Annotated in this window: 46 protein-coding genes (1 of these 46 running past the window's edge); 3 read left to right on the top strand and 43 right to left on the bottom strand. The window is 39.5% G+C overall.

The features are described 5' to 3' along the window. Positions 1-352: 352 nt before the first annotated feature. From meaB to H0185_RS06455, 11 genes are all read right to left on the bottom strand, one after another. Complete coding sequence (gene meaB / locus H0185_RS06505; RefSeq protein ID WP_221872340.1) at positions 353-1,366, bottom strand: methylmalonyl Co-A mutase-associated GTPase MeaB; 1,014 nt, start codon at positions 1,364-1,366, stop codon at positions 353-355. After that, positions 1,367-3,562, bottom strand: a complete 2,196-nt coding sequence (scpA, locus tag H0185_RS06500; protein WP_221872337.1) for a methylmalonyl-CoA mutase — start codon at positions 3,560-3,562, stop codon at positions 1,367-1,369. Then, entirely contained in the window at positions 3,552-5,426 is a 1,875-nt protein-coding gene (locus tag H0185_RS06495) for a methylmalonyl-CoA mutase family protein (RefSeq protein WP_221872336.1), read from the bottom strand. The genes scpA and H0185_RS06495 overlap by 11 nt, the downstream gene beginning before the upstream one ends. Before the next feature lie 278 nt (positions 5,427-5,704). Continuing rightward, on the bottom strand, positions 5,705-7,012 hold the full coding sequence (locus H0185_RS06490) for a dihydrolipoamide acetyltransferase family protein (protein WP_221872334.1): 1,308 nt from the start codon (positions 7,010-7,012) through the stop codon (positions 5,705-5,707). A gap of 20 nt (positions 7,013-7,032) precedes the next feature. Then, positions 7,033-8,016, bottom strand: a complete 984-nt coding sequence (locus tag H0185_RS06485; RefSeq protein ID WP_221872332.1) for an alpha-ketoacid dehydrogenase subunit beta — start codon at positions 8,014-8,016, stop codon at positions 7,033-7,035. 12 nt (positions 8,017-8,028) lie between these two features. Then, positions 8,029-9,024 (bottom strand): thiamine pyrophosphate-dependent dehydrogenase E1 component subunit alpha, encoded by a 996-nt coding sequence (locus tag H0185_RS06480; RefSeq protein ID WP_221872330.1) that lies wholly within the window; start codon positions 9,022-9,024, stop codon positions 8,029-8,031. A 53-nt stretch (positions 9,025-9,077) separates the two neighbouring features. Continuing rightward, on the bottom strand, positions 9,078-10,499 hold the full coding sequence (gene lpdA / locus H0185_RS06475) for a dihydrolipoyl dehydrogenase (RefSeq protein WP_221872328.1): 1,422 nt from the start codon (positions 10,497-10,499) through the stop codon (positions 9,078-9,080). Between the two features lie 30 nt (positions 10,500-10,529). Continuing rightward, positions 10,530-11,603, bottom strand: a complete 1,074-nt coding sequence (gene buk / locus H0185_RS06470; protein WP_425515817.1) for a butyrate kinase — start codon at positions 11,601-11,603, stop codon at positions 10,530-10,532. Between the two features lie 96 nt (positions 11,604-11,699). Beyond that, positions 11,700-12,800 (bottom strand): branched-chain amino acid dehydrogenase, encoded by a 1,101-nt coding sequence (gene bcd, locus H0185_RS06465; protein WP_221872324.1) that lies wholly within the window; start codon positions 12,798-12,800, stop codon positions 11,700-11,702. An 18-nt stretch (positions 12,801-12,818) separates the two neighbouring features. Next, entirely contained in the window at positions 12,819-13,739 is a 921-nt protein-coding gene (gene yqiS / locus H0185_RS06460) for a phosphate butyryltransferase (protein ID WP_221872322.1), read from the bottom strand. 149 nt (positions 13,740-13,888) lie between these two features. Then, a complete protein-coding gene (locus tag H0185_RS06455) occupies positions 13,889-15,934 on the bottom strand; it encodes a sigma 54-interacting transcriptional regulator (protein WP_221872321.1) in 2,046 nt (681 codons plus the stop codon). Positions 15,935-16,093: 159 nt separating this feature from the next. Here H0185_RS06455 and H0185_RS06450 point away from each other — a divergent pair, with 159 nt between their 5' ends. Further along, positions 16,094-16,363 (top strand): DUF2627 domain-containing protein, encoded by a 270-nt coding sequence (locus tag H0185_RS06450; RefSeq protein ID WP_221872319.1) that lies wholly within the window; start codon positions 16,094-16,096, stop codon positions 16,361-16,363. Here the strand turns inward: H0185_RS06450 and H0185_RS06445 are convergent, their stop codons facing one another. The 23 genes from H0185_RS06445 to spoIIIAA all read right to left on the bottom strand — a co-directional run bounded on the left by H0185_RS06445 (position 16,364) and on the right by spoIIIAA (position 37,319). Then, positions 16,364-17,101 (bottom strand): glycerophosphodiester phosphodiesterase, encoded by a 738-nt coding sequence (locus H0185_RS06445; RefSeq protein ID WP_221872318.1) that lies wholly within the window; start codon positions 17,099-17,101, stop codon positions 16,364-16,366. Positions 17,102-17,233: 132 nt separating this feature from the next. Further along, the gene (gene spo0A / locus H0185_RS06440; RefSeq protein WP_425515816.1) at positions 17,234-18,046 is read right to left on the bottom strand and encodes a sporulation transcription factor Spo0A; all 813 of its coding nucleotides are present in this window, start codon (positions 18,044-18,046) and stop codon (positions 17,234-17,236) included. 283 nt (positions 18,047-18,329) lie between these two features. Beyond that, positions 18,330-19,628, bottom strand: a complete 1,299-nt coding sequence (gene spoIVB / locus H0185_RS06435) for a SpoIVB peptidase (protein ID WP_425515813.1) — start codon at positions 19,626-19,628, stop codon at positions 18,330-18,332. Positions 19,629-19,740: 112 nt separating this feature from the next. Next, complete coding sequence (gene recN, locus H0185_RS06430; RefSeq protein ID WP_221872312.1) at positions 19,741-21,432, bottom strand: DNA repair protein RecN; 1,692 nt, start codon at positions 21,430-21,432, stop codon at positions 19,741-19,743. A gap of 16 nt (positions 21,433-21,448) precedes the next feature. After that, positions 21,449-21,898: a transcriptional regulator AhrC/ArgR gene (ahrC, locus tag H0185_RS06425; protein ID WP_221872310.1), complete on the bottom strand. Its 450-nt coding sequence runs from the start codon at positions 21,896-21,898 to the stop codon at positions 21,449-21,451. Between the two features lie 328 nt (positions 21,899-22,226). Further along, positions 22,227-23,072, bottom strand: coding sequence for a TlyA family RNA methyltransferase (locus tag H0185_RS06420; protein WP_221872307.1), 846 nt, complete (start codon positions 23,070-23,072; stop codon positions 22,227-22,229). Between the two features lie 3 nt (positions 23,073-23,075). After that, positions 23,076-24,968: a 1-deoxy-D-xylulose-5-phosphate synthase gene (gene dxs, locus H0185_RS06415; protein ID WP_221872305.1), complete on the bottom strand. Its 1,893-nt coding sequence runs from the start codon at positions 24,966-24,968 to the stop codon at positions 23,076-23,078. 101 nt (positions 24,969-25,069) lie between these two features. Beyond that, positions 25,070-25,963, bottom strand: coding sequence for a polyprenyl synthetase family protein (locus H0185_RS06410; RefSeq protein ID WP_246629048.1), 894 nt, complete (start codon positions 25,961-25,963; stop codon positions 25,070-25,072). 3 nt (positions 25,964-25,966) lie between these two features. After that, positions 25,967-26,200: an exodeoxyribonuclease VII small subunit gene (locus H0185_RS06405; RefSeq protein WP_221872303.1), complete on the bottom strand. Its 234-nt coding sequence runs from the start codon at positions 26,198-26,200 to the stop codon at positions 25,967-25,969. Continuing rightward, positions 26,193-27,548, bottom strand: a complete 1,356-nt coding sequence (xseA, locus tag H0185_RS06400; RefSeq protein ID WP_221872301.1) for an exodeoxyribonuclease VII large subunit — start codon at positions 27,546-27,548, stop codon at positions 26,193-26,195. Before xseA ends, H0185_RS06405 begins: the two co-directional genes overlap by 8 nt. A gap of 169 nt (positions 27,549-27,717) precedes the next feature. Then, positions 27,718-28,590, bottom strand: a complete 873-nt coding sequence (gene folD, locus H0185_RS06395; protein WP_221872299.1) for a bifunctional methylenetetrahydrofolate dehydrogenase/methenyltetrahydrofolate cyclohydrolase FolD — start codon at positions 28,588-28,590, stop codon at positions 27,718-27,720. Between the two features lie 56 nt (positions 28,591-28,646). Further along, positions 28,647-29,036, bottom strand: a complete 390-nt coding sequence (gene nusB / locus H0185_RS06390; RefSeq protein ID WP_221872297.1) for a transcription antitermination factor NusB — start codon at positions 29,034-29,036, stop codon at positions 28,647-28,649. Between the two features lie 381 nt (positions 29,037-29,417). Next, positions 29,418-29,825, bottom strand: a complete 408-nt coding sequence (locus tag H0185_RS06385; protein ID WP_221872295.1) for an Asp23/Gls24 family envelope stress response protein — start codon at positions 29,823-29,825, stop codon at positions 29,418-29,420. A 17-nt stretch (positions 29,826-29,842) separates the two neighbouring features. Next, positions 29,843-31,198: an acetyl-CoA carboxylase biotin carboxylase subunit gene (accC, locus tag H0185_RS06380; protein ID WP_221872293.1), complete on the bottom strand. Its 1,356-nt coding sequence runs from the start codon at positions 31,196-31,198 to the stop codon at positions 29,843-29,845. Between the two features lie 14 nt (positions 31,199-31,212). Continuing rightward, the gene (accB, locus tag H0185_RS06375) at positions 31,213-31,713 is read right to left on the bottom strand and encodes an acetyl-CoA carboxylase biotin carboxyl carrier protein (protein ID WP_221872292.1); all 501 of its coding nucleotides are present in this window, start codon (positions 31,711-31,713) and stop codon (positions 31,213-31,215) included. Between the two features lie 443 nt (positions 31,714-32,156). Beyond that, the gene (locus H0185_RS06370) at positions 32,157-32,711 is read right to left on the bottom strand and encodes a SpoIIIAH-like family protein (RefSeq protein ID WP_221872289.1); all 555 of its coding nucleotides are present in this window, start codon (positions 32,709-32,711) and stop codon (positions 32,157-32,159) included. Between the two features lie 3 nt (positions 32,712-32,714). Then, entirely contained in the window at positions 32,715-33,377 is a 663-nt protein-coding gene (gene spoIIIAG / locus H0185_RS06365; RefSeq protein WP_221872287.1) for a stage III sporulation protein AG, read from the bottom strand. A 7-nt stretch (positions 33,378-33,384) separates the two neighbouring features. Further along, positions 33,385-34,002 carry a stage III sporulation protein AF gene (gene spoIIIAF, locus H0185_RS06360; protein ID WP_221872285.1) on the bottom strand — a complete coding sequence of 206 codons (618 nt, stop codon included), beginning with the start codon at positions 34,000-34,002 and terminating at the stop codon, positions 33,385-33,387. A 12-nt stretch (positions 34,003-34,014) separates the two neighbouring features. After that, positions 34,015-35,229: a stage III sporulation protein AE gene (gene spoIIIAE / locus H0185_RS06355; protein WP_246629047.1), complete on the bottom strand. Its 1,215-nt coding sequence runs from the start codon at positions 35,227-35,229 to the stop codon at positions 34,015-34,017. A gap of 20 nt (positions 35,230-35,249) precedes the next feature. Beyond that, the gene (gene spoIIIAD / locus H0185_RS06350; RefSeq protein ID WP_343223104.1) at positions 35,250-35,630 is read right to left on the bottom strand and encodes a stage III sporulation protein AD; all 381 of its coding nucleotides are present in this window, start codon (positions 35,628-35,630) and stop codon (positions 35,250-35,252) included. A 23-nt stretch (positions 35,631-35,653) separates the two neighbouring features. Further along, positions 35,654-35,860 (bottom strand): stage III sporulation protein AC, encoded by a 207-nt coding sequence (gene spoIIIAC / locus H0185_RS06345; RefSeq protein WP_071460092.1) that lies wholly within the window; start codon positions 35,858-35,860, stop codon positions 35,654-35,656. A 19-nt stretch (positions 35,861-35,879) separates the two neighbouring features. After that, positions 35,880-36,395: a stage III sporulation protein SpoIIIAB gene (gene spoIIIAB, locus H0185_RS06340; protein WP_221872283.1), complete on the bottom strand. Its 516-nt coding sequence runs from the start codon at positions 36,393-36,395 to the stop codon at positions 35,880-35,882. Next, on the bottom strand, positions 36,396-37,319 hold the full coding sequence (gene spoIIIAA / locus H0185_RS06335; protein WP_221872281.1) for a stage III sporulation protein AA: 924 nt from the start codon (positions 37,317-37,319) through the stop codon (positions 36,396-36,398). It abuts the gene before it with no gap. A gap of 157 nt (positions 37,320-37,476) precedes the next feature. Between spoIIIAA and H0185_RS06330 the strand changes: the two genes are divergently transcribed. After that, positions 37,477-37,635 (top strand): hypothetical protein, encoded by a 159-nt coding sequence (locus tag H0185_RS06330; protein WP_221872280.1) that lies wholly within the window; start codon positions 37,477-37,479, stop codon positions 37,633-37,635. 68 nt (positions 37,636-37,703) lie between these two features. On the opposite strand, the gene efp is transcribed toward H0185_RS06330, so the two are convergent. The 3 genes from efp to H0185_RS06315 all read right to left on the bottom strand — a co-directional run bounded on the left by efp (position 37,704) and on the right by H0185_RS06315 (position 39,949). After that, on the bottom strand, positions 37,704-38,261 hold the full coding sequence (gene efp, locus H0185_RS06325; protein WP_221872278.1) for an elongation factor P: 558 nt from the start codon (positions 38,259-38,261) through the stop codon (positions 37,704-37,706). Positions 38,262-38,284: 23 nt separating this feature from the next. Continuing rightward, positions 38,285-39,346 (bottom strand): M24 family metallopeptidase, encoded by a 1,062-nt coding sequence (locus H0185_RS06320; RefSeq protein WP_221872276.1) that lies wholly within the window; start codon positions 39,344-39,346, stop codon positions 38,285-38,287. An 87-nt stretch (positions 39,347-39,433) separates the two neighbouring features. Beyond that, positions 39,434-39,949, bottom strand: coding sequence for a YqhR family membrane protein (locus H0185_RS06315; RefSeq protein ID WP_221872274.1), 516 nt, complete (start codon positions 39,947-39,949; stop codon positions 39,434-39,436). A 281-nt stretch (positions 39,950-40,230) separates the two neighbouring features. Between H0185_RS06315 and H0185_RS06310 the strand changes: the two genes are divergently transcribed. After that, positions 40,231-40,614 carry an SA1362 family protein gene (locus H0185_RS06310; RefSeq protein ID WP_343223098.1) on the top strand — a complete coding sequence of 128 codons (384 nt, stop codon included), beginning with the start codon at positions 40,231-40,233 and terminating at the stop codon, positions 40,612-40,614. An 11-nt stretch (positions 40,615-40,625) separates the two neighbouring features. On the opposite strand, the gene H0185_RS06305 is transcribed toward H0185_RS06310, so the two are convergent. From H0185_RS06305 to H0185_RS06280, 6 genes are all read right to left on the bottom strand, one after another. Then, the gene (locus H0185_RS06305; RefSeq protein WP_221872270.1) at positions 40,626-41,510 is read right to left on the bottom strand and encodes a patatin-like phospholipase family protein; all 885 of its coding nucleotides are present in this window, start codon (positions 41,508-41,510) and stop codon (positions 40,626-40,628) included. Between the two features lie 88 nt (positions 41,511-41,598). After that, positions 41,599-42,624: a spore photoproduct lyase gene (splB, locus tag H0185_RS06300; RefSeq protein ID WP_221872268.1), complete on the bottom strand. Its 1,026-nt coding sequence runs from the start codon at positions 42,622-42,624 to the stop codon at positions 41,599-41,601. A 487-nt stretch (positions 42,625-43,111) separates the two neighbouring features. Further along, complete coding sequence (locus tag H0185_RS06295) at positions 43,112-44,035, bottom strand: sensor histidine kinase (protein WP_221872266.1); 924 nt, start codon at positions 44,033-44,035, stop codon at positions 43,112-43,114. Positions 44,036-44,054: 19 nt separating this feature from the next. After that, the gene (locus tag H0185_RS06290; protein ID WP_221872264.1) at positions 44,055-44,804 is read right to left on the bottom strand and encodes an ABC transporter permease; all 750 of its coding nucleotides are present in this window, start codon (positions 44,802-44,804) and stop codon (positions 44,055-44,057) included. Continuing rightward, complete coding sequence (locus H0185_RS06285) at positions 44,797-45,720, bottom strand: ABC transporter ATP-binding protein (protein WP_221872262.1); 924 nt, start codon at positions 45,718-45,720, stop codon at positions 44,797-44,799. Before H0185_RS06285 ends, H0185_RS06290 begins: the two co-directional genes overlap by 8 nt. A 79-nt stretch (positions 45,721-45,799) precedes the next feature. Beyond that, positions 45,800-45,811: the 3' portion of a response regulator transcription factor gene (locus H0185_RS06280; protein ID WP_221872260.1), read on the bottom strand. 681 nt of this gene lie beyond the right edge of the window; the window shows 12 of its 693 coding nt (coding positions 682-693); its start codon lies off the right edge, out of view; it ends in the stop codon at positions 45,800-45,802.

Below are 45,811 nucleotides of genomic sequence, written 5' to 3'. Positions count from 1 at the left end.
TGAGCGATGGTCTCATAGACATTTTCCTTCCTAATTCCAGTCTTTTGTCCTTGAGCGATGGTCTCATAGACATTTTCCTTCCTGCTCCCAATCATTTTGTCCTTGAACAACGCCGGAATAGAAATCCCTATCCTCAATATGTGTGGTTTTAAACAAAAAAGGCGTGAATCACATAGGATTCACGCCCGACCCGATACATTACTGCTAATTACCAGAATAGCTGAATATTTTCAGCTATTCAAGAACTAGTCAAAAAAACTTTGTCCCGTCCGATAGATTTCAACTATATCGAAACGCTTCGTGCTGTCGACCCCAATAAAAACAAAGAATCTAGCTAGCACTGCCTTTCATACTAATCTCTTTGATAATAAACATTAAACAGCTCGTCCACGGCTGCAGCGACTGGTCTAGTCCCTGATATCACTTCATTTTCAATTTTAGGAAGGAGGCTTTTGATTCTTGTATCATGAAAAAAGCTCATTTGTAATTGATCGACAATCATTGAATGGATCCATTCTTTCATTTGCAATCGCCTACGATCTGAAAAGACACCAGAATCCTTTGTCGTTCTTTCAAATGTTAAGATCATATCCCAAATCTCAGAAATTCCCGTTTCTTTAAGCGAAGAACACATGAGCGCTTTTGTTTCCCAGCCCTTTGTAGCGGGTTGTAGAAAATGGAGGATTCGATTGTATTCCCCCCTAGTCTTCTTAGCAACTATTTCATTCGCTCCATCTGCTTTATTAATAATAACCGCATCCGCCAATTCCATAATTCCCTTTTTCATTCCTTGAAGTTCATCGCCTGCACCTGTTAAAACAAGGAGCATGAAGAAGTCGACCATATCTCTAACAATGACCTCGCTCTGACCAACACCGACGGTCTCCACTAAAATAACATCAAAACCAGCTGCCTCGCACAAAAGCATCGTTTCTCTCGTCTTTCGGTGAACACCGCCCAACTTTCCCCCTGATGGAGACGGACGAATAAATGCTTTAGGGTTTCTTGCTAACCTTTCCATCCGGGTTTTATCTCCTAGGATGCTCCCACCAGTCAAACTAGAAGTAGGATCTACAGCAAGCACAGCTACCTTTAATCCTTTGCTACAGAGATAGCTACCAAAGGCTTCTATAAACGTACTTTTCCCTGCACCTGGTACCCCAGTGATTCCAATTCGGATTGCCCTGCCTGTTTCCGGCAGTAGCTTTTCGAGCATTTTCTGTGCTTCATGGAAATGATGCTCTGAATTACTTTCTACAAGCGTGATGCCACGCGCCAAGGATATTCTGCTTCCTTGAAGGATATCCTCGGCAAGCATCATCGCATCAATATCTTTATGGTTTGATTTTTTTATAAACCTTCCCATTTAAGGAGTCACTTCCTCATAACCTAACCGTTCGTAAATGGTTTTAATAACCTTTTGGGCTGAAACTGGAATGACGGTCCCTGGGCCAAATATTGCACTTGCTCCTTGGTCATAAAGGTATTGGTAATCCTTTGCTGGAATGACTCCTCCTACAACAATGACAATATCTTCGCGTCCTAGCTTTTTCAGCTCGTTAACAAGCTGAGGAACGAGTGTTTTGTGGCCAGCCGCTAATGAGCTGATTCCAATTACATGGACATCGTTTTCCACTGCTTGCATAGCCGTTTCTTCAGGTGTTTGAAATAGTGGACCAATATCGACATCAAACCCTAAATCAGCAAATGCCGTTGATACCACTTTTGCACCACGGTCATGGCCATCCTGACCCATTTTGGCAATTAAGATTCGCGGTCTTCTGCCTTCATTTTCAAGGAACTCATCCGTCATCTGTTTTACAAGAGCCATTTCTTCTTCATTGGAATAAGAGGAGCTATAAACCCCCGTGATGGAGCGAATCGTAGCTTTATGCCTTCCAGCAGCCTTCTCAACCGCATCAGAAATTTCACCTAAAGTGGCTCGAACCCTTGCAGCTTGAACAGCCAGTTCTAAAAGGTTGCCTTTCCCTGACTCTGCTGCTTCAGTCAGTGCTTCTAACGCCTCTTTAACTTTATCTTGATCCCTAGTTGCCTTTAATTGTTCTAATCGTTCAATTTGCTTTAGTCGTACGGCAGTGTTATCAATATCTAGAATTTCTAATGGTTCCTCATCAGTAGTTTGATATTGGTTAACACCAACAATTGTTTCCTTTCCAGAATCAATTTGTGCCTGACGACGCGCCGCCGCCTCTTCAATTTTCATTTTTGGAAGCCCTGTTTCAATTGCCTTCGCCATTCCACCGAGCTCTTCAATTTCTTCGATATGACTCCAGGCACGCTCAACTAATTCCTTTGTTAGGGTCTCAACATAATAGCTTCCGCCCCATGGATCAATCACATTTGTAATACCGGATTCTTCTTGTAAAAACAACTGGGTATTACGGGCAATTCGCGCTGAGAAATCTGTTGGCAATGCAATCGCCTCATCAAGTGCATTCGTGTGGAGAGATTGCGTGTGCCCCATAGCAGCAGCATGTGCTTCAATTAGAGTACGTATGACATTATTATAAGGATCCTGTTCGGTTAGACTCCAACCAGACGTTTGCGAATGAGTTCGCAGTGCCATCGATTTTGGGTTCTTCGGATCAAAAGATTTCATCATTTTCGCCCAGATTTGGCGAGCTGCCCGCATTTTTGCAACTTCCATAAAATAGTTCATTCCAACAGCCCAGAAAAACGACAATCTTGGTGCAAAAGAATCAATATCAATCCCAGCCTCTAAACCGGTTCTCACATATTCAAGTCCATCTGCAAGCGTGTAGGCAAGTTCAATATCAGCAGGAGCCCCAGCTTCTTGCATATGATAGCCTGAAATACTAATGCTATTGAACTTTGGCATATAGTTGGACGTGTATTCAAAAATATCTGCAATTATTTTCATCGACATCTCTGGTGGATAAATGTACGTATTTCTTACCATGTATTCTTTTAAAATATCGTTTTGGATTGTTCCAGACAATTTTTCTTGAGAGACTCCCTGTTCCTCGGCCGTTACGATAAAAAAGGCCATAATCGGAAGAACAGCTCCATTCATTGTCATCGAAACAGACATTTGATCGAGTGGAATCCCATCGAATAAAATCTTCATATCAAGGATTGAGTCAATCGCTACTCCCGCTTTTCCAACATCCCCAACGACTCGAGAATGATCCGAATCATACCCACGGTGTGTGGCTAAATCAAACGCAACAGATAGACCTTTTTGCCCCATGGCAAGATTTCGCCGGTAGAAGGCATTGCTTTCCTCTGCTGTTGAGAATCCAGCATATTGCCTAACCGTCCAAGGCCGATTCACATACATGGTCGGGTAAGGTCCACGCGTATACGGGGGCAAGCCCGGCTTGTCATCTATATGAGATAAGCCTTCCAGGTCTTCTTTCGTATACAGTGGCTTCAACTTAATCCCCTCATTTGTTTCAAAAAGGAGTTCATCAATGGTCTGATCAATTTCTGCCTCTACTTTGCTCTTCCAATCCACTGGGGAGGAAGGTTTTTCTTCTGCAAAAAGAGAGACTTTGCTAAAATCAGGCTTATTTGGCACCGAGAGCCACCTCCATTTCCTTCAATAAATTAGCAAGAATTTCATAGTTATTGCTATTTAAATGATAAAACTGTTGAATTCCAGCATCGGAAAACTCTTTCCTCATTGCTGCATCAGGATTACCCGCAAGGCTAAGCTTCACTTCAGGAAATTTAGATTCTATTTCTTTCACAAGGGTTACACCAATTTCTGCATACTGACTATTGTCGCCACATATACAGAAATGATTTAAGCTAGACAACTGAACGAATTCAAAGACAGCTTTAATGTCACTTAATTCACTACTTCTAAAAGTTTCAATTCCACCCGCCGACAAAAATCCCTGAATGAAATCGGCACGCGCTTTATGTTTTTTTAATTCTCCAAGACAAATTAAGCCAACAGTTGGATAGGCTCCACTTTTCTCCCCTATTTCCCTTGCTTTCTTGCGGAGAATTTCGTAAGGTTCTGCTAGTCTCTTAGTCTCAAGCCTTTCGAACTCTGCTGATGCAGCTATCGATTTACCTTCCCCTTTAAAACTTGCCTTTTCAGCTACATTTGCATATACATTCGTACCAATGATGCTTTGTTTCCTCATGAACACATCTTTTTCCCTTTGAACTCTTACATCAGCTATTTTCTTTTGAAGGTTGCTTGCTTTTAATTCCTCAACAATTCCACCTTTATTGTCAATCTCGAGGAAAAACTCCCAAGCCTTTGTAGCTATTTCTTTAGTCAGTGCTTCAACATAATAGGATCCACCAGCAGGGTCAGCTACCTTTTCGAGATGAGCCTCTGCTTTTAAGATTAGCTGTGTATTGCGGGCAATTCGCTCAGAAAAAACCGAACTTTCTCCGGCTGCCTCATCTAGTGTCCCTATGCTTAGATACTGCACTCCACCAAGTACAGCAGAAAAAGCTTCATTTCCAGCACGTAGCAAGTTTACATACGGGTCAAAAACAGTTTTCGTTAATTGCGAGGTTTCTGCTGAAATCACCATTTTACGTGACTCATCATCGGCTCCATAGGCTTCCATTGCCTTATCCCATAGAATCCTTGCAGCTCTAAGCTTAGCTGTTTCCATGAAAAAGTTTGCACCAACTGCAAAATGAAAGACGAATTTTTTAAGCGCTTTCTCTAGTTCCCAGCCGTTATCTAGGAGCTTTTGGACATAGTAAATACCTGTCGCAAGTGCAATACCCACTTCCTGAACGGCATTGGCCCCACTATTTTGATAAGGAGCAGCATCAACAAGGATGGTTTTAACATTTGGTATTGAGGAATCAGCTTCCTTAACACTTTCAAGCCATTGATTAAAAGTTTCTTTTTCCCTTTGATTAAAACTTCCTTTTGTTGCTGCCTCTGCAATAGGGTCAGAACCAATAAAACCAGTCATCTTGCCCGTTTCACTTTGTTGTTCCAAAACCACCTTCATAAACGGAATAAAAAATTCTTTTGTATGAATACTCATTGTCCCTAACGCAGAAAATTCTTTGAGTAGTTTTTTTAAGCTATCCTTATCCGAAAATACTTCCTCTGTTACCTCAAATGCTAGCGCATTTTGCCCAGCTGAAAAAGCCAATCGCGATTTTTCTATTAACTGATCTAATGTTTTATAAGGTAATTTATTCGCGATATGCCAGCTTTTCAGTTTGTATCCAACTCTTTCAATTCCTCGACTATAGTTGGACTCTCCTGGGTATTGGGCTAAACTGTTTGGGTCCAGATCCTTCTTTGTATAGAGAGGTTTAATTTGAATCTTCTCATATGTAGATTTGTAAAGGTTTTCAATACTTTTGCCTCTCAAAGACTCTTCCGCTTTTTTTGCCCAGTCATTATTGTCACTAATTGGGAAAGTTATTTCTTTCATTTTCTCTAGTTTCATAAGAGCTACTGCCCTTAAAAAGGACAGTATTTCCTCCTCTCTTTTATTGGGAGTAATAAATAAAAAAATTCTAACTATTCTTCATTCATTTTAGTATACATAAGGCGAACTGGCAATAAAGCTATTCTCCTTGTAAGGTATATGTTCATTTCTACATCAGCAACCTATCATCTTAATAAAATTTCCATAAACATTAAAAAAGCATTACCTACACAAGATCTTAAAAAAGGAATCTATTCCTCTTACAAGATCTTGTGTAATGCAATGCTTTACAGCTCTTAATAGATTGGTGTCTTATCTTTTGAGGTGCCTTCTAGAATCTCTTTTATACGCTGAAGGAAACGTCCACAAACTAGCCCATCTAGAATGCGGTGATCAAGGGACAGGCATAGGTTCACCATGTCTCTGACAGCAATCATTCCATTGTTAACCACGACTGGCCGTTTAACAATGGATTCCACTTGCAAAATCGCTGCTTGTGGGTAATTAATGATTCCCATTGACTGAACAGAACCAAAAGATCCTGTGTTGTTAACTGTAAATGTGCCACCCTGCATATCTTCTGAACGAAGTTTTCCGGATCGAACCTTTTCAGCGAGTTCTGTAATTTCGCGGGCAATCCCTTTAATTGTTTTCTCATCTGCATTCTTAATAACCGGAACGAACAGAGCATCATCGGTTGCAACGGCAATAGAGATATTAATGTCTCGCTTCTGAATAATTTTATCCCCAGCCCACATCGAGTTTATTTCTGGGAACTCTTTCAAAGCCTGCGCAGCTGCTTTAACAAAAAAAGCAAAGAAAGTAAGGTTAAAACCTTCCTTTTGTTTAAAGGTATCCTTTAAACTATTACGATATTCTACTAGGTTGGTTACATCTACCTCCACCATCGTCCATGCATGTGGCACCTCTTGCTTACTTCTCATCATGTTTGTCGCAATAGCCTTCCTGATACCTGTAACCGGTATTTCGATATCTCCAGCCCCAACTGGACTAGAGTGTGTTTTAAGTGGTGCTTGAGTTGGAGGTGTCGATTCAGACTTTTCTCCCTTAACGATCTGAGAAACCGTTTCAAGTTCTTGTATGGATTCAACCTGTGGAGGAATAGTACCAGATTCAATGACTTTCATTAAATCTTTCCTCGTAATTCTCCCTCCAGCTCCACTTCCAGATACAAGAGAAAGATCGATTCCATGTTCTTGAGAAAGTTTAAGAACAGCCGGTGAGTACCTTCCACTGTTTACACCCTTTTTGATATTCGTATCTGTTACATTTACAGATGGAACTTCTGTTTTTTCTTCAACAGTCTCTATATCCTCTGTTTCACTATTTCCATTGCCGCTACCTGCTACTTCTATCAATAAAATCACTTCACCAATTGACAATGTATCCCCTTCGTTCGCGATTAACTCTTTAATCGTACCCGAAAAAGAGGAAGGAATCTCCGCATTTACCTTATCTGTCATGACCTCAGCTAGTGGGTCATATTTTTTCACTTTGTCACCTAGTCCAACAAGCCATTTACTAATTGTACCTTCCGTAACACTTTCCCCTAGCTGAGGCATTGTGATTTGTTCAACTGCCAATGGATTTGTCCTCCTCACTATCAGAATTCTGCAAGTTCTCTCATTGCTTTTTCAACTTTATCAGGGTTAACCATAAAGAATTTTTCCATAGTTGGTGCATACGGCATAGCCGGAACATCCGGTCCTGCTAGACGCTTAATTGGAGCATCCAATTCAAATAAGCAATTCTCTGCAATAATCGCAGAAACCTCGCTCATGATGCTTCCTTCTTTATTATCTTCTGTTAAAAGGAGGACCTTTCCTGTCTTCGAAGCCGCCTCAATAATGGCCTCTTTATCTAAAGGATAAACTGTCCGCAAATCAAGAATATGGGTAGAAATCCCATCCTTTTCCAGTCTTTCAGCAGCTTGTAAGGCAAAATGAACACATAATCCGTAAGTGATAACGGTAAGATCTTCCCCTTTTCGCTTTACATCTCCCTTTCCAATTGGAAGAACATAATCGTCACTTGGAACTTCGCCTTTGATGAGGCGGTAAGCTCGCTTATGTTCAAAGAACAATACAGGATCATCGTCGCGAATCGCCGCCTTCAGTAATCCCTTAACATCATAAGGAGTTGATGGCATTACTATTTTTAATCCTGGCTGATTTGCGAACACTGCTTCTACCGACTGAGAATGATACAATGCACCATGAATTCCTCCACCATAAGGAGCCCGAATCACCATTGGACAATTCCAGTCATTATTGGAACGGTAACGAATTTTTGCAGCTTCTGAAATAATTTGGTTAACCGCAGGCATGATAAAATCAGCAAATTGCATCTCCGCTATTGGTCTCATACCATACATCGCTGCACCTATCCCGACACCTGCAATAGCTGATTCCGCTAAAGGAGTGTCAATGACACGTTGTTCCCCAAATTTTTCATAAAGGCCGGCAGTTGCCTTAAACACTCCACCTTTTTTCCCTACATCTTCTCCGAGGACAAAGACGTTCGAATCTCTTTCCATTTCTTCTCGAATTGCCTGTGTAACTGCTTCTATATAAGAAATGACCGCCATAATCGTTCCCCCTTACTCTTTAGCGTAAACATATTTTAATGCTTGCTCTGGATCCGCATACGGTGCATTTTCCGCATAATCTGTCGCCTCGTTAACCAGTTTCATGACTTTCTCGTTGATTTCTTTTTCCTTCTCATCATCTAGTACACCGGTCTCTTTCAAATAGGCTGCAAAGGTGATGATTGGGTCCTTCGTTTTAGCCTGCGCCACTTCATCTGGTGCTCGATAACTCCGGTCATCGTCATCGGAGGAATGAGGTGTTAATCGGTAGGAAATCGTTTCAATTAATGTAGGGCCTTCACCTCTCCGTCCCCTTTCAGCAGCCTCTTTCACAGCTTTATAAACCTCAAGAGGGTCATTCCCATCGACTGTAAAGCCCGGCATTCCATAACCAATGGCACGATCAGACACCTTTTCACATGCTAGTTGCTTTTCAAGTGGCACTGAAATGGCATATTTATTATTTTCACACATGAAAATAACGGGCAATTTATGCACACCAGCAAAGTTTGCTCCCTCATGAAAATCTCCTTGGTTGGAAGAACCCTCGCCAAAACTTGTATAAGCGACTAGATTTTCACCCTTCATTTTGCCTGCTAGCGCAACACCAACAGCATGAGGAACCTGCGTGGTTACCGGGGAAGATCCAGTAACAATTCGATTCTTTTTCTGGCCAAAATGACCAGGCATTTGGCGTCCACCTGAGTTAGGATCTTCTGCTTTCGCAAACCCTGATAACATGATTTCTTTAGGAGTCATCCCAAAGGTTAAAACAACACCAAGATCTCGATAATAAGGAAGAACATAATCTTTTTCGCGGTCAAGTGCAAAAGCTGCGCCAATTTGTGCGGCTTCCTGACCTTGACACGAAATCACAAAGGGAATTTTTCCTGCACGGTTTAAAAGCCACATACGCTCATCAATCCGACGTGCTAGGAGCATTGTTTCATACATTCCCAACACCTGGTCATCACTTAAACCAAGCACCTGATGACGGTTTTCAACCATTCTTTATACCTCCTTGAAATATCAGTCCTTTTTCTATCCATCAAGAGTGAAACTTACGCATGAATCGCTTTCCCATCTACTGCTAAAGCTGCCTCGCCTATTGCTTCGGATAGGGTAGGATGCGGGTGAATCGTTTTTGCGATTTCCCAAGGTGTAGCATCTAAAACCTTTGCAAGTCCCGCTTCTGAGATCATATCTGTAACATGAGGTCCAATCATATGTACCCCAAGAAGATCATCTGTATCTTTATCAGCCACAATTTTTACAAATCCATCTGACTCTCCAAACACAAGTGCCTTTCCAATCGCTCTAAACGAGAATTTTCCTGTTTTCACCTGGAAGCCTTTTTCCTTTGCTTCTTCTTCCGTTAGCCCTACACTCGAGGCTTCTGGAGAACTATATATACATTTTGGAACAAGCGAATAATCAATCGGTTCAGGGTTGTTTCCTACAATATGTTCAACTGCACATATCCCCTCATGTGATGCAACATGCGCTAATTGTAAACCCCCAATGCAATCGCCAATACCATAGATATGAGACTCTTTTGTTTGATAAAATTCATTTGTTACAATCGTGCCTTTCTCAACTTGGATATCGGTGTTTTCGAGTCCAATTCCCTCGATATTTGCCTGACGCCCTACTGATACCAATAATTTCTCTGCACGAAACTCCTTCTGTCCACTAGAATGTTCTGCACAAATTCTCACATCATTTTCTTTTTGAAGAGTTTCTGGCAGCACCTTTGCATTCGTGATAATTTTTATTCCCTTTTTCTTCAACAACCGATGCATTTCACGTGAGATTTCTTTATCTTCAGTTGGGAGAATGGTGTCTGCGTATTCAATCACCGTAACTTCAACACCAAAGTCACACATCATCGAGGCCCATTCAATCCCAATCACTCCTCCGCCAACGATTAAAATCGATTTAGGCAATTGCTCAAGAACTAACGCCTCATCAGAGGTAAGGATAAATTCCCCATCTACCTCAAGACCAGGTAGCGTCCTCGGTCTTGAACCTGTTGCGATGATGACGTTTTTAGGGATAAGCATCTCGTTATCCTGACCATTGTTCATTTCAACGGATATCGTTCCGGGCATAGGCGAGAAAATGGACGGTCCTAGAATTCTCCCCATTCCTTGGAACACATCGATTTTCCCTTGTTTCATCAAATGCTGTACACCTTTATGCAATTGTTCAACAATTCGATTCTTCCGCTCCTGAACTTTATTAAACTGAACTTTCACTTCGCCAGTAATAACCCCAAACTCTTCACTATTTTTTGCTGTTGAAAATACTTCTGCACTTCGTAGTAGAGCCTTACTTGGGATACACCCTTGATGAAGACAAGTACCACCTAGTTTTCCTTTTTCCACAATTGCTGTTTTTAACCCAAGCTGTGAAGCTCTGATTGCTGCAACGTAACCGCCCGTGCCACCACCTAAAACTACTAAGTCATATTCTTCAGCCATAATGTCCTCCTATTAAAAAACATTTGATTCCTAACCTGGGTACTCTTTCCCATCCTCTTCTCCACGCAACACCCGTAATGCCCCTTCTGCAAGTGCTTGTAATTCATTTTCCCCAGGATGAACAATCACATCGGCAATCCAATTCACTCTTTCAGAAATCTCATTCACAAACTTATGGGCAAATGCAAGCCCTCCTGTTAAAACGATTGCATCAACTTTGCCAAAGAGAACTGCACTTTGAGCACCAATTTCCTTTGCAACCTGATAAGCCATGGCTGAATATACGAGACTCGCTTTCTCATTGCCCTTTCCAATCATTTGTTCAACCTTAAGAGCGTCGTTTGTGCCTAGGTAACCGACAAGTCCACCTTGCCCAACTATCTTCTTTAAAATTTCGTCGCGATAAAATTCTCCGGAATAGCATAAATTTACAAGGTCCCCTGCTGGGACTGTACCTGCTCTCTCAGGACTGAAAGGTCCGTCTCCATTAAGCCCGTTATTCACATCAATGACTCGACCATTTTTATGAACACCAACCGTAATTCCACCGCCCAAGTGGGCAATGATGAGATTCAGTTCTTCATATTTCCTTCCTAATTCACTAGCGACACGACGTGCAACAGCCTTTTGATTTAGGGCGTGAAAAATACTTTTTCGTTTTATCAAGGAGAAACCGGAGACCCTTGCGATTTCATCTAGTTCGTCTACGACGACCGGATCAACGATATAAGAGGGAATATTTAAAGCGCTCGCAATTTCGTAAGCCAGAATACCTCCTAAATTGCTAGCATGTTGTCCAGAGTACCCCATTTTTAAATCCGCTAACATGGCTTCATTTACAACATATGTTCCACCTTGTATGGGACGCAGAAGACCCCCGCGTCCACACACAGCATTTAACTTAGAAACATTAATCCCTTGAGTATCGAGAGTTTCTAATATTGAAGCTTTACGAAATTCATATTGGTCAATGGTGGTTTCAAACGAGTCTAAAGTCTCACGATCATGACGAATACTTTGTTCAAAAAGCGGGACTTCATTCGAATATACTCCGATTTTTGTAGATGTTGACCCGGGATTAATAGCAAGGATACGATACTCCATATGGTGCAATTTTATTAAACCTCCAGTGAAATTAAACAAGCGAAGCTATGTCTATTTACTAAAAAAATATGGATGTTAACTTATAAAACTCTTAAGTTAAAACTTACGTCGACTTAAAATGTGATGCCCATTTTGCAAGAACTGACTGCGGGAATTTCGCATTCTCTCAATTCGTTCCTCTGCCATTCTGTCTGCTGCCATGTAAGTCGGGATTTGGTCTCGCTTAGCAATACCAATTACTTTTTCTATGTTTGTGTATATCTGTTCGACTTTTTTTAGTGCACGCTCTTGGTTATACCCATAGAGTTCATCCGCTACATTGATTACCCCACCAGCATTGATCACATAATCTGGGGCATAAACAATCCCCATCTCATGAATAATGTCACCATGCTTTGTATCCTTAAGCTGATTATTAGCTGCACCAGCAATAACCTTCGCTTTGAATTGTGGAATTGTCTTATCATTGATAACCGCCCCAAGTGCACATGGAGCATAGATATCACATTCAACACTATAAATTTCATCTGGGTTTACAACTTTGGCACCGAACTCCTCCGCCGCCCTCTGTACAGCTTCTTTATTTATATCGGTTACAATGAGCTGCGCACCTTCCTCATGTAAATGACGACATAGATTATATGCAACATTCCCTACCCCCTGTACCGCAACCACTTTGCCTTCTAGGCTATCGGTACCGAAAGCTTCCTTTGCAGCTGCCTTCATTCCGCGATAAACACCATAGGCTGTTACAGGGGATGGATTTCCCGAGGACCCGAATGCTGGGGAAATTCCCGTCACATAGTCGGTTTCCTCGTGAATCAGATCCATATCTGCAACGGTCGTACCGACATCTTCAGCCGTAATATAGCGGCCATTTAGACCTTGAATGTAACGCCCAAAAGCTCGGAACATTTCTTCATTTTTATCCTTCCGCGGATCACCAATAATGACTGTTTTTCCGCCACCGAGATTTAATCCCGCGGCAGCATTTTTATACGTCATTCCCTTTGCTAAGCGAAGGGCATCTTCAATTGCTGCTTCTTCTGAAGCATAGGTCCACATTCTGGTCCCTCCAAGAGCAGGACCTAAGGTTGTATCATGAATGGCAATAATCGCTTTCAAACCAGACTGTTTATCCTGACAAAATACTAATTGCTCATAATCATACTGTTCAAGGTAAGTAAAGATTTCCATATTGAATTCCTCCCCAGATTATCTTATATCGTTCATACTAGTAATAGATTCTATAGCAAGCGCAAGTGAATACAGCTTACTTTCTGCTGAGTCCGCCCTTGACGTTAAAACAATGGGCGCAGCTGCACCAGCTAGTACTGCTCCCACTTTAGCGTTCGCAAAGTAAACGAGAGACTTATACAAAACATTTCCTACTTCAATTGCAGGGACTAAAAGAATATCGGCATCTCCCGCCACCTCGCCTTTAACACCCTTATGTTCTGCAGCTATGGCTGAAATCGCGTTATCGAGTGCAAGCGGACCATCCACAATACAATTTTCAATTTGCCCTCGTCTATTCATTTGGGTTAAAACAGCTGCATCAATGGTTGCACTCATGGCTGGATTAACCAATTCAAGTGCAGCTAGTGGCGCAACCTTTGGCATTGTAATCCCTAATGCGTTAGCAACTGATACCGCATTCCGAATAATCTCTGCCTTTTGTTCGAGGTCAGGCGCTATATTCATGGCCGCATCCGTCAAAAAGATCCATTTTTTATAATTAGGCAATTCAAATACTGCAACATGCGACAGGACTCTCCCTGCCCTTAACCCATTCTCCTTATTTAAAACCGCTTTCAAAATAATCGAGGTCGAAAGATTTCCCTTCATTAACACCCGGGCTTTTTTATCATGAACAGATTTAACCGCCAAGAATGCCGCTTCTTCATCTGATTCTGTATGAATCATTTCAATTCCCGGATGTTGAATTAAACTTGGGTAAACATCTTCTAAAATACCTTCAACTTCCGGTTTGTTTCCAAACAAGAGAAAGTCTGCCATTCCTACTTCGATAGCCTTCGATACAGTCTCCAATATGTCAGGGGCTGCAGCTGCTGCGATTGCAATTGTCTGTTTGCTTTTTTTGGTTGCATTTTCAATAAGTTGATCAAAATCCATTTATCCTGTTTCAACCCTTTCCCAACTGTACCGAACCTCAATATCCCTATTGCAAGAAGTGTGCCAAATGCAATGAACCGTAAAGTCAGAAACTAAAAGAGTAAATTCCTGCAAGTTCTTTCTCGGTGTGCAATAATTTGCATGCCACATTATTCATACCCAAACTTTTCTAATTTGTAATATAGACTTCTCACAGAGATACCCAGGCACTTTGCGGCCAGTGTTTTATTGCCATTCACCTTTCCCAACGTATCCTTAATAATATTCATTTCATATTCGTGCAATTGGTTCGCAAGTGTTTCCACCTGAATGGAATCCGTCGAAGCAGCTTGATTGATTTCTATTTGTCCTCCAACAAATTCAGGGAGGTGGTATTCTTGAATTTCAAGCTCATGGTAGTTCATAAAAATAATCGCTCTCCCTAAAACATTTTCTAATTCCCGAACATTCCCTGGCCAGCTATAACTTAATAATTTCCGAGTCGCACTAGGTGAGACCTTCTCAATATTTCTTCCATAATCTTGGTTGATTTTATGAATAAGCCGGTCACATAAAAGGGGGATATCCTCTTTTCTCATCCGTAGTGGCGGAATATGGATTGGCATTCGATTTAGTCGATAATACAAATCCTCTCTAAATGTTCCATTCGCGATTGCCTTTTCTAAATTTATATTCGTCGCTGCAATTACACGGACATTAATCGGAATCGCTTTCGTTCCCCCAACTCGAACAATTTCTTTTTCCTGTAGAACACGGAGTAGCTTCGCTTGTGTATTCGCAGGAAGTTCCCCGATTTCATCTAAAAAAATACTACCGTTATTTGCTTCTTCAAAAAATCCCCGTTTCCCGCCACGTTTTGCCCCTGAAAAAGCTCCTTCTTCATAGCCAAATAATTCACTTTCAAGGAGAGATTCAGTAATAGCCGCACAGTTAACTCTAATAAATTTATTAAACTTACGATCACTTTCATTATGTATAGCATGAGCGAAAAGCTCCTTACCTGTTCCTGATTCTCCTCTAAGAAGGACAGTAGCCGGTGTTTTCGCACCAAGGCGTGCTTGTTCTATCGCAAGGTTCATTTCTTCTGAATTCCCAATAATATCTTCAAATGTATATTTCGCCTCTAGGGTTCGAATGATTTGTCTTGCCTTTATTAACTCACGGTTCAAGCTTTGAATTTCGGACATGTCATGGATTACCCCGACACTTCCTTTTAGTTTTCCATCAACAATGATTGGTGCTACATTAACAATTACTTCTTTTCGGTTTGGGCCGACCCGCATCGCCACACCTCGAACAGGTCTTCTTGTTTCAAGGACCTTCATGTGCATGCTTTCACCCTCATATATATCGGCTGTAGCAGGCTTCCCAATCACTTCCTCTTCGGTCAATCCAGTAATTCGACTATAAGCACGGTTTATCATAATTCCCCTGCCATTCTCATCCACAACTGAAATTGCCTCATCACTTGATTGAATGATTGCTTCTAGCATCGTTTGAATTTCTTTTAAATTCGTGATTTCTCCAGCAAGTCGAACAACTTCCGTGATTTCTTTAAATACAGCAAACGCACCAATTACACGGGCTTTTTCATCAATCATCGGAATACGGGTAGTAATTACTTTTAGTTCATTCTCTAAAGTTAATTCCTGGTTGGTTTCGATTCTTTTCGTTTTCATGATGTAGGGGAGACGGCTACTAGGAATCACATCATGTATATGTTTACCGATGACCTCCTCTGGGGATATACCAATTATTTTCGCAGCACTTCGGTTAAAAAGAGTAACCTCTGCAGCTGCATTCACCACAATCATTCCATCGCCACTTGAGTTAAAGATAAGGTCATGCTTATAGGTTTCATTTTTAAGTTGGTGAATCAACTCTTCCCTTTCTTCCATTAAAGTAGAAATCATATAGGCAACACCACCAGGCACAACAATGGTATCTTTTCCTCGAGCTTCATTTATACTCTTGAATACTTCGATATCCCCAGTGACCTCTATTACTAAGTCAATCGTATCTGTTAAAAAGTCTTGCCAATTTGCCCCAGTTGGAATCCCCAATTCTTTCGCACGTCTTATACCCGGGGCATTGGCGTTACGATCAATGACAGCAATTATTTGAGAGGTCTGCTGTAACATTCCTAATATCGCAAGACCACCTTTCCCTGCACCTACAATTAAAATCTTCTGCATATTCTCTCCCCCTATACTGAGAATAATTTTGCACACACGCACATATACACGTGCAATATTCTGCACACAACCATTCTATTCCTATTTCAATCCCTTGACAAATTTCTTCAATGTTTTATGATACTTTTGAAGGTAATACTTTAATTGAAGGGAATTACTATGGTCAGAATTATTGCACTTATTATAATGATAATACCTGGGGCACTCGCAGCCTACGGGGTTAAACTTATGCGGGATATGGTGTTTGGCATTTTACACCCCCCCTTTTCCCTTCTGTGGCTCCAATTTTTAATTGGACTCTTCCTATTTTTAGCTGGACTAGCTTTTATCGCTGGGTTCATCTTACGGCGTGACCGAAAAAGGAATAAAGTACAAGCAAGATTTCGAATTCCAACAGGAACGGACACAACAAAAGGTCGTGACGAATAGTCACGACCTTTTCATTATTTCCAGTCTTATTTGTACCCCCTTTAATGGATCATCTGTAATCATTGCGGAGCACCCCACTTTTATTAGCCTCTCCATTTCCGTTTCTTTATTCACTGTATAAGGCCGAACGGCAATACCTGAATCTATTGCCTGTTTAATAATTTGGTCTGGTGCGGCACGATAATGCGGGTGAAAACCACTAGAGCGGATTGATTTTGCATAGATCCATGGCATATAAAGACCTTCTGCTAATAATGGAGCTGTTTCAATTTCAGGTGCTAAGCTCGTCGTGTGAACCACACTGTAATGATTAAAAGAAGAGAAAATAATTCGACTTTCAAGCTGATAGTGCCTAACAAGAGCGATTACTTTCTCTTCCATCCCTTTATACGGAAATAAGCCATTTTTAAACTCAACATTGCACACCATTGAATTTCCCATTAGCCATTCAAAAACCTCTTTTAATAATGGAATTTTTTCTTTCTTGGATAATGATTTATTCTGATGCCCAGCATCAAGCTTCCTTATTTCCTGTGCAGTGAAGTCTTTAACAAACCCCTTCCCATCTGTTGTTCGATTTACCTTTTCATCATGGATTACCACTAGTTCTCCATCTCTTGTCATCTGTACGTCTAGTTCCAATCCATCCGCTCCCACTTTTTCTGCCTCCACAAAAGCAAGCATAGTGTTTTCTGGATAGAGGGAAGAATACCCACGATGGGCTAGAATAAGCGTCAAAAAACCACATCCTTAAAAGAGTTATCCAAAAGCTAAGGAAAACAAAGAAACATCCTTCTATAGCTAATTAGAGAAGGATGTTTCTTATAATTCCATCATACGGAAAATGATTTTAATTTATTCCTTGCCCTCTCAGGAAGCCTTATGCTCTAAGCGAAGTTTATCTGCAACCATTGCAATGAATTCGCTATTGGTTGGTTTTGCTTTTGACATACTAACCGTATATCCGAATAAAGAAGAAATCGATTCGATATTCCCTCTACTCCATGCCACCTCAATCGCATGACGAATTGCGCGCTCAACACGACTAGCCGTTGTATTGTACTTTTTCGCAATGTCAGGATATAAAACCTTTGTGATTGAACCAAGTAACTCAATATCATTAAAAACCATAGAAATTGCTTCTCGTAAATATAGGTACCCTTTAATATGTGCCGGAACACCTATCTCATGAATAATGCTTGTAATGCTCGCATCCAAATTTTTCGGTTTTTGCTCTGGTGCTGCTTTATAGCTAGTTAGTGGCTTACGCGAAGCCCCTTTTGCTTTACCGCTAACCTGACGAATATGGTTCCCTAGATTTTCCATATCAAATGGCTTTAAAATAAAATACGATGCACCAAGTTCTACAGCGTTTTTCGTAACATCTTCCTGCCCAAAAGCAGTTAGCATAATAACATGTAAATTGTTTCTACCCATCTCACGAAGCTTTTCAAGAACTGCTAAACCATCAAGATGAGGCATAATGATATCTAAAAGCAAAACATCAGGGTCCGCATCACCCAGCATTTCTAGGCAATCCTGCCCATTATGAGCTACACCCACAACTTCCATATCCTCTTGGGAAGAAATGTACTCTTCCAACAGTCCTACTAATTCCCGATTATCGTCTACGACGCAAACTTTTATTTTATTCACTTCCAAGGTTCCTCCTCTGTCCCAAATGTTCTCTCGTCTGTCCTATTAACTATTCTAAATGACTAATTCGACAATGCAACAGGAAATCCTTTTATTTTTTATATTTTCTTAAAAAAGGAAGTTTTTCTAGCATATGCTCTTATTTACTCTTTATTTCGACTTATTTCGCTTATTGACAAATGATTCAACGTGATTTTGTCGAATAATCTTTCCTTTTCCCATAAAAAGCGCCCTGCCCCATTAGGACAAGGCGCTTAACCCATGTTTATTTTACCTGTTTCTGCTTACTTAGTCACTATCTTTTATCACTTTAACTCGCATTTTCACGAGGTTTTTCATAAATATTAATTCCTGCTTCATTCAGCATCCATTCAATGTGTACCCCGTATCCACTTGTTGGGTCGTTAACGAATACATGGGTGACAGCCCCAATAACTTTTCCATCTTGGATAATTGGGCTACCGCTCATCCCTTGAACAATGCCCCCTGTTTTAGCTAAAAGCTTAGGGTCCGTTACTTTAATAACCATTCCCTTAGTAGCAGGAAATTTTTGCGGAATCGTGCTTACAATTTCTATGTCAAAAAGGTTCACTTTATCGTTTTCAACTACTGTTAAAATTTGCGCAGGGCCTTCCTTCACTTGATGTGAAAGAGCGATTGGCATCGGTTTATCAAGGATACCATTCTGAATACCTTCATTCAGTTCCCCAAATATCCCATAAGGGCTATTTCGTGTAATGTTTCCAATTACTTTGCGATCAGATGAAAACCGAGCAAGTTTTTCACCTGGATCTCCATTTGCACCTTTTTCAATAGAAGTCACCGTTGAACGAACAATTTGTCCATCTTCAACAACGATTGGCTTTTTTGTGTCCATATCGGAAATAACATGTCCCAATGCTCCATATTTGTGTGAATCAGGGTGGTAGAACGTCATTGTCCCAATTCCTGCAGCAGAATCACGAATGTAAAGCCCAAGCTTATACGTATTCTCATGTTCATCCTTTTTTGGTTCTAGGGTAGTCTCAATTTTTTTTGTTTCTCTCTTGATCACAACTTTCATTGGCTTGCCGGTTTTCCCTGCTTCTTGAACAAACGGACCAACATCGGCCATTTTTTCAATTCGCTTTCCATTTATTTCGGTAATGATGTCACCGACTTCAATTCCTGCGGTTTCACCAGGTGATACTTTTCCTTCAATCGTTTGTACCTGATGATGTCCTACTACAAGAACGCCTACTGTATTCAGTTTAACACCAATTGATTGTCCCCCAGGCATTACCTTGAAATCCTTTAATACATTAACATCCACCTTTTTTATTGGCAGACCTGCAAGTTCAAGTACCAATTCATCTTTACCTGGATCTCCTGCTTTGACTGAAACTGAATCATTATCCTGCTCCGTATTAATTTGTTTACTATTTGAATCAACACTTGCTGAGGCGGGGAGGGAGTTGGTAAGAGCGAACTCCTGACCTTCAAATAAAGTAATTTCCTTAGGGATTGAGATGTAATCCTGTACAGGTTTCGAAAAACCCATAACAATTAATGAAACAAGGAGAATTCCACCAATAACTCTTCTGAGAAATTCTTTTTTCAATCTTTTCACTCTCCTCGCTTCTAGTTCACACACATCTTATGGCTACAGTTTTAATTTTGCCTTGACGCCTATCATTTATAACCGGAAGAAAATAAAAAAGCTATCCAATAATTGATAGCTTTCATTTTGCGGTCTTCATGTATTGAGCCATATTAAGCAATTCTTCTGCATGTTGCCTTGTTAAATCGGTGATTTCAACACCAGAAATCATCCTGCCAATTTCACGAATTTTTTCTAAATCTGTCAGAGGTGCCACAGAAGTCCTAGTACGCCCATCCTGAATTTCCTTATTTATATAAAGATGTGTATCCGACATCGCGGCCACTTGAGGCAAATGCGAAATACATAAAACCTGCGAATTTTTTGCCACTTTATAAATTTTTTCTGCAATTGCTTGGGCAACTCTTCCACTTACACCTGTGTCCACTTCATCGAAAATAATCGAAGTGACTCCCTGATGTTTTGAAAAAATGCTTTTTAACGCCAACATAATCCTCGATAATTCCCCACCAGAGGCAATTTTAGACAATGGTTTTAATGGCTCACCAGGGTTTGTGGAGATATAAAATTCTATCTTGTCCCCACCATTTCTCATAAATTGATTCCCATGGTTTTCAATTTTCACTTCAAAAACAGTCTTACCCATATAGAGCTCTTTTAATTCCTGATGGATAAGGCTGGTTAGTTCTTTCGCCCACATCGCCCTTGCTTTGTGAAGATTTAAGGCTTCTATTTCTAAATCCTTTTTAAAAGAAGCTAGTTCTTTTTCCATCTGGCCAATGTGAACTTCTTTATTTTGAAGGGTTTCAATTTCCCCCTCAATTCGTGCTGCATATTCCAAGATATCGGAAATGGTTTGTCCATACTTCCGCTTTAACTGATTTATTTCAGTCAGTCTGTCCTCAATATCGTTTAATCGTTGAGGATCAAATTCTAGTATATCCAATTCACTGCTTAATACCCTAGCTGCATCCTCAAGAATATAGAAACAATTGGTAACAGACTCATGTAATTCCTTATACTCTGGATTAATATCAGCCGCATTTTCAAGATGATCCATAACCATCCCAATCCAATCAAGACCTCTTTGATCTCCTTTTAATGCAGTATAGCCTGATTGAATACTTTCAAAGATTTTTTCGAAGTTATTCAGTTTTCTCTTTTCTTCTGTTAATTCTTCATCCTCATTCAACTTTAATTCTGCAGACTGAATCTCCTCATATTGAAATTGAATTAAATCCAGACGATGAGCAATTTGTTGCTCATTTTCACTAAGGTTTTTTAACTTTTTCAGCGTGTGTTCATAAGACTTAAAAACCGCTTGATATTCGGATAAAGCTGGATAAATATCCTTAGCACCAAATTGATCTAACAAATTGATATGTTTTGTTTCATCCATTAGTTCCTGGTGTTCATGCTGACCATGAATATCAATTAGCGTTGAGCCAATTTCACGCAGTATAGCGATTGTCACTAACTTCCCGTTCACTCTACAGATACTCTTTCCGTTTTTAGAAATATCTCGACGCAAAACAATCATTCCATCTTCAACTTCAATCCCAAATTCCTTTCCTTTGGCATAGCAAGGGTGGGTTTCAGAATCAAGAAAAAATAAGCCTTCTATTTCAGCTTTATCTTCACCATGACGAACAAACTCCGCTGAACCACGTCCTCCCACGAGAAGGTGGACTGCGTCAATAATGATTGACTTCCCTGCACCAGTTTCTCCTGTCAAAACCGTTAATCCCTTTTGAAAAGAAACAGAGAGGGACTCGATAATAGCAAAATTTCTAATTGATAATTCGCTTAGCAAACCATGTCACCTCTTCTTAAAGCATCTCGAGAAAACGATTTTTTATTATTTCTGTATCTTCGTTCGTTCGACAGATAATCAGGATTGTGTCGTCACCGCAAATCGTACCGAGTATTTCTTCCCAATCAAGTTTATCGATTAAAGCTCCAATCGCATTCGCATTCCCTGGCATGGTTTTCATCACTAATTGATTTGAAGCATTATCTATCCGAACAAATGCATCCATTAAAGATCGTTTTAATTTTTGAAGTGGATTAAATCTTTGATCTGCTGGAAGACTATACTTGTATCTTCCATCAATGAGAGGCACTTTCACTAAATGTAATTCTTTTATATCTCGTGATACTGTTGCTTGTGTAACATTGAACCCATCCTGCTTTAGACGGTCAACTAGCTCGTCTTGAGTTTCAATATCTTCATTCGCAATTAGTTCACGAATTTTAATATGACGCTGTCCTTTATTCATCAATATCACCTCTAGTAATACGAAAACATAATAATAAACTACTTCCTATGTTAGCTGATTTTCCGACAATGTACAATCATCATTCGTTGTCATTCTACAAAGTCAACTACAGTTTAATCTTTTTGTCCCTTGATATGTAACATGTGAACGAATCTCTTTCCATGCACTTCGGTTTTCACAGGGGCTGCCTGTCGGAGAACCGTAGGACTTTAGAACCTCCCCCGATTATCTTCGGCCCAAATTAAATACGTCGTCTGCAAATTCCACACAAGATTCTTTCCAAAATAAAAATTGCCGAGAAAAAGTTTCTCGACAATCTTAAAACAGGCTAGTCCTGTTCTTCTGTTCGTTTTGTTTTCAGTTCACTATGTGCTTGGGCAACAACCTGCGAAGGTTCCAAGGCTAGTAGTTGGTCTCCCGGTCCTTCAGTCGATTTCAGGCTTAAATGAAGCAAAAATTCTATGTTCCCATCCCCACCCGTTATAGGGGAAAAGGATAAATCTTTAACATTAAAACCGGATTTCAATGAAAGTTCAATAGTATTTTCTAGCACAGACAGATGGACTTTAGGGTCCCTCACAATCCCTTTTTTTCCTACTTGGTCCCGACCAGCCTCAAATTGTGGTTTTACCAAGGCAACAACACTACTACCAGGAACTAGCAGGTTTTTTAGTACTGGCAATATTAATTTTAAGGAAATAAAACTAACATCAATCGTTGCGAACTCTGGCATGCCATAAGTCAAATCGGATGCTGTCACATAGCGGAAATTTGTTCGCTCCATAACCACCACTCGATCGTCCTGCCGTAACTTCCATGCAAGTTGATTATAACCTACATCCAAAGCGTACGACAGCTTTGCCCCATTCTGTAGAGCGCAATCTGTAAAGCCGCCAGTAGAGGAACCAATATCTAACATAATCTTATCTTTCACATCAAGATCAAAGACCTTTAAGGCCTTTTCTAGCTTCAGACCTCCTCTACTAACATAAGGAAGAACATTCCCTTTTACAGTTAGTGGGATATCGGCATTTACTTTTTCTCCCGCCTTCTCCAAACGCTCCTCGTTTGAAAAGACAAGCCCTGCCATAATGGCTCGTTTTGCCTTTTCCCGCGTCTCCACAAGACCTCTTTCTACAAGCAGCACATCTAAACGTTCTTTTCTAATTTTCATTCCTTACGCCCTTTTTTCTTTTTGCCTAGCAAGCTTTGTCACTTTTTCAACGACAGCTTTTGTCGTCAGATTAATTTCTTCTAGGAGTTCATCTACATTTCCATGTTCAATAAATTTATCTGGAATGCCAATCCGGTCAATTCGCGCTTCATGGAACCCTAGTTCATTTGTCGTTTCGATAATAAAACTACCGAATCCACCTTGAAGCATAGCCTCTTCAACTGTTAATATTGGCATTTTTCTTTCCAGTAAATTAGTAAGCATTGGAAGATCTAACGGTTTCAAAAAGCGACAATTAATCACCTTTACAGATGTCCCTTTTTTCTCTAACTGCTCTGCCGCTTCTAACGCCATTGGAATTGTTGTCCCAAAGGTTAGGATCGCCGCATCTTCCCCATCTTTAAGTTCTTCCCATGTTCCAATAGGGATTTCTTTTAACTCTTTATCCAATGGAACACCTAGGCCGTTTCCACGTGGAAAACGAAGAGCGATTGGTCCATCATCGTATTTTAAAGCTGTATGAACCAGATGCTGTCCTTCATTCTCATCCTTCGGCATCATTAGAACAAGATTCGGAAGGTTTCTTAGGAAGGCTATATCAAAGACCCCTTGATGGGTCTCACCGTCAGCACCAACCAGACCCGCACGGTCGATTCCTATAAAAACATTTAAGTTTTGACGGCATATATCATGGACAACCTGATCATAGGCCCGCTGCAGGAATGTCGAATAAATCGCTAAGAATGGTTTCATTTTTTGTGTGGCAAGACCTGCAGCAAAGGTTGCTGCATGCTGTTCGGCAATCCCGACATCAAACATGCGGTCTGGAAACTCTTTTGCAAATCCTTCCAATTTAGAACCTACAGGCATCGCCGGAGTAATGGCAACCACTCGGTTATCTTCCCTCGCCACTCTTCGGACAGTCTCACTTACTAAGGAACTCCATGCTGGTGCAGTGTTAGCGGATTTTACAAAATCACCGGTTTCAGTTTTATACGGGCCAGTTCCATGCCAGGTCCCAATTTTATCATTTTCAGCAGGACGGTACCCCTTCCCTTTTTTCGTTAGGACATGAAGTAATACGGGACCATCATATTTTTTAGCATACGCTAAGTTTTCTAGCAAATCTTCATAATTATGGCCATCTACAGGACCCAAATAAGTAAATCCAAGCTCTTCAAAAAACATTCCTGGGACTAACATATACTTAAACGTGTCTTTAATTCTCTCTGCAGTGCCCGCAAGTTGATTCCCGACTGCAGGAATCTTTTTCAAGAGCAATTCAAGTTCATCCTTAGCCTTATTATACTTCCCTGCTGTTCTCATACGACCTAAGACATTATGGATTGCTCCAACATTCGGGGCAATCGACATTTCATTATCATTTAAAATAACGATCATTTTTTCTTTTTCATGTCCGATATGGTTTAAAGCCTCTAGGGCCATTCCACCTGTTAGAGCACCATCACCAATAATCGGAACAATATGCGATTTTTCTCCCTTTAGGTTCCTAGCTACAGCCATCCCCATCCCAGCAGAAAGAGAAGTTGAACTGTGTCCAGTTTCCCAAACATCATGTTCACTTTCTATCATCTTTGGAAAGCCACAAAGGCCTTTATACTTGCGTAAAGTATCAAATTGACAAGCCCGTCCAGTAAGGATTTTATGCACATAAGACTGATGTCCTACATCCCAAATAAGTTTATCCTTTGGACTATCAAAGCATTTATGCAAGGCAATGGTAAGTTCAACAACACCTAGATTAGGCCCAATATGGCCACCGGTTGTAGACAGCTTTTCAATTAAAAATGTTCTGATATCTTTACTTAGTGATTCCAACTCTTTGATGGAGAGATTTTTTAAGAACGAAGGGTCTTTTATTGATAAAAGATCCATTCCGGATCACTCACTTTCATTTCTGACTTAATAGCACGTTCATTTAGGTAATCAGGATGGATTATAGCATAATCAACCTTGTGGCTCAATGCCTTCCCTATTTATGAGTTCCTTAGCCCGATAAGGTCGGTTATTTGTTCTAGAAGAGTTGTATCCAATTCAGTAGTTGTTAGCGACTGTTTCGCCAGCTCTATATGTTCGGTTAATGCTTTCTTTGCTCCATCAAGTGATAGTAGCGATGGATAGGTATTTTTATCATTTCCGGTGTCACTACCTATCGGCTTTCCAACAACCTCTTCGGTACCTTCTAGGTCTAGGATATCGTCCCTTATTTGGAAAGCAAGTCCTATATGATGAGCAAATTTTGATAATTTTTCTTTAACACTTCGGTCCGCTTGTGCTATTTCTGCTCCGGCTAATACACTGTAAGCAAGTAAACGCCCTGTTTTATTGATATGGATATACTCTAGTTCCTTTAAAGTAAGCTTTTTTCCTTCGCCTTCCATATCAGCTACCTGACCCCCGACCATTCCTTCTGCCCCTGCAGCTTCTGAAAGGGAATTAATTAAAGCGAGCTTTACGTTTGCATCGGCGATGTCCGGACTAATACTTCCAATCATTTTAAATGCTAAAGTTAATAGTGCATCACCAGCAAGAATTGCGGTTGCCTCTCCATAAACTTTATGGTTGGTTGGCTTTCCTCTACGAAGGTCATCGTCATCCATACTTGGTAGATCATCATGGATCAAGGAATATGTATGTATCATTTCAATGGCAGCCGCCGTGTCAACACCCAATTCAGGTTTAATTCCAAACGCCTTTAAGGTGGCAAACAAGAGCAACGGTCTAATCCGTTTTCCACCCGCTTGAAGAGAATAAAGCATAGAATCTTTTAATGGCTCAGGTGCCACTAACTGAGTAACAGCATCTCCAAGGCGACTCTCAACTAGTGGTTTATAGCGACTTATGAACGTTTCGAGTAGGTCGGTTTGCAAAACTTATTCCTCCTCATTTATGGAGAAGTCAACAACCTGTCCATCATCCGTTAGAATTTGCGTAAGCTGTCCCTCTACATGTTTTAACTTATTATGACATAGCTTTGAAAGCTCCATCCCTTCTTTGTAAAAAGAAATAGCTTCTTCAAGAGGTACATCACCTTCTTCTAACTTTTCAACAATTACTTCTAACTTTTCCATGGCTTCCTCAAATGTTAATCCTTTTTCATCAGCCATTTCCTTCACTCTCCTCCACGTTTCTGACTATACAGTTGATTTGTCCATCTGATAGTTGGACCCGAATGGAATCATCCTTTTTAACTTGTGAAACCTTTTTAATTAACTTTCCATCTTCAGAGTACGAAAGACTATAGCCCCGTTCCATAATTTTTAATGGGCTTAGAGCCTCCAGCGTTGCAATGACAGCAGTAAATTCTTTTTGTTTTTCAGAAAGAATTCCTGTCATGGCCCTATCGAGTCTTTTCGTAAGGTGTAAGTGTTTATCCTTTGAAATCTTTAATAGTTCTTCAGGATGCCTTCGTTCAAGTCTTTTTGTTAATTGTAAGTGTTGCTCTGCTTTTGTTTCAGACAATTTACTTGCATTTCGTACAAGTGATTCTGTTAGGCGGTCAACTTGTTCTAGTTTTTGTTCATAAAGCCTTTGAGGATATCGAAAGGCGTAGGACTTCTTCAATCGATTGTATCTATTCTGTTGAGCAGACACTTTCTCTTTCATTGCACGGATCAATCTTGCTTGCCGGTTCAAGACTTTTTCCATTAAATCATCTATATGTGGAACGGCAAGTTCTGCCGCAGCAGTTGGAGTTGGTGCCCGCATATCTGCTACAAAATCAGCAATCGTAAAATCAGTCTCATGCCCGACCGCAGAGATGATAGGAATGCTTGATGCGAAAATAGCCCTCGCTACAGTCTCTTCATTAAAAGTCCATAATTCTTCAATTGACCCACCACCACGACCAACAATTAACACATCAATTTCTTGGTTTTTATTGGCCGCTTCAATCGATTTCACAACGGAGGGTGCCCCTTGTTCTCCTTGAACAAGAGCTGGAAAAATCAAGATATTTGCAATCGGGTATCTCCGCTTAATCGTAGTAATGACATCACGAATTGCAGCGCCTGTTGGCGAAGTAATGACACCGACGGTTTGAGGAAATTTCGGAAGCGCCTTTTTATATTGTTGCGAAAATAGCCCTTCCTTTTCAAGCCGTTCCTTTAATTGCTCATAGGCTAAAAATAAATCTCCTATACCTTCAGGTGACATTTCTTTCACGTATATCTGGTATTGACCACTCGGCTCATACACCGTTATATCTCCTTGAATCAACACCTTCATTCCGTTTTCCGGACGAAACTTCATTGATCGACTAAAGCTCGAAAACATCACAGCAAGAATTCGGGCTTTTTCATCCTTAAGTGTAAAATACATATGACCACTTGAGTGTTGCTTAAAGTTTGAAATCTCACCTTTTACATATATCCCCTGCAAATGTGGGTCAGCATCAAACTTCCTTTTTATGTATTTTGTTAATGCTGTTACAGTTAAATGATGTTGTTCTTTCATATAAAACCCCTGCCTATCGCTAAGTGCTGGCTGGTGTTGCCTATATCTCACACGTAAAATATTTATCATGCAGTAAAAAACTGCCTATATCTATTATAAGTTTTGGAACCCCATTCGTCACTATCTTGTGGAAAGGAGTAAACAAACTTGCCAGATATAGGCAGTATGATTAACTATTTGTTCTCTGGAGTTTGGAAAGGGAATCTCTAGCAGACTTTAACGTATTATACATTAACACCGTAATGGTCATTGGTCCTACACCACCAGGTACAGGTGTAAGATAGCCTGCCACTTCCTTGACCTCATCAAAAGCGACATCTCCACATAATTTCCCTTCGGAATTACGGTTTATTCCAACATCGATGACAACCGCACCTTGCTTTACATGGTCTTTCGTTATAAATCCTGCTTTACCAACAGCGGCAATGATAATATCAGCTGCCTGTGTCAATTTTTCAAGTCCTTTTGTTCTAGAATGACAATATGTAACTGTGGCATTTTCATTAAGTAATAATTGACCAACAGGCTTTCCAACAATATTACTCCGGCCAACAACGACAACATGCTTTCCTTCAAGTTCTATACCTGACTCCTTAAGTAAAACGAGAATTCCGTAAGGAGTACACGAGAGAAATGCTTCCTGACCGATCATCATTCTTCCAATATTTACAGGATGAAATCCATCAACATCCTTCTCTGGTGAAATGGTTTCTATTACTTTCATTTCACTAATATGGTCTGGAAGAGGAAGCTGAACAAGAATTCCATGAATCGAACCGTCTATATTTAACTGTTCAATTTTCCTCAGGAGTTCTTCTTCACTAACAGACTCATTGTACTCAATCAAGACTGAGTGCATGCCCAGTTCCTTACAGGTCTTTTGTTTACTTCTTACATAGGTTTGGGATGCCTGGTTATCCCCTACTAGGATTACAGCCAAACCTGGCGTTACTCCCGATTTCTTTAACTCTTCGACCTCTACAAAAATTTCTTGTTTTTTTCTTTTTGCAATTTCTTTTCCATTAATGATTTCTGCCGTCATGTCTACTCATCCCCTTATTCCCTTAAAGGACTAACCAGCGTTAGAATGAAGAGCAATTACAAAGCCTGTTTAACTTTTGATAGTACCCCATTGATAAATCTACTAGACTGGTCATCCCCATAAATTTTGGCTATTTCAATTGCCTCGTCCATAGCAACATTTGCTGGTACTTCTTCTTTACAATACATCAATTCATACACGGCTAGACGCAATATGCTTCTGTCCACATGAGCGAGACGTTCAATCGTCCATTTCTCTAAATGCTCTTTGATTATTTGATCAATCTCTTCTTGATATTGAATGACTCCTTCTACGAGCCCTGTTAAATACTGATCGTTCGGTTGATCTTCAAGGACATGTTGAATTGCCTCGCTTGATTCAACTTTACTGATATCGATTTGAAACAAGGCCTGTAATGCCTTTTCTCTTGCTGTTCTTCTTTTCATTATGTTCAAAACTCCTTTATGGTGTCAGCGCTCACTAACAAGATAATAGCATACCATTGGCATTATGCGAATGGCTTCTCTATTATTTTTACTATTATCAAGGAACTTAAACAGCTTGAATACAATTTGCTGAATTTTTTAACAAGGCTCTTTTCTGGAACTTTGTTGCACTTGCATAGCAACGACGATTATTTCAAGTTCATTTATTACCTATAAAATGAATTCAATTATAAAAAGACTGCAAACGTATTGAAGACCACATAACTAGCTGTTTTTACGCTAAAATTGGCTTTTGGATTATTAAAAAGTCTTTAACAGAAGACTATTAATAAATTTGAAAACAAAAAACCAAAGACAGAGAGACTGTCTTTGGTCTTCCTTTTACATATCTACTTCTAGTTCATTCTCAGGTTTCTGATTTTCAAATTGTATTCCTACAACATGAATGTTTACTTCTGACGCTTCAAGAGCGGTCATATTTAAAAGAGCCTGACGAATATTGTCCTGGATCTTTTGAGCAACGGTTGGAATGGATAATCCAAACTTCATCAAGCAGTAAACATCTACTTTGATGCCATCCTCTGCAAGTTCCACCCTAACCCCTTTGCCATGATTTTTTTTACCAAGACGTTCAACAACACCTGCCGCAAAGCTTCCACGCATTTGTGATACACCCTCTACCTCTGAAGCGGCAATCCCTGCAATGACTTCAATTACTTCAGGAGCAATTTCAACCTTTCCAAGACTGTTATCACCTTGACTCATTTCTAGTACACGCTGTTCACTCATTGCTTGCACCTCCTAATTTATTCTTCTGACATCACATCATACATTTCTAAAAACTTCGTATTAAACTGCCCTTCAACAAATTGCTCATGGCTAAGCAATTTTAAATGGAAAGGAATCGTAGTATGAATCCCTTCAATGACAAATTCGGACAACGCTCTTCGCATACGGCTAATCGCTTCCTCACGTGTACTTCCGTGAACGATAACCTTTGCAATCATCGAATCATAGTATGGTGGAATTGTATAACCCGGATATGCGGCAGAATCAACACGGACACCAAGGCCTCCTGGCGGAAGATACATTTTAATTTTACCAGCTGACGGCATAAAATTTTTGGATGGGTTTTCAGCATTGATCCGACATTCGATTGCCCAACCATTAAAAGTAACTTCTTCTTGTTCTAAGCTAAGCCTCTCTCCGGATGCCACTCTAATCTGCTCCTTAATGAGGTCGACTCCTGTTACCATCTCAGTAACAGGATGCTCCACTTGGATACGGGTATTCATTTCCATGAAATAAAATTGACGATTGCGGTAATCATATATAAATTCTACCGTGCCAGCGCCTGTATAAGCAACAGCTTTTGCAGCTTTTACTGCTGCATTTCCCATTTTTTCTCGGATTTCCTCGTCCAAAGCTGGAGATGGGGTTTCTTCAAGTAGTTTTTGCAGTCTCCTTTGGATGGAACAATCTCGTTCACCTAGATGAATGGTATTCCCATAATTATCGGCCAACACTTGAATTTCAACATGTCGGAAGTCCTCAATATATTTTTCAATATAGACTCCTGGGTTTCCAAAAGCTGTATTTGCTTCCTGTTGCGTAATATTAATCCCTTTAATAAGTTCTTGTTCGGTCCTGGCAACACGAATTCCTTTTCCGCCGCCCCCAGCAGTTGCCTTAATGATTACAGGATAGCCAATTTCACCCGCTAGTTCAACTGCTTCATCCGGACTGTTTATGATTCCTCTAGAACCTGGAACAATCGGAACACTCGCTTCACGCATCGTTTCTCGCGCTACATCCTTCGTACCCATTTTCTGAATTGCTTCTGGAGTAGGACCAACAAAAATGATGTTAACCTCTCTACATAGCTCTGCAAAATCAGCATTTTCGGCCAAGAATCCATAACCAGGATGGATAGCATCACAATCCGTTAACTTTGCGACGCTGACAATGTTTGTAAAATTTAAATAGCTATCCTTCGATGCTTTTGGTCCAATGCAGTATGCCTCATCGGCCAACTGTACATGTAGGGATTCTTTATCTGCTTCCGAATAAACGGCAACAGATTCAATCCCAAGCTCACGACATGCACGGATGATACGGACAGCAATTTCTCCTCGGTTCGCAATCAATAGTTTTTTTATCATGCCATTTACCCTCCTTATTCAGGCTTTACAAGGAATAAAGGCTGGCCATATTCCACAAGCTGTCCGTCCTTTACAAGTATCTCGACAATTTCACCATTCACTTCTGCTTCAATTTCATTAAATAGTTTCATTGCTTCGACAATACATACAATTGAATCCTTGCTAACCTTAGAGCCAGGCTTTACATAAACATCGGCATCTGGTGATGGTGATTGATAGAAGGTTCCCACCATTGGAGAAGTGATTTTATGTAAATTTGTTTCCTGAACATTTTCCTCTTTTGAAGTTTGTTTTTGCTCATCTACTTGTACTACAGGAGCTGCAGGAGCTGTTTGAACAGGTTGGATTGGCGCCGGTGTTTCTGTCACAACTCTCGCCGGCTCAACAATTACCTGTTGTCCAGCACTCTTCTTCTTCATTTTAATTTTCGAACCTTCGACCTCATAACTGAATTCATCAATGCTTGATTGATCGACTAGTTTAATTAATTCTCTGATTTCCTGTACTTTTAACATTTTACACACCCCTTGGTTAATTTTTGAGCAGACAATAGTAATAAGTAAAGTCTAAACGTTGTAAATTTAATTCGTTTTTTAAAAATAGGATAGGTGCTCACTTTTAATCTAGCCATACTGCATAAGTCTTTCTCGAAAGATAAAAGAAAGTCTAGCATCAAGCTCCTTACAATAAGAAACGGAACAGGCTCCTGTGCTTTTACTCTATCGTTTTATGACTAGATACTAATACTATACGATAATACCATGTGAAAATTCAATATGTACGATTATCCTATCTACTTAACGACAATTCAGACTATTACTTCTATTTTATACCTCACTTGAAGAAATGTGAAACTATCATTATGATTTTTATACAATCTTTAAGGAAACGTCTATTTCATATGCAATTACACAGAAAAAAGGCCGGGGTTTTGGACTACCCGGCCTTTCTAATCCTTTTATTTTTCAGGTTGGAAGGTTACTGCAACCGCCTGTAATGAACCTAATTCATTTCTAACCATTTGAATAATTTCGTTTGCCTCGGCTGCGGAATGTTCTTTCGCTTTAACGGTAACACGGACTTTATCGCCATCTGCTCTTACTAGTGCATCATCATAACCCATTGTTTTGATCAATGTTTCAAGGGTTCCTTCTTTCTGAGAAACATTATCTAATTCCTTCATTTTTTCATAAGCATCATTTCTTTGTTCTACAGGAAGATCTGTAGAGGCAACAATTTCTTGATATTCTTCTTTCATTTCACTTCGGGCATCTTCAAGATCTAAACGAAGCGCCTCAAACTGCTCGTCACTAGCAACACCAGAGATAATTGTTTCTCCATCTTCTGATTTAACTTCTTCCATAGCCTCTTCATTAACCGCATTTTCTTCCTGTTCCTCAACGGTTGCTAGATTTCCCTGATTAGGTTCCGGAGAGGTAATATAATAGACTGATAATACAACCACCAAACTTAGCATTGTTAATAACCAAACTGTTTGTTTCTTTAATAACATTCGTTAATCCCCCTTAGATTTTTTAGGTAGCACTGAAACCCGGTGACTAGGGACATCAAGTGTTCTAGTAACCGCTTCAGTAATCCATTTTTGGACCTGTACATTTTCTGCTCCTTTTGCGACAACAAGGACTCCCCTAATAGTAGGTTTCTTCGTTTCTAGAACTATTGGAGTTTCATTTTCCCCCTCACGAATGATGACGAGTTGTTCGTCCTTTGAGAGGTCCTCAACCCCTCGTTTCCCACCCTCTCGATCTGTTTCCTCGGTTGTTTGCGATTGGGTAACGGTATTTTTCTCTAACACTTTTTTTTCGGTTGCATCAACGTTCACGATTACCGAGACCTCATCTACTCCAGCAATTGTCTCCAAAGCCTCTTTTAGCTCTCGTTCATATTCATCTTCATAATCGGCAATCATGTTGTTTTCAGCTGTTTTCTTTTGTCCGAAAGCCGGCTCATCTTCTTGACTAGCATTATTATTAAAGGCTGGAATACCATCTGTTTGGGTCGTATCTCTTGAAAATAAATTGCCGACCAGCATGATGGCAACCCCAAATGCAACGACAATTAGTAAATAGGGGTATTTGGCTGCCTTTTTATCTTGTGAGTCCTCTTTTTTGGTCAGCTGATCTTTTATCCAGTTTATTGGCCCTTTATTATTGCCCATCGTTACGTTATGTCCCCCCTTCTATGACAATTTCGATTGACGCATTTGGAACATTCCACTTTTCTGCAAGAAAAGCACTAATTTCTTCCGTGTTTTGTGAGTTTTGTTCTGATGGAAGGGGCTCGGCAGTATCAATTTTAATTTCCTTAACTACAGCGACTGCTTCTTCCTGATCTCCTTCCTTTGCAATTTGAACAGTAATAGATTGCAAGCTTTCCGGAGACAAGTTCTCGTCCATTTCTTCTGCTTCTACTTGGATCTCTGCAATTTCCATCCCGTACTGTTCCATCAACTCCTCCTCTGCGTCCATCTTTAATTGGACAGCTGTTTGTTCTAAAATATATGCATGTTGGGAGGCTTGTATTTCTTTTTTCTGCAATTCTATTAAATTTTCCATTTTTTCTTCATCAACTTTGCTATTGTAATTGGAAATAGAGGCAATTGCCGATTCAAAATCACTCGAGAAAATTTTCATGATGGGTGATAATATGATTGAAATCAGCAGTAAGCTGATGACCACTTTAACGTATTTTTGCAAGCTTGAATTGGGTAAGAGCATATCGATGATAGTTGCTAGCAAGATAAAAATGATAATATTCGTGATCCACTCTGTTAAAAAATCCAAACCTCGCTCCTCCTATCGAACCATCATCGTTAAATTTCCAGCAGCGACAATTACGGTAATGCACAGGAAAAACATGAATGAAACGATGGCAAGTGCTGCAAAAACATATATGATGCTTTTAGAAATGACATCAAGACAGGCTATTACTGGGCCACCTCCTAGCGGTTGGAGAATAGCCGCTGCAAATTTATATGTGAAAGCAATCAGCAAAATTTTCACAGCTGGAAAAGCCGCTATTAAAAGGACGATGGCTACTCCTGCAATCCCAACCGTGTTCTTTAACAATAAAGAAGCACTGATGACTGTATCTGTTGCATCTGTGAAAAATCTGCCAATCACTGGAATAAAGTTACTAGTCATGAATTTTGCTGTTCGTAATGTCACTCCATCAGTTACGGCTGTCGCTGCTCCTTGAACCGAAATCACACCTAGAAAGACCGTTAAGAACAGTCCTAGAAGGCCAATGCTCCAGTTCCGAAGTAAACCAGCAAGCTGCGTGACCTTATAGTGATCGGTTAAAATACTAACAATGCTTAGTAGAGCAGATAGCATAAGTAGAGGCAGGACGATATATTGAATGAACATCCCACTTGTATTCATTAAAAACAAGATAACTGGATGAAAGAAAGCTGCAGACACAAATCCACCGGATGAAACAATTAACGCTAACAAAAGGGGGATTAACCCTAGGATAAAATGGATCATTTTCGCGATTGTTTCATTTGTATAGTCAAGGACAATGTGAAAACTGTTTAAAGCAATGATGATTAATACCATAAATACGATCGAGTATGCTACCTTACTGATGGTGCTTTTTTCAAAGGAGTTCTGAAGAGTTTGAAGAAAGATACTAAAAATTGTTAACAAAACAAGTGAACCTAGTAACTTTCCATTCGCAAGAAACTCATGGAACATAAATTGTAGAATTCCTTTTAACCAGTCCTTCAAACTAAATTCCTTCTCACCACTAATAAAATCATATAAGCTTCCCTTTTGGCTTTCTGGTAAGAATCCTCCATATTCAGTAAGGATATCCTCCCAAAACCTTTGAAGCTCGTCTATATTCAAGGCATCAAGTTGCTCTTTAGCTATTCCTTCTGTTTGGACGAGACCTTCTGGCTTGTCCTCATCTGTATTAGCTTGTACACCTGTGCAGGATAAGAAAAAAAGGACAAGTACAATACTAAAAGTTAGCTGCATCTTTTGCTTGATAATTTCCCCAAACATGATTAGCTCCTCCTCCCTGCTTATCCAGGGATTAACTGAATAATCGTCTCAATCATCACAGTTAAAATTGGAATGGCTGTAGCAAGAATAAGTATTTTTCCCCCTAGCTCAATTTTCGAAGCAATCGACCCTTGCCCAGCATCCTTGGTAATTTGTGCGGCAAATTCTGCAATATAAGCGATGCCAATAATTTTCAAAATCGTTTCCACATAAATGAGGTTCACTTTTGCGTTCGTAGCTAGTTGCTCAATCATATTAATAATTAAATAAATCTGATCGACTAGAAAAAGGAAGATGGCACAGCCTGTAAAGACAATCAGTAAAAAGGCAAAATTAGGCTTTTGTTCCTTTAGAATAAGGGCAAGAAAGGTAGCGACTAAAGCAACCCCAATAATCTGTATGATTTCAATCTCTAAGCCCTCCCTTATCCTTGAAATAGAAACACAGATTTAATTTTCTCGAAGAGGTCATCTACAATCGATGCAACCATAAAAAGGATATATATAAAGCCGAATAACGTTACCCATTGGGCATATTCTTTTTTTCCCATTTGATCAAGAATCGTATGGAGAAACGCCACAACAATGCCTACACCGGCGATTTTGAAAATAATATCAACATCCAAACCCATCTCGTCTGCCCCCTAATCGTTACATCAATAAAATAATTAATAGCAATCCAGATAAAAAGCCTAGGCTTTTAACCATTTTTTCATATTTCAACTGCCTCTCGTAGGCATCTCCTTCCTCTCTTTCTAAATGTGTAATGGCTAGGTTGATTTGTTTTTGTTGGGAATACTTATCATGACGTCCTAGCGTCTCCCCAAACTGTCGTAGAATCTCATATTCCCCCTGTTTAAGGGCCGTCTTTTTCCAAATTTCATTTAAGCTTTCCTCCCAAGCGTTCCTCACCGTTGTCTCTGATTCCATAAGTTTTTCAGCAAAGGATTCGAAGAGCAAAGCGATAGGTTTAGATAACTGAGAGGCAAGTTTTCGTGAGGCCTCATGAAGCGGTGTATGTCCGTACATAATTTCAGCCTCTAACGACTGTAGTGCAGCTTTTAAATGACGCAATTGCTTTGGACGCTCACTTAATTGCTTGGCTGCCTCCATGCCCGTCCAAGATGTTGCAACAATAATAAGGGCAGCTCCGATTAATTTGATCATTTAAGTCACGCTCACTTTTCGGGCGATTTCATGACCCTTTTCATTTTTAATACAGGAAATTGTACCTGGACCTAATGACCTTGAAAGCTCAACAAATCTTGTGAATATCCCCATATCAATGATTGGCTGTAACGAAGGGCGTTTCCGAATCTCTGCTAGGCTATTACCGTGGGTAGTCATCATTAATTTTATCCCCGCATTAACGGCTTCCATGATGGCTGCCGCATCTTCTTCTCTCCCTATCTCATCCACTACCAAAACATCAGGACTCATGGAGCGGATTAACATCATCATTCCTTCCGCTTTTGGACAGGCATCAAGAACATCAACTCTAGGTCCAAATGTAAGTTGTGGAATTCCGTGTACACACCCCGCAATTTCTGATCGCTCATCGACAATCCCGACTTTCATGGGAGGGACGTTCTCTTTTTCTATCCCTGTAGAGATTACCCTGGCGACATCACGAAGTAAGGTTGTTTTTCCCGTTTGTGGCGGACCAATGATGATTGTATGCTGCCAATCTTTCGTATATATGAAGGGAAGTAACTGCTCTGCGATGCCGATTTTCTCCCTAGCAATCCGGATATTAAAGGATGAGATATCCCGAATCGCTTTTACCTTCCCATTCTCAAGGATGACCTTTCCTGCGAGCCCCACTCGGTGACCACCAGCAATCGTGATATAACCCCTTTTTAGTTCTTCTTCAAGGGTATACATCGAAAAGTTCCCTAGTTTATTTAAGAGTTGAACTCCGTCCTCATGAGTAACAAAGTATGGTAAGAAACTTGGAAAACCTTCTGCAACTACTTCAAGAGGTCTGCCAATCCTAACCCTAATTTCCTCAACTTTATCTCCTTGAACTTGAGAAATTGCTTCCAGAGCTTCCACAATCCGTTTTGGTAAAAAAGACAGAATCTCCTGCATATCTACTCCTCCTGAATAATCCCTCTCACTACTTAAAATGTATGCTAGCTTGGACACATTATGACTTACATGTGAGAAAGAGGAGACAATAAAAAAAATCCTTCCTATTAGGAAGGACTACACAATACCTTTTGGAAACAAAAAAGGAGGAATATGGATGGTAAACGAACACAAACACTTTCAAGAGGAGCAAAGAGACTTGAAAAATAGGTATATCGGCGATGACCATAACAACCGAACGAAGGGATTAAATCCCAAATATAATAGTGGAAGAAATACAGAAAAATCTCCAGGAGCTACAGGTAGAGAACTCTAAATAAACACGAGGGCAATTGAAGAAAGAAAAGAACCTGCTCACATAAAAGTGTGAGCAGGTTCTTTTGCTTATGCACGCGATACATATGAACTGTCTGTTGTGTTAATGATTAAACGATCTCCCTGATTGACAAAGAATGGTACGTTAACCGTTAAGCCCGTTTCGAGAGTAGCAGGTTTTGTACCACCTGAAGCAGTATCACCTTTAATACCTGGTTCTGTATCAGTTACCTCGAGTTCAACTGTATTCGGAAGCTCAACCCCTAAAGTTTCCCCTTGGTACATCATGATTTGCACTTCCATATTTTCTTTTAGAAATTTCAATTCATACTCAATAGCCGATGCAGGTAACTCAATTTGCTCGTAAGATTCATTGTCCATGAAAATATGTTGGTCACCACTTGCATAAAGATACTGCATTCTGCGGTTATCAATTTGTGCCTTAGCAACCTTTTCACCCGCACGAAATGTCTTTTCTTGAACCGCACCAGTACGTAGATTACGTAGTTTAGAACGCACAAATGCCGCACCTTTTCCTGGCTTAACATGTTGGAAATCCATAACACGCCAAATACTGTTGTCTACTTCAATTGTTAAGCCTGTACGAAAATCATTAACTGAAATCATAAAATAAATCCTCCTAGCCTTTATTAAAGAATGATTAGCTCTTTAGGTGAATGGGTTAGCCTTTCATTATGGTTCTCCGTGATGATGATATCGTCTTCTATTCTCACACCACCAAGGCCAGGTATGTATATTCCAGGTTCAACTGTTACAGCCATTCCCTTTTCAAGCACAATGTCTGATTTCACAGATAAACCAGGGCCTTCATGCACCTCTAGTCCAATTCCATGGCCTGTAGAATGACCAAAATATTCACCATACCCTTTTTCGGTAATATAGTCTCTTGTTAATGCATCAGCTTCTTTGCCAGTTAGACCTGGTTTAATCCCATTAACTCCACGTAGTTGAGCTTCCAGAACAATCTCATAAATTTCCTTAAGCTTATCTGTTGGCTTCCCTACAGCAACTGTTCTCGTAATATCCGAAACGTACCCTTTATAATAAGCCCCATAATCAAGGGTTACAAAATCGCCTGTTTCAATTACTTTATCACTAGCTACTCCATGAGGGAGGGCTGAACGAAAACCAGAAGCAACGATGATATCAAAAGAAGAAGAACTAGCTCCCAAAGATCTCATAAAGAACTCTAATTCATTCGACACTTGCAATTCTGTTTTACCAGGACGAATGAAGTCGAGAATATGCTTAAACGCAGCATCAGCGATGTCTGCAGCTTCCTTTAATATCTTAATCTCTGTCCCATCCTTTATCAAGCGTAACTTTTCAATTTCGCCAGAAACAGGAATAAGTTCCGCTGCTATCTCCTTTTCAAATACCTTGTATGCAGAAAAAGTAACATGGTCTTCCTCAAACCCTATTCTTTTCAAACCCATTTTTTTAGCCTGCTCAGCTACTTCAGAAGCAATGCTACCACTCTGTTTTACCACTTCGTACCCTGCACATTGTTTTTCTGCCTGCTCTGTATAGCGGAAGTCTGTGATAAATAGTCCTTTCTCAGTTGTAATTAATACAGCACCTGCTGTTCCTGTAAAACCAGTCATATATCTTCGATTGTAGTTACTAGTAATTAGTAGCCCATCTAGCCCTAATTCTTTTATACGATTTTGGATTTTTTGTAATTTTCCCATTATAAATCCCCTCTCCTCACACTTCAAAAAAGAATGTTCAATAAGAACATTCTACCATAACTATTTTCTTTGCAACTACCTCAAGATTTATGCGGGGCTTTCCTTTTGTTTTTCATCAGTGGCACTTCGCTCAGCTTCTTCAAATGAAATTGAGTAACCAATAAATACCCCATATAAAACATAAATACATGCTGTGGTAATCAATGTATCCCTTGATAACTTCCAAAATGAGTCAATCCCAGGGAAAATTGGATTCAATACATAAAAAACAAGCAAAAATAATCCTGCACCGTAAATCAAACCAACCCAGAGATTATTAAATTTTCTTAATAGTGCATAATAAATTAAGGATGCCACAATAGATACAACACCAATGATTAAAATAGAAAAAACAGTGCCAATCCATCCTTTCTTCCAATCTCCAAGTGCCCATGGTTCAAGAATTAAATTCGGACGCACATCTGTAAAGTTAAACACATAAGCGAGTAAAGCGATCGAACTCCATAAAATCCCCCCAAATAAACCCGTTAAGACAACCATAGAAATAAAGGACATGGGCTTTTCATGTTTATTTTGTTCAAGTCGCTTTTGATTTTCTGCCATAGCTAGCACCTCCGTTTGTTATTATGCCCATGACACCTTAAACCTTACATTCTTTTCCTAGATAATTTGCTATGTCATTATGCAAATAGACCTAGAGGTTTACGCTTTTATTTGGTAAAATATAGATAGGAATAAAACAGTTACCAATTTAATTTCACAAAAAAATTTCTTTACCTGAATCTAATAGCAGGAATATATCGGGAGACTGAAGAAATTGTATAAAAATAATTATTCGACCAAGTTTAAAAGTGAATAAAAATGCTCATGATGCTTTTAGGGAGGTGGCTTTTTTGAAAAATCAAACTTCATTTTATATAGTCTTGGGTTTAATCGTACTAGCAGCAATCGGAATCATTTCAAAGCTCGTTTCAGACCCAGGTGGTTTTATTAAAATGATTGCAGGGATGGCAATAGTTGTCGGAGTAATCTTTTTCTTAGTAAAGCGATTTTCACAAGCTAGCCCTTCAAAGAACCATGAGCAAAGGGCCTTTAAAAAAGCAGCGAAACGGTCAAAGAAACGCTATCAAACGAAGGAACAATCAACTCCTACTAAACGTACGTCAATTGGATCACTATCGGCAGCAAGAAAAAAGAGAAAAGATACCTCGCACCTTACCGTAATCGAAGGAAGAAAAGGAAAGAAAAAAAATCGGGCCTCGTTTTGAGTCCGATTTTTTTAATACCCCCAGCTCTTAAGAAAGCGATTTGCATAATCCCTCCCCACCTGTATTAACGCTTGTTTCTTTTCTTCCGTTAATTCAAACTCGGTCGTCATAATTCCGTCAGTTGGAATAAAAATAATGTTTCTCTCATGTTTACGTGATATATATCTTGCATCATGGGCATCTTTCATTGTTTCAAATAGCGCCTCAAACATATGAATCGCATTATTAATTTTATGACGAGGGTGTTCGCTCAAATGATGACTAAGTTTTAATCCGAGCACAGGCCTAACTTTTTTGACATTCTCCTTATCAAACAGCCACATCGGAAAGTTACTAAGGACACCACCATCTACGATGACAGTTGCGCCTTGATAATCTTTAATCTTGACTGGTTCAAAGAAGAAAGGGAGGCTACAACTCATTCTAATTGCTTTTGCAATGGGAAATGTTTGTGGGTTAATCCCATACTTCGGTAAATCATCCGGTAAAACCATCATCGTCCCATTAGTTAAGTCAGAGGCAATCACTCGCAAACTTTCAGGAGGAAGGTCCCCAAATCTTCTTAACCCTTTAGCTGAAAGCTTTTCCTCAATCCAGCGCTCTAACTCTTTGCCTTTATACAGCCCCAGTCTCCAATAGATAAACAACCATTTTGCTAATCCCGATGGAAGGAAGGTATTTCGGGAGTCCAAAAAACTTTTTAAATCTAATTCATCAACCAGCTCAGCCATCTCATTACTTGTATAACCTGCTGCAATAAGGGCAGCCACGATGGACCCCGCACTCGTACCTGCAACCCTTTTAAAGCGTAAGCCCTTTTCCTCTACTGCTTGACAAGCCCCAATGAGAGAGAACGCCTTTATTCCTCCCCCTGAAAAAACGCCGTCTATATACATACAAGTCCACTCCAATCAGTAACTTGCTTGTTACATTTTTAAGCGACTTGTGTGTAAAATAGTACGGCGTACAAGCAAAAAAATCCCATCAAGTGAAATACTGTATTTCTGCTTTAGGGAAAAAGTGATGGATCGACTCTCGTATAGAGGTCTCAAGTTCCTTGGCCTCATCCGTCTGATACACATATTTGCCAATTCCATAACGACCCCATTTATATTTACGTTTTTCTTCATCCATCTCCAATTTTGTTTTGGGATATCGTTTCATAATGACCTTTTTCGCTGGTTTTGTGAAACGATGTTGAATCAGTTCGAACGTTATATCATCGTGATTAATTCCTTCAAGAGACTGATGGAGACGTTCAAACAATTCATGATATCCTTCCTCCCAGCCTTCGTGACGATAAATCGGAGCAACAATAAATCCTAGTGGGTATCCAGCCCCGGCTACCTTTCGCGCTGCCTCAATTCGTTCATCAAAGGAGGAAGTTCCAGGCTCAAAATTCTTAATTACATATCTGGAATTAATGCTAAAGCGAAAGCGAGTCTTTCCATTATGTTTAGCATCAAGTAAATGGTCAACATGATGAAATTTTGTTACGAATCTAAGTTGCCCATATTCTGATTCTCCAAAATACTCAATTGCTTTCTTTAAAGAATGTGTAAGATGATCTATTCCGACGATATCAGAGGTACATGCGGCCTCAAACCTTGTAAACTCGGGCTTCCTCTCCTCCATATACTTTTCAGCTTGTTCGAAAATTTCATCCAGATTTACATATGTTCGGATATATGGCTTACTCCCAAGGGTTGTTTGTAGATAACAATAATGACAATGTCCCATACAACCAGTCGCAAGCGGAATGGCATATTCAGCCGATGGTTTGGAGGTATCAAACTTTAGCGTCTTTCTTATCCCCACAACGAGAGTTGATTTTGCATTCCGATATTTTTGGAGTTCATTGTCCCCAGGAATCCCTCTTACTTGATTGTGGGATGTAGTTTCTCTAATTTCTACCCCCATCTTTTCAAATTTCTCTTTTAACTCTCGCCCGAGAGGATATTCTAGCGCACGAGGCTCTATATAAACCAGCTGTGGTAAAAATGGCTCCATTTTTTATATCCCTCATTTCTCCGTTCTTCTGTACCGTTAGTATGAGCTAGAAATGAGAAAAGAGGATGGAAAATTTTTTCCATCCTCTTGTAGCTTTTAAAAAAAGTTTGATCAAAAATACCTCACAAAGCCACATCTTTCGCAACTAAAAAAGAACCCGTTTTGAAAAAAGATTGATCAAAACGGGTTCTTTTTCTGTAAAATATTTCACAAATTTTACAAAAAAGTTTGATCATTTTCTGCGATTAGCTCTTCCACAAACGCCCCCGTTTATTGAAGGATTACTTCAAAAATTTTGATTAGAAAACATCTCTAATCAATATCATTTACTCGATATAATTTGCTTTTTTCTAAAATCGAATAAGTTTTGATTGTCATATTTTTTTGCTTTACGATTATTCAGCATCAACACCTAAGTAAGAATTTAACAGCATCATTTTACCGCAGTTCTTATTTAACTAAACTCTCTCTCTTTAGGGCATTCAGTTCAACAATTCTTGCTCTTTTGGTATTCTGAGATTTTCCACCTACATTTCATAAATAATTGGTTGTCTTTCAATTCCGCAGAAAGATTTCCATTCATTTTTTCCATTAAACTTTTTGCAATGGATAATCCGAGTCCTGTTCCTTTTCCCTTTCTTGATTGATCTGCCTTATAAAAGCGATCAAACAAGTGAAAAAGATCTTCTTCCTTTAATTGCGAAGCTGGATTGCTAACCGTAAGCTCAATAAAGGAATGGGTACTTTTCAGAGTAATTGTTACATTACCAGTGGAATGCTTTAAAGCGTTTGTAACCAAGTTTTCAATTACCCTCTTTACTGCAGAAGAATCAGCCTTAACCCTTATATCGTCCTTTGGAATATTAATAGTCGGCTGAATATTTTTTTGATTGAATTCTTCATAAAACCCTACCAAAACCTCCAGAACTAAATCATTTAATTGAATGAATTCTAGCTTTAATGGATAATCTGTTGACTCGATAACAGACAGTTCAAAAAAGTCTTCTAGTAACACTTTTAGCCTTAATGCACCATTTTTTACAATCAAAATATACTCTTTTCTTATTTCAGAAGGAATATGATCATCTTCCAGAAATTGAATATACCCCAAAATAGAAGTCATCGGTGTACGAATATCATGTGAAATATTTGAAATGGCTTGCTTTAACTCATTCTCTGTACGTCTTTTTTGTGCGTTGGCCTTCTTCGTTTCATCTATTTGAACATTAATTTCCTTCGCCATCTTTTCTAAATCCTTATCAAAAAAAGAAAGCCTTATTTTCTTATCTATTTCATCGTGGTGTCTCTCCTGTAATTGTTCAGTAACACTTCTTATTTCTTTTTTCAGGAAAATAAGGCGGATGAGAATAAATAATGCAATAAAAATTAAAATCATTGTCACATAGATCATTTCTCTCACCCACCATCCGTTATTTTATTTCCTTTTTATGGAATAAAATACTCCCCAAAATTCCGAAAGCTACAAAAGTTACAACTGGAGTTAGAATCAATTTAATCATTTCAGCACCATGGACTGTGTCTAGATTTACTATATCTAAAAATAACTTAAATACAGAATAGTTAAAAATGGTTTCAAATACCGGGGATACACCACTCAATAAATATAAAATACTATCAAAAATAATGAAAAAGATAAGCATAAAGCCGATTGCCTTCCCACTATCAGTAAAGATTGTGGCAAACAAAGCCATCATTGACGCAAATGCTATTGTATAAAGAATGGTTAATCCAATTGTTCCTGCAAAGTATCCGATTCCCGGCATTCCATTAAATTGAAGGGAAACTGAGACAGCTCCCGTAAAAATAATGGGAAAAATCAATGAAATTAAAATAGCACCAATGGAGTAGACAATCAATTTTGCAAAATAAAGGCGGACCCTACTATTTCCAGAAGCAGCAATACTTTTCATCGTTCCAATTGAATATTCGCTAGATATAAAGAAGCCGGCTAATATACAAGGAACAAGTCTTATGACATAGTTATTTCCCTCGAGGATGGTATTTCGATAAAAATCCATTACCTTAATTGCACCTGCTCCCTCATCAAATACAATTAATAAAGGATAGGAAAGACTAACAGCCGTTAGAATGATGATTAATGTCCAAAGTGATCGATCTTTCTTCAATTTAAACCATTCTGCCTTAAATAGATTATCCACGATGAATACCCCCAATACGATTCATAAAATAAGATTCCAAATCCTGTCCAATTGGCATGAGTTGCTCAATGACCAGTCCCTCATTTACAAGAATGGAGGAAACCTTCCCAGGGGTATCAACATAGTCGAATAGTTTAATACAACCATCTGGCATGACTTCAAAGTTATTTGTTGAAAGCATTGTTTCAATAATAGTGGCAGCCTTTTCAGGATTATTTACTTTGATATGCAAAAATTGCTGACATTTTGCATTTAGCTCATCTACCGTTAATTGTTCCAATAAATTACCTTTATGAATAATCCCATAATGGGTGGCAAGTAAATGTAATTCACTCAATATATGGCTGGAAATTAAAATGGTCATACCATATTCCTGATTTAATTTTTTCAATAACTCACGTATTTCAACGACCCCCATCGGATCTAGGCCGTTGATAGGCTCATCAAGAATTAAAAATTCAGGATCTCCAAGTAAAGCTATGCCTATTCCAAGCCTCTGTTTCATACCTAATGAAAAGTTCTTTGCCTTCTTTTTCCCTGTATCCTGAAGACCTACTATTGCAAGCGTTCTTTCTACACATTCGTTCCCCGGAATTCCTTTTAAAAGCCGGTGTGCTTCTAAATTTTCAGCAGCAGTCATATGTGGATATAATGCCGGTCCTTCTATGATTGTGCCAATCCGCTTCCTAGCCTTAATGAGTTCCTGACCGTTGCTTTGCCCGAATAATTCAATGGACCCAGTAGTTGGACTAGCAAGACCTGTAACAATTCGAATAAATGTAGACTTTCCAGCACCATTTTGTCCAATGAAACCATAAATGGAACCTTTTTTAATGGATAGGTTCACTTTATTTAGAGCAACTTGATTTTTAAATTGTTTTGTTAAGTTACTTGTTTTCAGTACATAATCGCTCATGAATTTCCCTCCTCAACATGATGCTTTTAGCATAGAAAGGAAACCTTAACAGACTCTTAAGGAGAATCTTAAGAAAACCTTAAGTTTTAAG

The organism is Mesobacillus maritimus (assembly GCF_019749255.1).
Taxonomy (GTDB): Bacteria; Bacillota; Bacilli; order Bacillales; family Cytobacillaceae; genus Mesobacillus_B; species Mesobacillus_B maritimus_A.
Note: the sequence above shows the minus strand (reverse complement) of the source record. Positions and strands in the feature narration are given on the sequence as shown.

Coding starts and splice junctions, on each gene's coding strand:
- meaB (WP_221872340.1), bottom strand. CDS start 1,366: ATGGGAAGGTTTATAAAAAAATCAAACCATAAAGATATTGATGCGATG.
- H0185_RS06495 (WP_221872336.1), bottom strand. CDS start 5,426: ATGAAACTAGAGAAAATGAAAGAAATAACTTTCCCAATTAGTGACAAT.
- H0185_RS06485 (WP_221872332.1), bottom strand. CDS start 8,016: ATGGCGGTCATTTCTTATATAGAAGCAGTTACACAGGCAATTCGAGAA.
- H0185_RS06480 (WP_221872330.1), bottom strand. CDS start 9,024: ATGGTTGAAAACCGTCATCAGGTGCTTGGTTTAAGTGATGACCAGGTG.
- lpdA (WP_221872328.1), bottom strand. CDS start 10,499: ATGGCTGAAGAATATGACTTAGTAGTTTTAGGTGGTGGCACGGGCGGT.
- buk (WP_425515817.1), bottom strand. CDS start 11,603: ATGGAGTATCGTATCCTTGCTATTAATCCCGGGTCAACATCTACAAAA.
- bcd (WP_221872324.1), bottom strand. CDS start 12,800: ATGGAAATCTTTACTTACCTTGAACAGTATGATTATGAGCAATTAGTA.
- yqiS (WP_221872322.1), bottom strand. CDS start 13,739: ATGGATTTTGATCAACTTATTGAAAATGCAACCAAAAAAAGCAAACAG.
- H0185_RS06455 (WP_221872321.1), bottom strand. CDS start 15,934: ATGCAGAAGATTTTAATTGTAGGTGCAGGGAAAGGTGGTCTTGCGATA.
- H0185_RS06450 (WP_221872319.1), top strand. CDS start 16,094: ATGGTCAGAATTATTGCACTTATTATAATGATAATACCTGGGGCACTC.
- ahrC (WP_221872310.1), bottom strand. CDS start 21,898: ATGAATAAAGGACAGCGTCATATTAAAATTCGTGAACTAATTGCGAAT.
- H0185_RS06420 (WP_221872307.1), bottom strand. CDS start 23,072: ATGAAAATTAGAAAAGAACGTTTAGATGTGCTGCTTGTAGAAAGAGGT.
- dxs (WP_221872305.1), bottom strand. CDS start 24,968: ATGGATCTTTTATCAATAAAAGACCCTTCGTTCTTAAAAAATCTCTCC.
- H0185_RS06405 (WP_221872303.1), bottom strand. CDS start 26,200: ATGGCTGATGAAAAAGGATTAACATTTGAGGAAGCCATGGAAAAGTTA.
- xseA (WP_221872301.1), bottom strand. CDS start 27,548: ATGAAAGAACAACATCATTTAACTGTAACAGCATTAACAAAATACATA.
- folD (WP_221872299.1), bottom strand. CDS start 28,590: ATGACGGCAGAAATCATTAATGGAAAAGAAATTGCAAAAAGAAAAAAA.
- nusB (WP_221872297.1), bottom strand. CDS start 29,036: ATGAAAAGAAGAACAGCAAGAGAAAAGGCATTACAGGCCTTGTTTCAA.
- H0185_RS06385 (WP_221872295.1), bottom strand. CDS start 29,825: ATGAGTGAACAGCGTGTACTAGAAATGAGTCAAGGTGATAACAGTCTT.
- accC (WP_221872293.1), bottom strand. CDS start 31,198: ATGATAAAAAAACTATTGATTGCGAACCGAGGAGAAATTGCTGTCCGT.
- accB (WP_221872292.1), bottom strand. CDS start 31,713: ATGTTAAAAGTACAGGAAATCAGAGAATTAATTAAACTAGTCGATCAA.
- H0185_RS06370 (WP_221872289.1), bottom strand. CDS start 32,711: ATGTTATTAAAGAAACAAACAGTTTGGTTATTAACAATGCTAAGTTTG.
- spoIIIAG (WP_221872287.1), bottom strand. CDS start 33,377: ATGGGCAATAATAAAGGGCCAATAAACTGGATAAAAGATCAGCTGACC.
- spoIIIAE (WP_246629047.1), bottom strand. CDS start 35,229: ATGTTTGGGGAAATTATCAAGCAAAAGATGCAGCTAACTTTTAGTATT.
- spoIIIAC (WP_071460092.1), bottom strand. CDS start 35,860: ATGGGTTTGGATGTTGATATTATTTTCAAAATCGCCGGTGTAGGCATT.
- spoIIIAB (WP_221872283.1), bottom strand. CDS start 36,395: ATGATCAAATTAATCGGAGCTGCCCTTATTATTGTTGCAACATCTTGG.
- spoIIIAA (WP_221872281.1), bottom strand. CDS start 37,319: ATGCAGGAGATTCTGTCTTTTTTACCAAAACGGATTGTGGAAGCTCTG.
- H0185_RS06330 (WP_221872280.1), top strand. CDS start 37,477: ATGGTAAACGAACACAAACACTTTCAAGAGGAGCAAAGAGACTTGAAA.
- efp (WP_221872278.1), bottom strand. CDS start 38,261: ATGATTTCAGTTAATGATTTTCGTACAGGCTTAACAATTGAAGTAGAC.
- H0185_RS06320 (WP_221872276.1), bottom strand. CDS start 39,346: ATGGGAAAATTACAAAAAATCCAAAATCGTATAAAAGAATTAGGGCTA.
- H0185_RS06315 (WP_221872274.1), bottom strand. CDS start 39,949: ATGGCAGAAAATCAAAAGCGACTTGAACAAAATAAACATGAAAAGCCC.
- H0185_RS06305 (WP_221872270.1), bottom strand. CDS start 41,510: ATGTATATAGACGGCGTTTTTTCAGGGGGAGGAATAAAGGCGTTCTCT.
- splB (WP_221872268.1), bottom strand. CDS start 42,624: ATGGAGCCATTTTTACCACAGCTGGTTTATATAGAGCCTCGTGCGCTA.
- H0185_RS06295 (WP_221872266.1), bottom strand. CDS start 44,035: ATGATCTATGTGACAATGATTTTAATTTTTATTGCATTATTTATTCTC.
- H0185_RS06285 (WP_221872262.1), bottom strand. CDS start 45,720: ATGAGCGATTATGTACTGAAAACAAGTAACTTAACAAAACAATTTAAA.